Here is a 57,531-nt window from a genome sequence, read left to right on the forward strand (position 1 = left end):
TCTTTACCGGTTAGTGTGCTGATATGGCTCAGTCGGTAGAGCGCATCCTTGGTAAGGATGAGGTCCCCAGTTCGATTCTGGGTATCAGCACCATTTTCAAGTTAGTTTTAAAAGCTTTTGCCTGACGGCAATAGCGCCGTGGAACCACCTGATCCCATGCCGAACTCAGAAGTGAAACGCGGTAGCGCCGATGGTAGTGTGGCATTCGCCATGCGAGAGTAGGACACTGTCAGGCACCTATTTAGAAGAGGCCTCCCATTCGGGAGGCCTTTTTGCATTTCTGTCTTCCAAAAAACTGCACTGCCGCCGGCATTTTAGTAAAAGTGCTGGGCTATCAAGGGATTGCCCGTTACTCTTTAGCCGTTGCCGATTAACACGTGATGCTGCCAGCGAGGTATTGATGGCTACGTTGAAGGAAATTGCACAGGAAGCGGGGGTTTCTCTCGCCACGGTATCCCGGGTACTGAACGAGGATCCCAGCCTGAGCGTCAAGGAAGAGACCAAGCAGCGGATCTTCGAGATTGCCGAACGGCTGGAGTACAAGACCAGCAGCGCCCGCAAGGGGGTACACAAGAGCAAGCTGCACTTTCTGGTGGTCTATGCCTATCCCCAGAGTACCGAGGTCAACGACCCTTACTATCTCGCCATCCGTTATGGTATCGAGACCCAGAGTGCCCGCCTCAATATCGAACTGACCCATCTCTACAACTGCGGTGAAGGGCGCGAACTGAGCGCCGTGGATGGCATTCTGCTGGTCGGTACCCTCACAGCCGAACGTCTGGCCCAACTCAGGGCCTGTTCCAGCCAGCTGGTGTTTGTTGACTGCCGTTCACAGGGAGAGTTCGACTCGGTCGATGTGGATCTCGCTCTGATCAGCCAGCAGGTCGTCGATTACTTCATCGCGCAGGGGCACCAGCGCATCGGTTATATCGGTGGTCAGGATGAGAATCCGGATCTGCGTGAACTGGCCTTCCGGGATTATGGCCAGCGGCTGGGAGTGGTGCAGGAGAACGATCTCTATCGCGGCGATTTCTCCAGTGCTTCCGGCTACCAGTTGGCGAAGGAGATGCTGTCGGGTGAATGGCCCAAGGCGCTGTTCGTCGCCTCCGATTCCATCGCCATCGGTGTGCTGCGTGCCATTCATGAGAAGGGACTGGCGATTCCCCAGCAGATCGAGCTTATCAGCGTCAACGATATTCCGACCGCCAAGTTCACCTTCCCACCGCTCTCTACGGTGCGGATCCACTCCGAGTTGATGGGCTCCCAGGGGGTCAATTTGCTGGTTGAGCGGCTGCGAGACGAGCGGGATATTCCCCTTCGGGTGCTGGTGCCGAGCAAGTTGACCCTGCGTGGCACTACTCGCTGATTTTAGTAAAATATTCTGCTTTTTAGTCGCGCCATCTTGCGGTGGTGCGACACCTCTCCCAAGCAAACCTCTTTCCCATATCATCCAGTAACTTCATATCATATTGTTTTATAGTTGATTTTATTGCTAATCAGCCAACTCTTATCAACATCCATGCCACTCATCCATATCTTGCCCTCCTTTATCTCCCGCTTCTGATCTCGCTCACAAAACCATCTGTTCATTGTGATCAGGTTAAAACTTTACCAACCTAAAGCTGATATTTAGTAAATATTTATCTAGAGTTTACCCAGTTAACGTTGCCTTGTTCCGGGAGGACATGTGAATAACTGGGAAAACGTCCAATTCGTTGGTGAAAACAGGCTGGCCCCTCGCGCCTACTTCTTCTCTTATGCCGACCACGCGCTGGCGGCCACCATGCAGCGCGAGCTGAGCCGCCGTTTTCTGAGCCTTGGCGGCCAGTGGCAGTTCCACTACTTCGACCACCCCCTGCAGGTACCCGAGGCCTTCTATCACAGCCCCATGAGCGAGTGGGGCCAGATCACCGTGCCCAACATGTGGCAGATGGAAGGGCACGGCAATCTGCAGTACACCGACGAGGGTTTTCCCTTCCCCATCGACGTGCCCTTCGTGCCGACCAACAACCCCACCGGCGCTTATCAGCGCAGCTTCACGCTGAGCCCGGCCTGGGACGGCGAGCAGGTGATCATCAAGTTTGACGGGGTGGAGACCTACTTCGAGGTCTATGTGAACGGCCACTACGTCGGCTTCAGTAAGGGCAGCCGTCTCACCGCCGAGTTCGATATCAGTGCCTACGCCAAGGTTGGCGAGAACCTGTTGTCGGTGCGGGTGATGCAGTGGGCTGACTCCACCTATATCGAAGATCAGGATATGTGGTGGATGGCGGGGATCTTCCGCGACGTCTATCTGGTGGGCAAACCGGCCGCCCATGTGCAGGACTTCTTTATCCGCACCGCGCTGACTGATGACAACCAGAGCGCTACCCTGAGCTGCGATATCCAGCTCGAGAACCTGGGGGCGGCCGCCCGTGATCACCGTCTGGTCTGGTCGCTGCTGGATCAAGGCCGCGAGATCGCCAGCGGTTCGCTCGATCATCTCGCCATCGACGGCAAGTGTGATTGCCGCTTCACGCTGGATCTGGCCAATCCCCATCTGTGGAGCGCCGAAGATCCTTACCTCTACCAGCTGCAACTCTCCCTCTACAACGGTCAGGGCGAGCTGCTGGAAGTGATTCCGCAGCGGGTCGGGGTGCGTGAAATCAAGGTCAAGGATGGCCTCTTCTACGTCAATGGTCACTACCTCAAGCTGCACGGGGTGAACCGTCACGACAACGACCACCTCAAGAGCCGTGCGGTCGGCATGGATCGTGTTGAACGCGATATCGTGCTGATGAAGCAGCACAACCTCAACTCGGTGCGCACCGCCCACTACCCGAATGACCCGCGCTTCTACGAGCTGTGCGACCAGTACGGTCTGTTTGTGATGGCGGAGACCGACGTGGAGACCCACGGCTTTGCCAACGTCGGTGATCTCAGCCGCATCACCGATGACCCCTTCTGGGAGCCGGTGTTCGTGGATCGCATCGAACGCCACGTGCACGCTCAGAAGAACCACCCCTCCATCATCATCTGGTCGCTCGGCAACGAGTCCGGCTACGGCTGCAACATCAGAGCCATGTACCAGCGCTGCAAGGCGATCGACCCGACCCGGCTGGTGCATTACGAAGAGGATCGCGATGCCGAGGTGGTGGATGTGGTGAGCACCATGTATTCGCGCGTCTCCCAGATGAACTGCTTCGGCGAGTTCCCGATGGCGAAGCCGCGCATTCTCTGCGAATACGCCCACGCCATGGGCAACGGCCCGGGTGGCCTCAGCGAATACCAGCAGGTGTTCGACCGTCATCCCCACATTCAGGGCCACTACATCTGGGAGTGGTGCGATCACGGCATTCTGGATCAGGACGAGCAGGGACGCCCCGTCTACAAGTACGGCGGTGACTACGGCGACTACCCCAACAACTACAACTTCTGCATGGATGGCCTCATCTATCCGGATCAGACCCCGGGGCCGGGCCTGCGTGAATACAAGCAGGTGATCTGCCCGGTCAAGGTGCGGGCTCTGGATCTGGCGAGCGGCAAGCTGGAAGTGGAAAACCGCTACTGGTTCTCCACTCTCGACGATATCCGCCTGCTGGTCGAGGTGAAGGCCGAGGGAGAACTGCTGGCCAGCCAGCAAATCCGGTTGGAAGGGGTGGCTCCCGGCGCCACCACAGAGCTGCAACTCGAGCTCCCCACTCTCGATGGGCGGGAAACCTTCGTCCAGCTGCGGGTCATCAAGGCCACCGCCACCCGCTATAGCGCGGCGGAACACGAGCTGGGCCAGTACCAGTTCCAACTGAAGGCATCGACTCGCCAGCTGCGACCCTTTGCCAATCCCAACGCTACCCCGTTGCAGATTGCCGACGAGCGCCTCGCGCTGACCTTGAGCGGCAGCGGCTTTGCCCTGCGCTTCTCGCGCCTCGACGGCAAGCTGGTGAGCTGGCAGCTGGATGGCAATGAGCTTATCGAGCGGGCGCCGCGTCTCACCTTCTTCAAGCCGATGATCGACAACCACAAGCAGGAGTACGAGAGCCTGTGGCACCCCAACCACCTGCAGATCATGCAGGAGCACTTCCGCACCTTAAGCTGGCGCCAGCTGGGTGAGGCGGTCGAGGTGACGGTCGAGAGCCTCATCGCGCCGCCGGTGTTCGACTTCGGCATGCGCTGCCGCTACGTCTACACCCTGAGCCCGAACGGTCAGCTGCACGTGGCACTGTCCGGTCAGCCCTACGGCGGTTATGACGACATCATCCCCAAGATCGGCTTCGAGCTGGGCATTCGTCAGGATCTCGACCGGGTGCACTACTACGGCATGGGGCCGGGTGAAAACTATCAGGACAGCCGCCAGAGCAACTGGATCGACAGCTTCCAGAGCACAGTCGGCGAGATGTGGGAGCACTACCCCTTCCCGCAGGACAACGGCAACCGCCAGCAGGTGCGCTGGGCGACCCTGACCAATCGCCACGGCGCCGGTCTCTACGTGCGACCCGATGCCCCCATCAACCTGAGCGTCTGGCCCTACAGCTGGGAGCATATCCACGCGGCGCAGCACATCAATGAGCTGGAGCCCTGTGGTTATCTCACCCTCAATCTGGATCACAAGGTGCTGGGGCTGGGCTCCAACTCCTGGGGCTCCGAGGTGCTGGACTCCTGGCGGGTGCGCTTCGAGCCGTTCAGCTTCGGTCTGACCCTGCTGCCCATCGCCCGTGGCAACCTCAATCCGGCTGCGTTGGCCGGGCTCGATCTCACCATCAACGGCGGGAGGAACCTCGCATGATCACCCTGGACAACCTGACCCTGTTCAAAAACATCTACCGGGAGGGCAAGAAGTGGGGCCGCTGCGTGGAGGCCATCAATAACCTGGCCAACCTCAAGCCCGGTATCTGCCACTCCATCGGTGACTCCCTCACTTACCGCTTGCAGGAGGGGGCCAGCCCGGCCACCTCCCTGTTCGAGGGGCAGCGCCGCTACTTCGACGTTCACTACTACCTGGAAGGGGAAGAGACAGTGGAGTGGGCAGCCAAGAGCGAGCTGCGGGTCGAGCAGGCCTATGACGACACCACAGACCGCGAGTGGCTGGCAGGCGAGGTGCGTGAGCGCCAGAAAGTCGGCAACGGTCAGGTGGTGATCTTCGAGAACGACGAGGCTTACCGGTTCGCAGGCGACAGCCCGGTGCGCAAGGTGATCATCAAGGTCACCGTCGAAGGCGGCTACTTCAAGAACAAATAACAAGCCGCCGGTTCTGCACTGATAAAAGCCGGAATGGCGGGGCTCACCCTACAAATCATGCCCCGCCCTTTCGCTGAGATAACTACAGGTCTGGAGATGCACCATGTCTGATTCCAAACGGAATACGATAGGCAAGTTTGGTCTGCTGTCGCTCACCTTCGCGGCGGTATTCAGCTTCAACAACGTCATCAACAACAACATCGAGATCGGTCTGGCCTCGGCCCCGATGTTCTTTCTGGCCACCATTTTTTACTTCATTCCGTTTTGCCTGATCATTGCGGAGTTCGTATCACTGAACAAAAACTCCGAAGCAGGGGTGTATGCCTGGGTGAAGAGCTCCCTCGGCGGTCGCTGGGCCTTTATCTCCGCCTACACCTACTGGTTCGTGAACCTGTTCTTCTTCACCTCGCTGCTGCCGCGGGTTATCGCCTACGCCTCCTATGCCTTCCTCGGCTACGAGTACATTCTCACCCCGGTGGCGACCACGGCGTTGAGCATGGTGCTGTTTGCCTTTGCCACCTATGTCTCCACCAACGGCGCCAAGATGCTCGGCCCCATCACCTCGGTGACCTCGTCCCTGATGCTGCTGCTGACCCTCTCCTACATCCTGCTGGCAGGTGCGGCACTGGTGGGCGGCGTACAGCCAGCCGACCCCATCACGGTAGAGGCCATGGTCCCCGATTTCAGCTGGGCCTTCCTGGGCATCACTACCTGGATCTTTATGGCAGCCGGTGGCGCCGAGTCGGTGGCGGTCTACGTCAATGACGTGAAGGGCGGCTCCAAGTCCTTCGTGAAGGTGATCATCATCGCCGGGATCTTTATCGGGGTGCTCTACTCCATCGCCTCGCTGTTGATCAACGTGTTCGTACCGAGCGGTACCCTGAAATATACCGGCGGCTCGGTACAGGTGTTCGAGGGGCTGGCGGCCTACTTCGGCCTACCGGAGATCCTGATGAACCGCTTCGTGGGGCTGGTCTCCTTCACCGCCATGTTCGGCTCCCTGCTGATGTGGACGGCGACCCCGGTGAAGATCTTCTTCTCCGAGATCCCGGCCGGCATCTTCGGCAAGAAGACGGTCGAGCTGAACGAGAACGGCGTGCCTGCCCGGGCAGCCTGGATCCAGTACCTCATCGTGCTGCCGCTGATGGTGATCCCGACCCTGGGCTCCAACACCGCGCAGGATCTGATGAACACCGTCATCAACATGACCGCCGCTGCCTCCATGCTGCCGCCGCTGTTCATCATGCTGGCCTACCTCAATCTGCGGCTGACGCTCGATCACCTGCCGCGGGATTTCAGGATGGGTTCGCGCACCACCGGCATCGCCGTGGTCTCGGTGCTGATCGCCATCTTCTCGGTGGGCTTCCTCGCCTCCACCTTCCCGACCGGCGCCGACATCATGACCATCATCTTCTACAACGTCGGCGGGATCGTGATCTTCCTCGGCTTCGCCTGGTGGAAATACAACAGATACGAGGCCTCCCTCAGTGCCGAAGCGCGTGCCAAAGAGGCCCAGCCGACAGCGCAGGTTGCCATGCAGACGCCATAGCCACTGCATTGAATTCCAATCAAACCGGGTGGCCGTTGGCCACCCGCAAACCGTTGAACCAGAAAAGGAAAAAAGCATGAGCGAGACGATCGAGTTTGCCGAATTCAAACGGGTCGAGATGAAGGTGGGCAAGGTGCTGGAGGTGGTGCGTCACCCCGGGGCAGACAAACTCTACATCGTCCAGATCGATGTGGGTGGCGAGCGGCCGCTGCAGACCGTCACCAGTCTGGTGCCTTATTACAGCGAGGAGGAGCTGATGGGCAGCGAGGTCGTGGTGCTGACCAACCTCAAGTCCACCAAGATGCGCGGCGAGCGATCCGAGTGCATGTTGCTCTGCGCCGAGACCCCGGATGAGAGCCAGAGCGTGCTGTTGCAACCGCGGGTGCCGATGGCGCCGGGCACCCCGATCGTCTGACTGGTATTGCGAGCCGGTGCGGGAGACTGCACTGGTTCAGCAACGAGGCCGCCCACGCGGCCCGATCATAACAAGAGAATAAAGCGCGGGGCCGACAGACCCTTGCCGAACACATCACAGAGTCACAGCGCTCCCCGCAGGGAGCGCAAGTCCACTGGAGGACACCATGTCTGAATCCGTACGCGGCACCATAGGCAAGTTTGCCCTGTTGTCGATGACCTTTGCCGCCGTGTTCAACGTGCGCAACATCGTCAACAACAACATCGAGCTGGGGCTCAGCTCCGCCCCCATCTTCCTGCTGGCGACCATCGTCTACTTCATCCCGTTCGTCTTCATCATCGCCGAGTTCGTCTCGGCCAACAAAAACTCAGAGTCGGGGATGTACGACTGGCTGAAAAAACCGCTCGGCACCCGGATGGCCTATCTGGGCTCTTTTCTTTACTGGTTCGTGAACCTGTTCTGGTTCGTCTCCCTGCTGCCCAACGTCATCGCCTACGCCTCCTACGCCATGCTGGGCTATGAGTACAGCTTCTCGCCCATGGTCACCTCGATCATCTCCATCGTGCTGTTTGCGGCGGCGACCCATATCTCTACCAAGGGGGCGAGCTGGCTCGGCAAGATTGCCGAGATCGTGGCCTACGGTGTATTTGCCCTGTTCGCCATCTATGTGCTTGGTGCCCTGATGGCCCTGAGTGGCGATCATGTGCCGGCCCAGCCCATCACGCTGGAGGCAATGACTCCCACCGTCAACTGGGCGACGCTCGGCATCATGTGCTGGATCTTCCAGGCGGCGGGCGGTGCCGAGACGGCGGCGGCCTACCTCAATGACGTGAAGGGGGGCCAGAAGTCCTTCATCAAGGTGATCATCAGTGCGGGTATCGTCATCGGTGCCATGTATGCGGTCGGTTCCCTTTTGGTGAACGTGTTCGTACCGCGCGAGAGCCTCACCTATGCCGGCGGCATGGTGGAGATCTTCACCGGCATGGCGCAATACTTCGGTCTCTCCGAGGCGCTGGTGGGCCGCTTCGTCGGCGTGGTGCTGTTTATCGCCATGTTCGGCTCCATGATGATGTGGACCTCGGCGCCGGTGAAGATCCACTTCTCCGAGATCCCGCAGGGGGTTTACGGCGAGAAGACCACCCAGCTCAACGAGCACGGCGTGCCGGTGCGCGCCGCCTGGTGGCAGTTTGTCTTCGTGTTCGCGATGCTGGTGGTCAACGGCTTCGGCTCCGAGTCGGTGCAGCAGATGATGAACACCGCCATCAACCTCACCGCCGGTACCGCCATGTTGCCGCCGATCTTCATCATGGTGGCCTACTTCGTATTCCGCTGGAAACATGACGACACTCCGCGCGACTTCCGCATGGGGTCGCGCAAGTTCGGGATGGGCGTGGTGTCGGTGCTGATCGCCATCTTCGTGGTGAGCATGAGCGCCTCCGCCTTCCCGAGCGGGGTGGATTTGGTGCGCGCCTTCTTCATCAACGTCTTTATGACTGCGGTCTTCTCGGCGCTGGCCTACTGGTGGATCTCCCGCTTCGAGAAGCGGCAGGCCCGCAAGCTCGCCGGCAATGAGAAGAAAACCGGCAACGGCACGCTGGCCAGCCAGCGCTGATCGGCTGGGCGGAAAAGCGGAACGGGCGGCCTTGGTCGCCCGTTTTTTTATCCATTTTCAGCCGTTGGGGAGCTGTCAGGGCCGGCTTATCGTCAACTTTTGCTGCTCGATATGGCGAAGGTGTTAAGCATTGATGAACAATTATTCGCCGCTCAACTTTGCGCCTCTCTGTTATCGGGGTAAGCTGGAGGTTCGCTTTAGCGGGAGGTGCCAGACATCTCCCGCTCTGTTTCTTGTCCTCCCCAATCCTGACTGTCGCCATGGCTGCAGGATGCCCTTCTGATGGAGACCTTTCGTGCGTCTGGATCCCTTTACTGTTGTGCTGATTGCGGTGGTCACTCTGGCCTCCCTCTTTCCCTGCGAGGGGCAGGTGGCTGTCTGGTTCGGTCTGCTGACCAAGCTGGCGGTGGCGCTCCTGTTCTTCATGCATGGCGCCAAGCTGTCGCGCCAGAACCTGCTGGCGGGCCTCGGTCACTGGCGGCTTCATCTGGTGGTGATGCTCAGCACCTTCGTGCTGTTTCCGCTGCTGGGGCTGCTGCTCACCCCGCTGGTACCGGGCTGGCTGAGCCCGGCTATCTACCTCGGCTTCCTCTATCTCTGCGCCCTGCCGGCCACCGTGCAGTCGGCCATCGCCTTTACCTCGATGGCGGGGGGCAATGTGTCGGCGGCGGTGTGCAGCGCCTCGGCCTCCAGCATCCTCGGGATCTTCCTCTCGCCAGTGCTGGTGGGGATGATGATCCACGTGCAGGGGGAGGGGATCGACACCTGGCACTCCATCCAGTCCATCATGATGCAGCTGATGCTGCCGTTCGTGGTGGGCCACCTGTCGCGCCCGCTCATTGGTCGCTGGGTCGATAGCCACCGCCCGCTCATCGGCAAGCTGGATCAGAGCTCCATCCTGCTGGTGGTCTACGTCGCCTTCAGCGAGGCGGTGGTGCAGGGGATTTGGCGTCAAGTAAGTTGGTACGATCTGGCCAGTATTGTGCTGCTGAGCTGCGTCTTGCTGGCGCTGGTGCTCTGCTGGAACGTCTGGATCAGCCGTCGCCTCGGCTTCGACAAGGCGGACGAGATCACCATCGTCTTTTGCGGCTCGAAAAAGAGTCTGGCCAACGGGGTGCCGATGGCCAACGTCATGTTCCCGGCCGCCAGCGTCGGGGTGATGGTGCTGCCGCTGATGATCTTCCACCAGATCCAGCTGATGGTCTGCGCCGTGCTGGCCCGCCGCTATCACGAGCAGGGGCATTGATACTCGCGCCGTTTTGACTGCCATAACAAGAGGGAGGCCCGTTGGCCTCCCTCTTCTCATCTGCATGCCGATCGGCGGATTAGCGTTTGCGCCAGACGGTCAGCTGCGCCACCGTGTGCTGGTATTTGCGGGCGGTCTCGCGGATGACGAAGGGCACATCCCGCGGCGGGCAGTGCTCCTCGAACTCCGCCGCCAGCAGCCGTTGCAGCGCCTGATAGGTGGTGAGCGCCTCGCCGTTTTCGCGAATGCCGCCGAGCCAGTTGGCGGGTGGGGTATATTCCGCCAGCCAGGTATAGGGGCTGGTGAGCACCAGCAGGCCACCGCTGCGCAGTCGGGGTGCGATATCCCGCAGGAAGCGGGCGGGCTCCCGCAGCCGGTCGATGAGGTTGGAGGCGAGCACCAGATCGTAGTGGTCATATTTGGGCTTGAGGTTGCAGGCATCCCCTTGACTGAAGTGGATGCGCTCAGCCTGACTTGCCCCCAGCCCGTGGCTCGACAGGCGCGCCTCGCAATACTCCACCAGTTCACCCTCCAGCGGAATGGCGTAGCGGAAACTGTCCTGGCTGGCGAGGGCCAGCGCCACATCGATGAAGCGGGCCGAGTAGTCCACCCCGTCCACATGCTGGAAGTGGCGGGCCAGTTCGAAGCTGGCGCGGCCGGTAGCGCAGCCGATATCCAGCGCCCGCTGGTGGTTGCTGCAGAGCTCGCCAGCAAGATCAGCAAGCGTCTTGGCGTAGTTGGCTACCCCGAAGTGGCTCGGGCCGTACTGGAAGTCGAGGTACTGAGCGACCAGCGTGTCGGTTTCATAGGGATTCACGATAACGGGTTCCTGATAACGGGAGACCAGATAGCGGAAACCCGCATGCTGGAAGAAGTGACGCCGGAAGGCGTAACGGGATGATTTGAGCGCTTCGTTACCTGTGCTGATCCAGCTGCCGCCCTTGATCAGGGTGTGCTTGCCATCAAAGGTGGGGGTGGAGAAGTCGTCGTAGAGCGGGTGGATTTTAAAGCCGTCGAAGCCGTCGATGGCGGTGCTGGTCCACTGCCAGACATTGCCCACCAGATCGAAGAACTCCCCTTGCGGGCAGGCATCCACCGGGCAGGAGGAGGCGAAACGGGCCAGATTGATATTGCCGGGGGCCTCCATCCAGTCCGGCTGATCGCCGGGTACCTGCTCGCGCAGCAGCTGCCACTCCGCCTCGCTCGGCAGCTGGATGGGAAGGCCGGTCCGGGCCGCCTGCCAGCGACAGAAGGCGGCCGCCTCCAGCTGATTCACCTCGACTGGCCAGTCCCATGGCATGGCGACCTGCTCGGTCATCAGCCGCAGCTGCAATTGTTCGGGCTCGGCGGGGTCACCCACCCAGAAGGTGGGCATCTGCGCCTTGGCGTACTGACACCAACCCCACCCCTCTTCATCCCACCACTGTTGCTGGCCGTAGCCCCCCGCCTGGACGAAGGCGAGGTACTCGGCATTGCTCACCAGCATGCGGCTGGCCTGAAACGGGGCCAGCTCGATCTGGCGCTCGCCATATTCGTTGTCCCAGCCGTAGGTGGCGTCCCGCTTGCCAAGGCGCACCTTGCCGCCTGCAACCGGCAGCAGGCTGTTGGCGGGCACCTGGTCAATGCGGTGGCGGGCTTCGGTACAGGCGGGCCAATAAGGCTGCGGCCGCACCCAGGCGAGCGGCAGCTGGCGGATCAGCACGCTGGAGGTTTCGAGGTGGATGCGCTCGTGCTCTATCCCCATCAGGATCACCCAGGCCGGGCTTTGCCAGTCGATGGGCAGGGTGAGCGGCATCTGGCGAATAAAATCGCACACCAGCGAACGGACTTTGGCCCGATAGCTGCGCAGCTCGCTGACCTTGGGCCAGTCGTAGTGGGTCTCGTCCAGATCGTCCCAGCTCATCTCGTCCACCCCGATGGCGACCATGGCCTCGATGCGGGCATCCAGCCGCTGATCGATCAGGCGCGCCGCCAGCAGCTTGTTGATAAAGAAGGCGGCGGTGTGGCCGTAGTAGAAGATGAGCGGGTGGCGCAGCGGGATCGCCTTGTTGAACCAGGCCCGCTCATCGGCCAGACAGTCGAACAGCGAATCGTAGAGATCGAAGGTCTGGCAGAAGTAGGCGAGCAGCTCGCGCCGTTTCTGCTCGGGATCGCTGCCGGTCAGCAGCGGGGTGCGAGTCGGTTCCGGCAGACCGGTGGCGGTGGCATAGAGAGGGCTTGCTTGGGTCACGCTCTGACTCCTTGTTGGCAGTGAAGACTGACAAGACAGTGGTAATGACATTACCGCAATAGAGAGCTTGGTACGCACGAAGTACCACTATTGGCTCAACAGACCGGCAGGACAATCAAAAACGTCCACGGGCTGTCAGCATAGTGACCGGCAGGACGACCCGCCAATCAGCCACAATCATATCCGTTCGAGAATGGTTATTTTCACCAAAATATGGTCTAAATGGCTCTCTAAATTCTTCACTCTGTTCTGGGTGAAATAGTTATTTCCTTTTGAATCATCATGTTAATTTTTGGCTCACGCTTTGCAGAGCATGAAAACCAATTGGCCCTGGATGGCCAACACATAAAAAGGAGGAGAGTAGCGATGAAATGGATGATGGTTGTCATGTTGATGGTTGGGCTCAGTGGGTGTCACTGGCTGGATCAGACCAGAGTGACCGGCGCGGGGGCCGTGGTCGAGCGCCAGCAGGCGCTTGGTGACGGGGTGACCCGGGTGCTGGCGGGTGTGCCTGCCACCCTCCATCTGGTCGCGGGGGAGCCGCGCGGCATCCTGATCAAGGGGCAGGAGAACCTGCTGCCCTATCTGGAGCTGACCGAGAGCGGCGACAAGCTGGAGATCGAGGTGAAGGAGGGTTACCGGCTCGATCCTACCGAGCCGCTGGAGCTGACCATCACCTTGCCGGTGTTGAACGAACTGGCATTGGCCGGGACCGGCAACGGCGATCTGAGCGGCTTCAAGGGGGATTCGCTGGTGCTGTCGGTGGCCGGTACCGGTGACATCGTCGCCAGTCAGCTGGAGCTGAAACGGCTGGAAGGGAATATCGCTGGCACCGGCAGTCTGGAGCTGGGCAGCGGTTCGGCACAGGCTATCGAGCTGAACATTGCCGGTGCTGGCGACGTGCTCGGGAGCGAGATGCGCGGCAACGAGGTAGAGGTCAATATCGCCGGTAGTGGTGATGTGGCGGTACGGGCGCAGGAGACGCTGAAAGTCGGCATCGTCGGCTCAGGCAACATCGCCTACTGGGGCGATCCCAAGGTGGAGCAGCAGATCGCAGGCTCCGGCGGCGTGACCCGCGCGGGCAGCTGATATCAACCGATCACCACAACTGGAACAGGCCCGCAACGGGCCTGTGTTGATCAGAGGTGGCGGGCGTGAAAGCGCAGGTGCGCCTCGATAAAGCTCGCCACGAAGTAGTAGCTGTGGTCATAGCCCTCGTGGCGGTTGAGCTCCAGCGGCCATCCCTTGCTGGCTGCCACCTCGGCCAGCGCATCGATATGCAACTGCTCGGCGAGGAAGGGATCATCCAGCCCCACATCCACCAGGGTGGGCAGCGGCGTGACCGGCTGGTGGCGCAGCAGCTGGCAGGCATCCCACTCCTGCCACAATAGCGGATTGCTGCCGAGGTAGGCGCCGAGCGCCTTCTGGCCCCAGGGGCAGCGGCTCGGGTGGCAGATCGGGCTGAAGGCCGAGACCGAGCGGTAGCGACCGGGCTCCCGCAGCGCGGCGATCAGCGCACCGTGACCGCCCATGGAGTGGCCACTGATGGCGCGGCGGGTCGAGACCGGGAAGTGGGTCTCTATCAAGTCAGGCAGCTCGCGGGTGACGTAGTCATACATCTGGTAGTGCGCCTGCCAGGGGCTCTGGCTGGCATTGACGTAAAAGCCCGCGCCCATGCCGAGGTCATAACCGGGATCGTCCGCTACACCGTCACCGCGGGGGCTGGTGTCCGGCGCCACCAGTGCGATGCCAAGCTCGGCGGCAATGCGCTGGGCACCCGCCTTCTGCATGAAATTCTCATCGGTGCAGGTGAGGCCGCTGAGCCAGTAGAGTACTGGGACTTTCTGGCCGGTGAGGGCCTGAGGCGGCAGATAGATGGCAAAATTCATCTCGCAGCCGAGCACGCTGGCGTGGTGGCGATAGCGCTTGTGCCAGCCGCCGAAGCTCTTGTTGCTGCTGATAATCTCCAGATTCATCGAAGGACTCCTGTACCCCGCCCACGATGGCGGGCGGGGCGATCATGCTCAGTAGTGGATGACGGTGCGGATGCTCTTGCCTTGGTGCATCAGATCAAATGCGTCGTTGATCTGCTCAAGCCCCATGGTGTGAGTGATGAAGTCATCAAGACGGAACTCACCCTGCATGTAGCGCTGCACATAGCTCGGCAGTTCGCTGCGACCGCGAACCCCGCCGAAGGCGCTGCCGCGCCAGACCCGACCGGTCACCAGCTGGAACGGACGGGTGCTGATCTCCTGACCCGCTCCGGCGACGCCGATGATGACCGACTCGCCCCAGCCCTTGTGGCAGCACTCCAGCGCCGCACGCATTACTTTGACGTTGCCGATGCACTCGAAGGAGAAGTCGACGCCGCCGTCGGTCAGTTCGACGATCACCTCCTGAATCGGTTTGTCGTAGTCGTTCGGGTTGATGCAGTCGGTGGCGCCCAGCTTGCGGGCCAGCTCGAACTTGCTCTCGTTGATGTCGATGGCGATGATGCGACCGGCCTTGGCCAGACGGGCACCGATCACCGCCGAGAGGCCGATGCCCCCCAGCCCGAAGATGGCGACGCTTTCACCCTCCTTCACCTTGGCGGTGTTCATCACGGCGCCGATGCCGGTGGTGACGCCGCAACCGAGCAGGCAGACCTCTTCCAGCGGGGCGGCCGGGTCCACCTTGGCGATGGAGATCTCCGGCAGTACCGTGTATTCGCTGAAGGTGGAGGTGCCCATGTAGTGATAGATGGGCTGGCCATCTTTCGAGAAGCGGGTGGTACCGTCCGGCATCAGCCCCTTGCCCTGGGTGGCACGGATCTTCTGGCAGAGGTTGGTCTTGCCGGATTTGCAGAATTTGCACTCGCCGCACTCGGGGGTGTAGAGCGGGATCACGTGATCCCCCACCTTGACGCTGGTGACCCCTTCGCCGACCGATTCGACGATGCCGCCCCCCTCGTGACCGAGAATGCAGGGGAAGACCCCTTCCGGATCCTCACCGGAGAGAGTGAAGGCATCGGTGTGGCAGACGCCGGTGGCGACGATGCGCACCCGCACTTCGCCCGCTTGCGGCGGCATGACCTCGACCTCTTCAATGGAGAGGGGCTGACCCGGGCCCCAGGCGATGGCGGCTTTACACTTGATGCTTTGAACCTGTGCCATGAATGACATCCTTCTTGTTGAGCAGGGTGAACAGAGATGAGTTCGGACAGTCAGTGTAGTTTCCCGCCGATTTGGTGATAATGAGGGCAAATCTCAAATCACTTTTACACACAGGTAATAATGTTCGGCTGGGAAGGGATCTGTGAATTTGTCAGCGTGGCAGAGCAGGGGGGCTTTACCCCGGCGGCGCGCAAGCTGGGGGTGTCGGTGGCGCAAGTCAGCCGGCAGGTGGCACAGCTGGAGGATCGGCTGCAGGCCAAGTTGCTGCTGCGCACCACCCGTCAGGTGCGGCTCACTGAACTAGGCGAGATCTACTATCGCCACTGCCGTCAGCTGCTCGATAACCTCTACGAGGCGGAGCTGGCGGTGGGGCGCCATCAGGCGGTACCGCAAGGCACCCTGCGCATCACGGCCCCCGTCTCCTACGGCGAGAGCCGCATTGCCCCGCTGGTGAATGACTTTATGGTGCGCTTTCCCCAGTTGGAGGTGACCCTCAACCTCACCAACCAGCTGCTGGATCTGGTGCATGAAGGCTACGATCTGGCGCTGCGGCTTGGCCACCTCAAGGATTCGACGCTGGTGGCGCGCAAGCTGGCGCAGCGGGTGCCCTATGTCTGCGCCTCACCGGCCTACACCGCCCGCCACGGCATGCCCAGCAGCCTCTCCGAGCTGACCCGCCACACCTGCCTGGTGGGCAACAGCGACGAGTGGCACTTCACCCTGGATGGCCGCCCCCACAGCGTGCGGGTGCGCGGCCTGTTGCAGTGCAACAGCGGCCACGCCCTGCTGGATGCGGCGCTCAAGGGGATCGGCATCATCCAGCTGCCGGACTACTACGTGAGCGACCATCTGGCCCAGGGCGAATTGATCGAGCTGCTGCCCGAACTGCGGGCCCCGGCGGAGGGGATCTGGGCCCTCTATCCCCATAACCGCCACCTCTCCCCCAAGGTGCGGCTGCTGGTGGACTACCTCGCCGAGCGGCTGAGCGACCCGCAGCAACCGGCGCTGGTGATGCCGATAGGCTAGGGCGCTCCTCGCCAGTTGACTCACTGGCGGCGGGCGACAGGTGCGATGGCCGGAAAATAAAAGAGCCCTTGAGGAATCAAGGGCTCTTTTGCAGGTAACAACCGGATGGTCGGTGACCCATCACTCGATGTTCTGGATCTGCTCGCGCATCTGCTCGATAAGGACCTTCAGCTCGACGGCCGACTGGGTCACTTCGGCGTTGATCGACTTTGAACCAAGCGTGTTCGACTCGCGGTTGAACTCCTGCATCATAAAGTCGAGACGACGGCCGCAGGCGCCACCCTTCTTCATGATTTTGTTGGTTTCGCTGATGTGCATCTCCAGACGATCCAGCTCTTCGGCCACGTCGATCTTCTGGGCCAGCAGCACGATCTCCTGCTCGATGCGGGCCGGATCCAGCTCCACCTTGGCTTCGGCCAGACGGTCGGTGAGCTTCTGGCGCTGCCACTCGATGATCTGCGGCAGGTGGACGCGCACCTTCTTCACTTCCACCTGAATACCGGCCAGACGCTGTTCGATCAGCGCCTTGAGGTTGGCCCCTTCGCTGGCGCGGGAGGCGAGGAAATCTTCCATGGTCTGGTCAAACCCGCCGAGCAGCTCGGTGGCGACCGCGTCCATGTCCTGTTCGGCGGCAGCCATGACACCCGGCCAGCGCAGCACGTCGACCGGGTTGAGCTGGCCCTGGCCGGCTTCTTTCATTACCCAGCTGGCGCTGTCGATGATGAGCTTGGCCAGCTCTTCATTAATATGTAGCTGGCTGGCTGCGGCCTGAGCGGCCTCGAAGCGCAGGTTGCACTCCACCTTGCCGCGCTGCAGTTTGGCGCGGAAACGCTCACGCAGAACCGGCTCCAGGCTGCGCAGTTGCTCCGGCAGGCGAATGTAGGTCTCCAGATAGCGCTGGTTGACCGAACGAATTTCCCAAACGGCTGTGCCCCAGTCGCCCTTGAATTCCTTGCGGGCGTAGGCGGTCATGCTGTGAATCATTGATTGTTCCGGGCTTAATGAAGTGTGCGGCCAGTATACTCAGCCCGGCCCTGCTCGTCAGCCGATGCCGTGGTTTTAGCGGCTGATATTTGGGGCGGGATCACTTATAATCCCCCGCCAATTTGAGCCAGCCCAGAGGTCCGTTCCATGTCACGTCCAAGCGATCGCAGTGCCGCGCAACTTCGCCCGGTTACCATTACCCGCAATTTCACCAAACATGCAGAAGGCTCAGTGCTGGTGGAGTTCGGTAACACTCGCGTGCTCTGCACCGCCAGCGTTGACACCAGCGTGCCGCGCTTCCTGAAAGGGAAGAACCAGGGCTGGGTGACCGCCGAGTACGGCATGCTGCCGCGCTCCACCCACTCCCGGATGAACCGCGAAGCGGCCTCCGGCAAGCAGAGTGGCCGTACTCTGGAGATCTCCCGTCTGATCGCCCGCTCCCTGCGCGCGGCGGTAGACCTGACCGCGCTGGGCGAGCACTCCATCACAGTTGACTGTGATGTGCTGCAGGCCGATGGCGGCACCCGCACCGCCTCCATTACCGGTGCCTGCGTGGCGCTGGTGGATGCGCTGAACTGGATGGTCGAGAAGGGCATGATCAAGCAGAGCCCGCTCAAGCAGATGATCGCCGCCGTCTCCGTCGGCATGTATCAGGGCGAAGCCATCTGCGATCTGGAGTACATCGAAGACTCCGCCGCCGAGACCGACATGAACGTGGTGATGACCGAAGATGGTCGCATCATCGAGGTGCAGGGCACTGCGGAGGCCGAGCCCTTCACCCATGAGGAGCTGCTGGAGATGCTGGCGCTCGCCAAGGGCGGCATCGCCGACATCATTGCGCTGCAGAAGCAGTCGCTCTCCTGATTTTAAAAACGCGGCATTGACCGCGTTTTTTTATACCCCCACACAAGTAAACGACAAGCCAAGCAAGGAGCCAGAATGAAAGCCTACCAGCGTCAATTTATCGAGTTCGCCCTGGAGAAACAGGTCCTCAAATTCGGTGAATTCACCCTGAAATCCGGTCGTAAAAGCCCCTACTTCTTCAACGCCGGTCTGTTTAACAGCGGCCGCGATCTGGCCCGTCTCGGCCGCTTCTATGCCGCTGCTCTGATGGATGCCGGCATCGAGTTCGATGTGCTGTTTGGCCCGGCCTACAAGGGGATCCCCATCGCCTCCGCCACCGCCGTGCAGCTGGTGGAACAGTACGACGTGGACGTGCCCTGGTGCTTCAACCGCAAGGAGGCCAAGGATCACGGCGAGGGCGGCAATCTGGTGGGCAGCCCGCTCAAGGGTCGCATCATGCTGGTGGATGACGTCATCACCGCCGGTACTGCCATCCGCGAATCCATGGATCTGATCCAGGCCAGCGGCGCCTCGCTGGCGGGTGTACTGATCGCGCTGGACCGTCAGGAGAAGGGCAAGGGCGAGCTCTCCGCCATTCAGGAGGTGGAGCGTGACTACGGCGCCCACATCATCGCCATCATCCAGATGAGCGACCTGATCGCTTATTTGGAAGAAAAGCTGGAAGAGAAGCAGGCCGAACAGCCGGAGCTGGCAGCGCAACTGGCGGCCATGAAGGCTTACCGCGCCCAGTACGGTATCTGAGTTCCGCTCACACCGCGCAATAGCTGAATGCGGCGCCCGTTTGTTCTCTGGCAGCAAACGGGCGCCGTTTTTTCATCTGCAAAAAGTGGATCATGTGGCTTGAGCTTACCCTTACGGTAAAGGTTAGGGTTTGCCAGTCGGCGTTTTGTTGTGCCGACGAGTTCCGGGGAGGAACAACATGACCACTCATCTTCAATCACCCATTCATCTGCAGTTGCCGCTCAGCGGCATGAGCTGCGCCAACTGCGCAGGCCGTATCGCGGCCAGTCTCAACAAACTCGACGGGGTATCGGCCACCGTCAACTTCGCGCTGGAGCAGGCGGCCATCGAGTTGGCCAGCCCCGATCGCCTGTCTGCGGTGCTCGACAGCATCAAGAGTCAGGGTTACGACTACGGCAGCGAGACCTTTTTGTTTCAAATTACCGGTATGACTTGTGCCGGTTGTTCGGCTCGACTGAACAAAATGCTGGCCGCGCTGCCTGGCGTTATCTCCGCCGAGGTCAACTTCTCCATCGAACAGGCCCGCATCGTGCTGATCCCCGGGATGCAGACGCCCGCCGCTTTACGCGAGCAGATCGAGGCGCTTGGCTTTGGCGCCCAGCTGGCACAGGGGTCGGCCAGCGGCCGCCGCCAGCAGTTGCTGGAGCGGGAGGCGCAGGAGGCCGCCACTGCCCGTCAGGCGCAGATCCGGGTCATCGTCTCGGCGTTGCTGACCTTGCCGCTGCTGGTGGGGATGCTGGCCATGGCCGGACTGTTCCCCTGGCATCTGCCCGCCTGGTTGGAGCCGCTGCTCGCCACCCCGGTGCAGTTCTGGATCGGGGCCCGTTTCTATCGCGGCGCCTGGCTCGCCATCAAGAACCGCGCAGCCAATATGGATGTGCTGGTGGCTACCGGCACCAGCGCCGCCTACTTCTACAGTCTCTATCTGTTGTTGACGCTGGGGATGGCTGCCAGCGGCAAGCTCTATTTCGAGGCGAGCGCCATCATCATTACCCTGATTTCGTTGGGGAAACTGCTGGAAGCTCGGGCCAGACGCAGCACCCAGTCCGCCATTCGCGAACTGATGGCGCTGCGGCCGGAAACCGCCACCGTCAGGCGTGGCGAGAGCTGGCAGAGTGTCGCTATCGACGAAGTGCTGCGCGGCGATCGACTGCGGGTGCTGGTGGGTGAGCGGGTGCCGGTGGATGGCAGAATCGTGAGCGGCGCCAGCGAGCTGGATGAGTCGATCCTCACCGGCGAGAGTCTGCCGGTGCCGCGCAGTGCGGGCGACAAGGTGCTGGGCGGAGCCATCAACCGCTCCGGCGTTCTGGAGATCGAAGCCACTACCGTGGGGGAGGATTCCAGCCTCAGCAAGATTATCGCATTGGTGGAGAGTGCCCAGATGGGCAAGGCGCCGCTGCAACAGTTGGTGGACAAGGTCTCCGCCGTGTTCGTACCGGTGGTGATGGCCATCGCCCTGTTCACCCTGCTGGTGTGGTACGCCATCAGCAACGACTTCGGTCAGGCCCTGCTGGCGGCTGTGGCGGTGCTGGTGATCGCCTGCCCCTGTGCGCTGGGGCTGGCGACCCCGGCGGCCATCGTCACCGGTACCGGAGTCGCGGCGCGCCACGGCATTCTGATCAAGGATGTGGATACCCTGCAGAAGGCCCACGCCATCAAGGCGCTGATCTTCGACAAGACCGGCACGCTCACTCAGGGCAAGCCGGTACTGGCCAGCTGGAGCGGCAATGACGAGCAGTTGCATCTGGCCGCCGCCCTGCAGCAGGCGAGCGAACACCCGCTGGCGCTGGCGATGCGCGAGGCGGTCGGCAGCGGGGTGGCACTGCCTCAGCCCGACGCGGTCGAGGTGCGGGTCGGTGCCGGTATTGTCGGTCAGGTAGCGGGTCACACAGTCGCCATCGGTAATGGCTCCCTGCTGGCCCAGCTCGGCATTGATCAGCCGCAACAGGATGAACAACCTGCCGATGGCGCTACCCGGGTCTGGGTCGCTATCGATGGCGTGGTGGCCGGCATTGCGGCACTGGCCGATACCCTGCGCCCCGAAAGTCCGGAAGCCATCGCCACCCTGCGCCAGCGCGGCATCGCCAGCTGGCTGGTGAGCGGCGATGCACCTGCGCCGGTGGCCCATATCGCCGCCAAACTGGGGCTGGACGGGGCCTTTGACTCCGTGCTGCCAGCGGGCAAGGTGGAGAAAGTGGAGGCGCTGCGGGCGCAAACCCGCGGGCTGGTGGCCATGGTGGGGGACGGGGTGAACGATGCCCCGGCGCTGGCGGCGGCGGACGTCGGCATCGCCATGGGCTCCGGCTCCGACGTGGCGATGGAGACCGCCGCCATCACCCTTATGCGCTCTGATCCGCGGTTGGTGGCCGATGCCATCGACATCTCGGCGGCCACCTGGCGCACCATACAGCAGAATCTGTTCTGGGCCTTCGTGTTCAACATCATCGGCATTCCGCTGGCGGCACTGGGTTACCTCAGCCCCGAGTTGGCGGGGGCGGCCATGGCCCTGAGCAGCATTACCGTTTTGAGCAATTCCCTGTTATTGAAACGCTGGCAGCCCAGGGCGGCGCACGGGCCAGCATCCAACCCGATCAGTAAGGAGGCATAAATGAACATCAGCAAGGTTGCCAAGGCCACTGGGCTGACCGCCAAGACCATCCGTTATTACGAGAGCATTGGCCTCATCACCGCCCCGGTACGCAGTGACAACGGCTATCGCAGTTACACCGAGGGGGCGCTGCGGGAGCTGCGTTTCGTCAAGCGGGCGCGGGAGACCGGCTTCAATCTGGAAGAGTGTCAGGAGCTGCTGGCGCTCTATCGGGACGAGCACAGAACCAGTGCCCAGGTGAAGAAGCTGGCGCAGGAGAAGATCGTCGATCTGCGCGCCCGCATTGCCGGTTTGCAGGCCATGCTTACCTCCCTGGAAGGGTTGGTCTGCTGCTGCCACGGGGATGAAAATCCCGAGTGCCCGATCCTCGACGAATTGGAGAAGGGGTGAGCAAGGACTCACCTGCCAGCGCAGAAGAAATCGTTATTGATTGATTAACTTCTTAATAAGCGGCGCTTTATTGTTGCGGGTCAGGGGGGTAATGGTAGACTGCTCGGCTCTTGTACAGGAGTACTCAGTTGACCCAGAGTGTGACACGCCAGGTTAAGCAGGCCATTATGGCCCAGCTCTATACCCATGCATCGTTCAGTCTCCCCTGTTTGGGCGTGTTGGCATTTGGCTGGAGTCTGCTGTTTCACGACTATCTACCCGCCATCGAAGCGCTCGGTTGGCTGGCAGGCACTTTCCTGTGGCTGCTGGGTCGGGGCTGGCACCTGCGCTGGCGCCGAGCCCGCCTGCACCAGACTCCGTTGCCGGTGCTGGAGCGGGAGCTCTTTATCGGAGCCACCACTACCTCCATCATCTGGGCCCTCGGGGTGCTGCTCTACATGGACAAGCTGCCCGATACCTACCGGGCCGCCATGATGATGCTCTCCAGCCTCATTCTTACCGGCAGCGCCATCATGCTGTTTGGCAGCCGCCGCACCCTCTATGGTTCCGCCCTGCCGCTGGGCATGGCGATGCTGTTCGAGCTGGGCAATGGCAACGAGCAGGAGCGGATTGTCTCCTGCATGCTGGCGGGCTATCTGTTTGTCTTTCTGCCGACCCTGTTGCGCCGGATGCGGCGGGATCAGATCGCCTCGCTCCACCACCGTTTCTCCAACGCCGAACTGGTGGCCGAACTGAAGGCGGTCTCCGAGCATTTGCGTCTCACCTCCCGCCTCGATGGCCTGACCGGCATCGCCAACCGTGCCCATCTCGACGACTCTCTGGAGCGGGCCTGGCGGCGCTGCCATCGCGCCCGGGCGCCGTTGTCGCTGGTGCTGGTGGATGTGGATTACTTCAAGCAGTTCAACGATCTCTACGGCCATCAGCTGGGGGATGACTGCCTGCAACAGGTGGCGGGGCTGCTGGCCGAGGTGGAGCGGCGCGAGGATGATCTGGCGGCCCGTTATGGCGGCGAAGAGTTTGCCCTGCTGCTGCCCTGCACCGGCATGCAGGGGGCGTTGCAGGTGGCGGACAATGTGCGGCAGGCGCTCAAGGAGCTGGCCATCCCGCACCAGAAGTCACTGGTCTCCGGTCGGGTCACATGTAGTTTTGGTGTTGCGACACTGATACCGGACAACAGCATGAAAATCGCCGATTTGATCCAAAAAGCGGATGCGGCACTCTATCAGGCCAAGCATAATGGGCGGGATCGAATCGAAGTAGCCTTGATGGGTAAGGTTGCCTGAATTTAACGTGACAGATTAAAGAGGTTGTCTATGCAATGTCATCGTATCGAAGAGCTGCTGGAGTTGTTGCAGCCTGCCTGGATCAAGGAACAGGATCTCAGCCTGGTGCAGTTTGTTGCCAAACTGGCCCAAGAAGCGGGATTTGAAGGGCCTCTGTCCGAGCTGACCGACGACATGCTGATCTATCACCTCAAAATGCGGGAATCCGACAAGCAGGCGATGATCCCCGGTCTGGCTAAGGATCATGTGCCCGATTTCAAAGAGGCGCTGCTCAAGGCGCGCGGAATCAAGTGAATCTTTAGCGGAAGCGCATCACCTCGGGGTGATGCGCTTTTTTGTTGCCGAAAATTGCGATCCAACCCCAATATTAGATACATCTAATCCACACAATTAGCATGCTGTTTAAGATATAATCCGCTCCATAACAAATAAGGGAGCGATGTCTTGCAATGGCCGACCACGATAAAATCGATATCAAGGACGTCACCGACAAGGGCGTAACCGGGACTTTCAACCCCAATACGTTCAAAGCCAGCGACGACAGATTCAACCCGGGCAACCGCATCTATGTGCGGGCCCAGAAAGGGTATTGGCAGCGGATGCGCAAGGCCATGGGCTGGTTCTTTGTGGCGCTGTTCGTGCTGCTGCCCTGGCTGCGTTACGACGGGCGACAGGCGGTGCTGTTCGACCTCGGTCACCAGCAGTTCCATATCTTTGGCGCCACCATCTGGCCGCAGGATCTGACCCTGCTCGCCTGGCTCTTCATGATCGCCGCCTTCGGACTCTTCTTTATTACCACTTTCCTCGGTCGGGTCTGGTGTGGCTATCTCTGCCCACAGACGGTCTGGACCTTCATGTTCATCTGGTTTGAAGAGAAGCTGGAAGGGCCCGCCAACAAGCGGCGCAAGCTGGACGAGGCGCCCTGGAGCGGCGAGAAGCTGGCCCGCAAGGGTGCCAAGCATCTGGCCTGGCTGGCGATCTCGCTGGTGACCGGCCTGACCTTCGTCGCCTACTTCCAGGATGTGACTGAACTGGTGCCAGACCTCTTCACCCTGCAGGCTAGCGGATGGGTGCTGTTCTGGGTGCTCTTCTTCACCATCATCACCTACGGCAATGCAGGCTGGATGCGTGCCATCATGTGTATCCACATGTGCCCCTATGCCCGCTTCCAGTCCGCCATGTTCGACAAGGACACCTTCATCGTCGGCTATGACACCAAGCGTGGCGAGACCCGTGGCGCCCGCTCCCGCAAGGCAGATCCCAAGGCGATGGGGCTGGGTGACTGTATCGACTGCGATCTTTGCGTGCAGGTCTGCCCGACCGGTATCGATATTCGCGACGGCCTGCAGTACGAGTGCATCAACTGCGGTGCCTGCGTCGATGCCTGCGACCAGACCATGGAACGTATGGGTTATCCGAAAGGGCTTATCAGCTACACCACAGAGCACAAGCTGGCCAACGACTCCACCCATGTAGCGCGGCCCAAGTTGATCGGTTACGGGCTGGTGATGGCGGTGATGCTGGGGGTCTTTGTCTACAACGCCATGTCCATCATGCCGATGGGGCTCGATATCCTGCGGGATCGCAACCAGCTGTTCCGCGAAAACAGCGAGGGGCTTATCGAGAACACCTACACCCTCAAGATCCTCAACAAGACCCTGCAGTCCCAGACCTACCAGCTTGATGTGGAGGGCTTGCCCGAGTATCAGTGGTTCGGCCCCCGTGAAGTGACCCTGAAGGCGGGCGAGATCTACACCCTGCCGGTCAGTCTGGCGGTCGATCCCTACAACCTGAAACGGCCGGCGCTGGATATCCAGTTCGTGCTGAAACGGGAGGGGGCGGCGCCCGATGACAGCAAGGGCAACCTGCGCCAGGGCAGCAAGTTTATCAGCCGGTTGTAACTGTGTGTGGCTGCGGGCCGGGCGTGACACCAGTCCGGTCACCAGCGAGCACGGCAATGGCGGGCAGTAGTGATAGAATGGGGCGCAACGGCGCCCCTTTCTTATGGTGGATGACATGCGTTTCAACTATTCCGACCTCAATCCCGACCTCATCATGGATGCGCTCGATCTCAGTGGCCTGCGGCTCGACTCCGGCCTTATCGAGCTCAACAGCTACGAAAACCGGGTCTACCAGTTTCAGGATGAGGATCGTCGCCGCTATGTGGTGAAGTTCTACCGTCCCGGCCGCTGGAGCCGGGCCCAGATCCTCGAGGAGCACGAGTTTGCCACCCGTCTCGCGGAGGCTGAGATCCCGGTCGCCGCACCGCTCGCCTTCGCGGGCGAGACCCTGCTGGAGCACGAGGGCTACCCCTTTGCCATCTGGCAGAGCGTCGGTGGCCGCCAGTTCGAGGTGGATAACCTCGATCAGCTGGAGTGGGTGGGGCGTTTCCTCGGTCGCATTCATCAGATCGGCGCCAGCAAGCCGTTTCACCATCGGGTGCGGCTCGATGTGGAGAGCATGCTGCATGAACCGCGTCAGCTGCTGGCGTCTGGCGAGTGGCTGCCAAGCGGGCTGGCGAAGCAATTCTTCGGGGTACTCGACGAGCTGATCAAGCATGTCAGCGACGCCATGACCCTGGATGTGGCGCAGATCTCCCTGCATGGCGACTGCCACCCGGGCAACATCCTCTGGCGCGATGGCCCCATGTTTGTCGACCTCGATGATTGCCGTACCGGCCCCGCGATTCAGGATCTCTGGATGATGCTCAGCGGCGAGCGCCATGAGCAGCAGATCCAGCTCGATACCCTGCTGGCGGGCTACGAGGAGTTTATGGAGTTCGACTCGCGGGAGCTGGCGCTGATCGAGCCGCTGCGGGCGATGCGCATCGTTCACTACATGGCCTGGCTGGCGCGGCGCTGGGAAGATCCCGCCTTCCCCCGTCACTTCCCCTGGTTCAATACCGATCACTACTGGCGTCAACAGATAGCGACACTGCACGATCAGCTGGAGGCACTCAAGGCGCCACCGTTGAGCCTTATGCCGGGGTGGTAACTTATCCGGCGGCCAGCAGATAGCCCCACCTTTGGCACGATCAGCTGGAAGTACTGAAGGCACCGCCGTTGAGCCTGATGCCAAACTGGTGAAATAGAAGGGATCTTGTGCGGCAAGGGGGACTCGATCTCCGGCCCTGACCATTGACGTCAGCATGGCGAAACAATAGGCTTGGCACTGCTTCGGTTCGCCGGGCGTGCCTCACAGTGACCCCTTAACAGGAAACATCATGAAAAAAGTTCTATTTTTCCTTGCTGCCATGCTGATGATCCCCATGGTTCACGCCGCCCCCGAGTTCAAGGAAGGCGTCAACTACGATGTGGTCAAACAGACTGGCACTGCCCAGCCGGAAGTGATGGAGTTTTTCTCCTACTACTGCCCGCACTGCGCTACCTTCGAACCGATCGTTGAACAGTTGAAGGCCGGGTTGCCAGAGGGTGTGCCCCTCAAGAAGAACCCGGTTGCTTTCCTCGGCCGCGAAATGGGCCCCGAGATGCAGCGTGCTTATGCCGTTGCCAGCCTGCTCAACGCCGAAGCCAAGCTGACTCCGGCCATCTTCACCAAGATCCACACCCAACGTCAGCCGCCGATGAGCCGTGACGATGTGAAGAAGATCTTCGTGGACAACGGCGTACCGGCTGAAGAGTTCGACGGCGCCGTCGACAGCTTCGCCGTCTCCGGCATGGTCTCCCAGTTCGATCGCAACACCGAGAGCTACAACATTCGCGGTGTACCGGCCTTCCTGGTGAACGGCAAGTACATGGTGAAGATTGAATCCATCACCTCTCAAGAGCAGTTCAACAAGCTGGTGCAGTTCCTGCTGGCCAAGAAAGACTGATACCCCTTGAGTCGATAAAAAAGCCCGCCGGTGCGAACCGGCGGGCTTTTTGTTTTCTGGTGCTCGGAAAGATCAGACCCCGACGTGGAACGCCTGTTTGAGGTTGCGGATAAACTCCGCATCCCGGCAGAGGGTCTTGCCCGGGCTATCGGAGATCTTGGCAACCGGGCCGCCATTGCACTCGATCAGCTTGAAGACGATGTTCATCGGGCTGACGCCGGGCAGATCGCAGGTGAGCTTGGTGCCGATGCCGAAACTGGTGTTGATGCGGCCACGGAAGTGACGGAACAGCTGCACCGCCTTGTCGAGATTGAGCCCGTCGGAGAAGACCAGGGTCTTGTCGGTGGGGTCGATGCCAAGGCGCTGATAGTGGCTGATCGCCTTCTCGCCCCACACCACGGGATCGCCGGAGTCGTGACGCAAGCCCTGATAGCTGCTGGCCAGCTCGAAGTCGAAGTCCCGCAGGAAGGCATCCATGGTGATGCAGTCGGTCAGGGCGATACCGAGATGGTCGGTGAACTCGTCCAGCCAGCTGGTGAGGGCAGCGCGCTGGCTGTGCTCCAGCGGGAAGCCGAGCTGCTGGTGCGCCTGGAACCACTCATGGGCCTGGGTGCCGACCGCGGGCAGCTTGTACTTCTGGGCCAGCATGTAGTTGCTGGTGCCGCGAAACGCCGGCAGCCGCTCCTTGAGACGACCCACTACCGCATCCTGTACCGCGTGAGAGAAGCGGCGGCGGGTGCCGAAGTCGATGAGGTTGAACTCGCTCATCTCGTCGTGGCTCAGCTCCTTCTCCAGCTTGTCGATCTTCTGATCGAGCCGCTCCAGCGCGTGGCTGACGCCGAACTGGGGGTAGCGGAAGCGGTTGCGCATCTCGCTGATGATGGCGAGCACCGGGATTTCCCACAGGATCACATCCTGCCAGGGGCCCTCGACCCGCACATTGATGCGGCCATCCTGCTCGAACACTTTGAGCAGCGAGGCGTCGAGTGGCTTGCGGCGCAGGTGGTCGAGGTAGTCAGGAGTGAAGAAGGGACGTTCGGCCAGAAAATCGAGCTCTGGCTTGGTCAGTCGCAGGGATCCGGCGAGGCGCAGTTGCTCCTCGATCTGCCCCATCATGGGCAGCAGATCCTCTTCATTGCGGCTGTGAAACTCGGCTACCACCTCGGCATCCGGATAGCGATGGAACACCGCCTGCTGCATATGCAGCTTGTAGGCATCGGTGTCGAGCAGGCTGGTGAGGATTGGAGGCATATCAGGCTCCTCGCAGACTGGTGAGCACGATGGTGCTCCCCTGCCGCATATGTAACGTGCAGGCATCGGTGTCGAGCAGGCTGGTAAGAATCGGTGGCATATCAGGCGTCCAGCAGGCGTTGTACATCGATCAGGGTCTGGGCCAGTTCGGCCCCTGCCTCAATCATCTGGGTGTGGGCGCTGGCAACCGTCGCGGGGGCGATGCCACGGCAGGCATCGAGATGGACGATCACCCGGAAACCGGCGCGGCGCAGTTGCAGCACGCTGGTTTTGACACAGTAGTCGGTGGCGAGGCCGCCGACCAGTACGGTATCGACCTTGCGGGCTTGCAGGAATTCGATGAGTCCGGTGCTGCGCCGTTCAGCCAGGTCGTGGAAGCAGGTGCCGTAGGGATGGAGATCCGGTTCGACCCCCTTCCAGACGAAGAAGTCATAGTCGATGGGGGCGGGCAGGCCGTCGAGCAGCTCGAAGCCCTTGCTGCCCGGAACGCAGTGCACCGGCCAGGTGAGGTCTGCGTTGGGCAGGTCCAGCGGCAACAGCATGCCTGCGGGGTCAGAAACGGCCCAGTCGGCATTGGCGGGGTGAGAGTCCTTGCTGCCGATCCGCAGCGTGGCGAGGGTGGCCTGAGCGTTTAGCGCAGCCACAATATCATCACCGCCCGCGACGGGCAGTTCGTTCGGGCAGAGGGGGGTAAAGCCCTTCTGCGCATCAATATCCAGGCTGGCGACGGTTCCCATGATTGGCTCCTGCACATACTATTCGTGTGATATTATCTACCAAACATTAATGGAAGGCGAGCAGGGCGATCGGCATGCTGAGAATGAGTCTGGATATGGTGGTGCTGCGGTTGCATGAGGAGCGGCTCGAGCTGCTCCTCGAGACCCGCGATCGCCCCCCCTTTGCCCACTGCTGGCAACTGCCGGCGCTGCGCATCGACGAGACCCGGGATCGGGATCTGGATGCCGCCCAGCGCCGTCTGCTGGCGGAGTGGGGGCTCGGTCACTGCTACAGCGAGCAGGTCTGCACCCTCGGCAATCTGGAGCGGGATCCCCGCGGCTGGTCCACGACCCTGGTCTATCTCTGTCTGGTCGATCCGGAAGTGGAGGCGATCCACGGCTGCTGGCATCCGCTCGCCAACCTGCCGGGGCTGAGCCTCGCCTTCGACCATGTCCAGCTCATCGCCAAGGGGCTGGAGCGGCTGCGGATCAAGAGCCGCTACAGCACCCTGCCGCTGCAACTGCTGGGGCCCGAGTTCACCCTCTCCGAGGTGCAGCGCGCCTTCGAAATCATCCTGCAAACACCCATGAATACGGCGGCATTTCGCAAGCGGATCCATCGCGCCGACATTCTGGTGGATACCGGTCGCAAGCGTACCGGCAAACAGCGTCCCGCCATCCTCTATCGGCTGGAGAGCCCCTGCTGCGTGATGTTCGATCAGGTGATGCATGGAGCGGAAGCATGAGTGAGACCGGCGTGCACAAGGTGCTGGTGAGTGCCTGCTTGCTGGGTCAGCCGGTGCGTTACGACGGTCAGAGCAAGGGGATTGTCAGCGACTGGCTGAGTGCGCTGGGTGCCGAGGGGCGGGCGCTGGCCTTCTGCCCCGAAGTGGCGGGCGGTCTGCCGACCCCGCGTCCTCCTGCCGAGCGGCAGGGCGAGCGTGTAGTGACGGCGAGCGGGCTGGATGTGACTGAAGAGTTTGATCGCGGCGCCGAGCTGGCGTTGGCTATTTGTCAGGCGCAGGGCATTCGCTTTGCGCTGCTGAAAGAGGGGAGCCCCTCATGTGGCAGCGGCCGTATCTATAACGGCCGCTTTGAGGGCATTTCTGTGGCGGGCGAGGGCAAGACCACCGCCCTGCTGCGCCGCCACGGGATTGCCGTTTTTTCCGAAGATCAGTTGGTCGAGTTGGCTTCTGCGCTCTCTTTGGATTCCTCCCCGGATTTGGCGGCAACCGGCAGCGGCGCCTGACCGCTCTGCCACCCCTCCAGCACCTCGTCCTTCTCCTGCCAGCGCTGGTTTAGCCACTCCTGAAAACCGCGCTTGAACTGCTTGTCGTTGAAGTAATCTCCTATCAGCTGCTCATTCACCGGCAGCTCCTCAATCCGCACCTGAATGCGTTTTACCCGCCCCATCAGGAAGTCCTTGAACGGGGTCTCGGAGTTGTCCGGATAGCGGATGGTGACGTTGATCAGGCTGTCGAACTGTTCGCCCATGGCTGCCAGCGTAAAGGCCAGCCCCGCCGCCTTGGGCGGCATCAGGTGACGATAGCGGGAGCGGGCCGCATCCCGTTTCTGCTCGGTGAAGCGGGTTCCTTCCACGAAGTTGATGACGGTAGTGGGGATGTGGCGAAACTTCTCGCAGGCGTTGCGGGTGGTCTCGATATCCTTGCCGCGCAGGTGCGGGTTCTTCAGCAAAAACTCCCGTGAGTAGCGACGCATAAAGGGCATATCGAGCCCCCAGCAGGCGAGCCCCAACAGCGGGATATAGATCAGCTCGTGCTTCATAAAGAACTTGGGCACCGGCAGCCGGTCGCGGAACAGGTGGCCGAGCACCACGATATCGGTCCAGCTCATATGGTTGCTGATGATGAGATACCAGCCATCCTTGCGCAGCTTGGTGCTGTCCTCCACCTGCCAGTCGATGCGGGTGGTGAGGCGGATCACCAGCGCATTGCAGGCCAGCCACAGGCGCATGAAGCGGTTGTTGAGGCGGCTGCAGGCGCGGCCAAAGGCCGGGATCGGCAGCAGCAGTTTGGCCAGCGACACCAGCAGGATCAGGCTGGCGCACAAGGCGGTGAAAAGGATGGTCAGGCCGGCGCTGATGATCAGCACCAGCGGGCCGGGAAGCAGGGATAGCATGAATGTTTACTGCGCCTTGGTTGCCAGCAGTTGGCTCAGGGTCTGGTCCTTTTCGTGCCAGATCCCGTTCAACCACTGTTGAAACTCTTGTTGGAACTCGGGGTCATTGAAGTAATCCCCCACCAGCTTGCGGTCGATCGGCAAATAGCGGACCTGAACCTTGATTTGCCCGACCCGGCCACACATGAAGTCCCAGTAGCTGGGGATGCCGTCCGGATAGGCGATGGTGACATCCACCAGTTGATGCAACTGATCACCCATAGCGGCCAGAGTAAAGGCGATGCCCCCCGCTTTCGGGAGCAGCAGATGACGATAGGGCGAGCCCTGCTTCTGATGCTTGCTGCCGGTGAAGCGGGTGCCTTCGACGAAGTTCATCACACTCACCGGAATGTGGCGGAACCTGGCGCAGGCCTTACGGGTCGTTTCAATGTCTTTTCCCTTCAGATGGGGATGTTTTTCCAGAAATTTTCTGGAATATCGCCGCATGAAGGGGAAGTCGAGCGCCCACCATGCCAGACCGAGAAAAGGTACCCAAATCAGCTCTTTCTTGAGGAAAAACTTCAGGAAGGGGATTTTTTGGTTAAAAACCCGCTGCAGTACCAGTATGTCGACCCAGGATTGATGGTTGGCAATCACCATATACCACTCATTCCGGCGCCCTTTGTCCACTCCGACCACCTCGAAAGGGGTTTTGATGATGGTTTTCTGGATCAGATTGTTGAAACCGATCCAGCAGCTGGCACAGCCATCCAGCAGCCAGTTGCAGAGGGTGCGCCACCCCTTGAGGGGGAGCAGGAGCTTGAGCAGACCCAGCGAGAAGATGGGGACAAACCAGAAGAGGGTGTTGAAAAAATAGAGCAGGGTGGAGAGGCTGCCGCGCAGTCGCTCTGTCAGCTTGTTGGGCATGAGTCGGGTCCGTCTTGCTGTCGATAAAGGGCCATCAAGTGGTCAGATCTGTGGCCATAATATCAGCCGATTGCCCGTGAGACCATTCAGAGCCGTTACGGGGGTTGGACTCACCCTTTTCCCTCCTGTCAGCTGCTGCGCAGTCGCGACAGCAGCCTGTCCATGGCGCGATAACCGAGCGCCTCGATAAGATGCTCCTTGCCGATGGCGGGTTGCCCGGCCAGATCTGCGATGGTGCGTGACACCCGCAGGATGCGATGCCAGGCCCGGATGCTGAGCCCCAGCTTCTGGATGGCGTTCTCCAAAAATTCGGCATCTTGCGCCGATAAGCGGCAAATATCCTCTATCTCACGGCTATCCAGTAGATTGTTGAGTTTGCCATTGCGGCTTAGCATGCGCTCACGCGCCGCCAGTACCCGATCGCGGATCTGCTGGCTAGACTCCCCCCGCTCTGCCTTGCCGGTCAGGCTCCCCTTGGGCAGCAGTGGCACCTCCACCGTCAGGTCAAAGCGGTCGAGAAAGGGGCCGGAGAGTTTGCCGAGGTAGCGCAGGATCTGATCCGGGCTGGAGCGGGTCTGGCCATCGCCATAGTGGCCGCAGGGGCTGGGGTTCATGGCGCCGACCAGCTGGAAGCGAGCGGGAAAATCCACCTGACGGGCGGCCCGACTGATGGTGATGTGGCCCGTCTCCAGCGGCTCGCGCAGGGAGTCGAGCACCTTGCGCTCGAATTCGGGCAGCTCGTCGAGAAACAGCACCCCGTTGTGGGCCAGCGAAATTTCGCCGGGCCGCGGGTGGCTGCCACCACCCACCAGCGCCACTGCGGAGGCACTGTGGTGGGGCGTGCGATAGGGTCTGTGGTGCCAGTGACCGGCGCGCGGTGTGAGGCCGCCGATGGAGTGGATGGCGGCGGTCTGCTGCGCTTCCTGCTCGCTCAGCGGCGGTAAGATGCCGGGCAGACGGCTCGCCAGCATGCTCTTGCCGGTGCCTGGCGGGCCGATGAACAGCAGGTTGTGACTGCCGGCGGCGGCGATCTCCAGCGCCCGCTTGGCCTGTGACTGGCCGATCACATCCTGCAGGTCCGGCACATCGGGCAGGTTCTCCGCGCTTTGGGGGGCCGGCAGGGGCAGTTCGTACTGGCCTGCCAGCCAGGCGGTGACGGCCAGCAACTGGTGGGCGGTGCGCACTTCGGCATCCTGAATGAGGGACGCTTCGGGGCCGTTCTCCCGCGGTACCAGCAGAGTGCGCCCCGCATCCCGGCAGGCGAGCACGGCGGGCAGCACCCCGAGCACAGGGCGGATCTCTCCGGTCAGGGCCAACTCCCCCAAAAATTCGTGATCGAGCAGGTATTTTGCGGGTATTTGTTTGGAAGCAGCGAGAATGCCGATAGCGATGGCCAGATCGAAGCGGCCCCCCTCCTTGGGCAGGTCGGCGGGGGCCAGATTGACGGTGATGTGTTTGCTCGGGAACTCGAAGTTGCCGTTGAGCAGGGCACTGCGGACCCGATCCCGCGACTCCTTCACCGAGGTTTCCGGCAGGCCGACCATGTTGAAGGCGGGCAGGCCGTTGGAGAGGTGAACTTCCACTGTAACTTGCGGGGCCGCGATCCCGAGGCTGGCACGGCTATAAACCACAGCTAATGACATAAATCCCGTCCTTGAGTTGATATATGTTCTGACTAACTGCTTATTGTTGGTTTTTTATTCCAAAGTTCCGGCTGAGGAATAGCCAAAATCAGTGGGTTGTCACAGAAAAAAGGCTTGCCCAATAAAAATCACCGTGCTAGTTCTAATAGCCATTCGCGGTAGAAACCGCCCCAATTTCACAGGATTTCCGGTTGTAACTATGAACATGGCCTCCCGTTTCGTCAGCATTATTGTGGTCCTAGTGGTGATTATTATCTCACCGCTCGGGGCTCGTTTAGCTGCACGGAACAAGGGATAGACCCACCACCGGACAGAACGAAACAAGCGACCCCCGAGCCTCACAGCTCGGGGGTTTTTTTTCGACCAAAGGACAGGATTTTCCACATGAATGGCGCGCAGTTTTTGGTACAGGCTCTCAAGAAACAGGGTGTGACCCAGGTGTTTGGTTACCCGGGCGGGGCCATCATGCCGGTCTACGATTCTCTGTATGACGGTGGTCTGGCCCATCAGCTCTGCCGCCACGAGCAGGGTGCCGCCATGGCCGCGGTCGGTTATGCTCGCGCCTCCGGTCAGGTGGGGGTCTGCATCGCTACTTCCGGCCCCGGCGCCACCAATCTGGTGACCGGTCTGGCAGAGGCGCTGCTCGATTCGGTGCCGCTGGTGGCCATCAGCGGTCAGGTGCCCTGTTCCGCCATCGGCACCGATGCGTTTCAGGAGGTCGACGTGCTCGGCATGTCCCTCTCCTGTACCAAGCACTCCTTCATGGTGACCGATGCCGCCGATCTGGGGCGTGTGCTGGCAGAAGCTTTCGCCATCGCCACCGAAGGTCGCCCCGGCCCTGTGCTGATCGATCTCCCCAAGGATGTGCAACTGGCCGCGGTGCCTGCCCAGAGCCCGCTGTTTGCAGTGGAAGAGCCGGAGGTGCTCAACCCCTCGGATCTGGCCGCAGCCCGCACCCTGCTGGCCGCAGCCGAGCGTCCGGTGCTCTACGTCGGTGGTGGAGTGGGCATGGCCAATGCCGAGCAGCAGCTGCGCGACTTTGCCGCCGTCACCGGCATGCCTGCGGTCACCACCCTCAAGGGGATCGGCGCGCTTGACCCCGACAGCCCCGTCTACCTCGGCATGCTCGGCATGCACGGCACCAAGGCGGCCAACTATGCGGTGCAGCAGTGCGACTTGCTGCTGGTAGTGGGCGCCCGTTTCGATGATCGGGTGACCGGCAAGCTGGAGGAGTTTGCCCCCGAGGCGAAAGTGATCCATCTCGATGTGGACGCTGCCGAGTTCGGCAAGCGCCGCGCCGCCGAGGTGGGGATCACCACGGATCTCAAACAGGTGCTGCCGCGCCTTGCAATGCCCCTCTCCATCGCCCCCTGGCGTGAACACTGCGCGAACATGGCCCGCGAATATGCATTTCGCTACGACCACCCGGGTCAGGCCATCTACGCCCCGGCCCTGCTCAAGCAGCTTTCTGCCAAGTTGTCGGAGAGCAGTGTGGTGGCCTGCGACGTGGGTCAGCATCAGATGTGGGTGGCCCAGCATATGCGCTTCACCAGCCCGCGCAACCACCTCTCCAGCGCCGGTCTCGGCACCATGGGGTTTGGTTTGCCCGCCGCCATCGGCGCCAAGATGTCGCGCCCGGAGGATGAAGTGGTGCTGGTGAGCGGTGATGGCTCTTTCATGATGAACGTGCAGGAGCTCGGCACCATCCGCCGGGCCCAGCTCAAGGTGAAGATGGTGCTGCTGGATAACCAGCGCCTCGGCATGGTGCGCCAGTGGCAGGAGCTGTTCTTCGACGGCCGCTACAGCGAGACCATCCTCTCCGACAACCCCGATTTCGTCGCCCTGGCTGCCGCCTTCGGCATTCCGGGCGAGACCATCACATGCAAGGAGCAGATAGCCGGCGCCCTCGATCGTCTGCTTGAGTGCGAAGGCGCCTATCTGCTGCATGTGGCTATTTCAGAGGAAGAAAACGTCTGGCCCCTGGTTCCGCCGGGAGTCGCCAACCACCAGATGATGGAGCAACGCCCATGAACCCGCACACCCTTGCACAACCAGCATTTGCACAACACACCCTGCATATCCACGCCCAGCCCAGACCCGAAGTGATGGAACGGGTGCTGCGGGTGGTGCGCCACCGCGGCTTCAATCTCTGCGCTCTGAACATGGAGCAGGATTGCCAACAGCTGCGGATCACGGTTACTGTCGAGTCGGTGCGTCCCATCCAGCAGTTGTGGAGCCAGCTGGTGAAGCTGGTGGACGTCTCCCGGGTCGATGCACTGGAACAGCAACCCCGGATCAGAGCTTAAGGAGCCAAGCCAATGTCACAGCCTTCCCAATCCGCCACTCACCCGCAATACATCTGGTTCAACGGCACACTGGTGCCCTGGCAGGATGCTCAGGTGCACGTGATGAGCCACGCCCTGCACTACGGCTCCTCGGTGTTTGAGGGTGTGCGTGCCTACGATACCCCCAAAGGCACCTGCATCTTCCGTCTGCAGGAGCACACCCGCCGCCTGTTCGACTCCGCCAAGATCTACTGGATGGACGTCCCCTACAGCGAGTCCGAAGTGAATGAAGCCTGCCGCACCGTGGTGCGCGAGAACGGCCTGAAGAGCGGCTACCTGCGCCCGCTGGCCTTTGTCGGCAACGTGGGGCTGGGGCTGCATCCGCCGCTGGATGCCAAGGCTGACCTGATGGTGGCGGCCCTGCCGTGGGGCGCCTATCTGGGGGAAGAGGGATTGAAAAACGGGGTGGATGTCTGTGTCACCTCGTGGAACCGGCTCGCTCCCAACACCATTCCCACCGGTGCCAAGGCGGGCGGCAACTATTTGTCATCCCAGCTGATCAGCCGCGAAGCCAAGCGCAACGGCTTCGCCGAAGGGCTGGCGCTGGATGTGAACGGCTATCTGAGCGAAGGGGCGGGGGAGAATCTGTTTCTGGTGAAGAACGGCGTACTGTTCACCCCGCCCGCTACCGCTGCCATCCTGCCCGGCATCACCCGCGACACCATCATGACGCTCGCGCGTGACTTGGGTTACGAGGTGCGCGAGCAGGCGCTGCCTCGCGAGGCGCTCTATGTGGCGGACGAGATCTTCATGACCGGCACCGCCGCCGAGGTGGCCCCGGTGCGCTCCGTCGATCGGATGAAGGTGGGCGCTGGCAGCCGTGGCCTGGTGACAGAGCAGCTGCAAAACGCCTTCTTCGGCCTGTTTAACGGCCAGACCGAGGACAAGTGGGGCTGGCTGACGCCCGTCAACGACTGATGAGAGAGGGGAGGCGTCATGCCTCCCCGAGTCGCTTCCGGTGAGCGCTTCCCTGAGGAGTCTTCACCAGGATCGATTCCGATCCACTCGTATCATCACCGCATAACGCATCGAGCCCATATGGGCATTCAGGGAGTAGAGACATGCCGAAGTTGAGATCCGCCACCACCACCCACGGACGTAACATGGCCGGGGCCCGCGCCCTGTGGCGTGCCACCGGAATGACCGATCAGGATTTCGGCAAACCCATCATCGCCGTGGTCAACTCCTTCACTCAGTTCGTGCCGGGCCACGTCCACCTCAAGGATCTGGGCCAGCTGGTGGCGCGCGAGATCGAAGCCGCGGGGGGCGTTGCCAAAGAGTTCAACACCATCGCTGTGGATGACGGCATCGCCATGGGCCACGGCGGCATGCTTTATTCCTTGCCATCGCGGGAGCTGATTGCCGATTCGGTGGAGTATATGGTCAACGCCCACTGCGCCGACGCCATGGTCTGCATCTCCAACTGCGACAAGATCACCCCGGGGATGCTGATGGCGGCCCTGCGCATCAACATCCCGGTGATCTTCGTCTCCGGCGGCCCGATGGAAGCGGGCAAGACCAAGCTCTCCGACCAGATCATCAAGCTGGATCTGGTGGACGCCATGATCCAGGGTGCCGATCCCAAGGTGTCTGATTCCCAGAGCGAACAGGTGGAGCGCAGCGCCTGCCCCACCTGCGGTTCCTGCTCCGGCATGTTTACCGCCAACTCCATGAACTGCCTGACCGAGGCGCTCGGCCTCTCCCAGCCGGGCAACGGCTCCATGCTGGCGACTCACGCCGATCGCGAGCAGCTGTTCAAGCTGGCGGGTCAGCGCATCGTGACGCTGGCCAAGCGCTGGTATGAGCAGGACGATGCCTCGGCACTGCCGCGCAACATCGCCACCAAGGCGGCGTTTGAGAATGCCATGGCGCTCGATATCGCCATGGGCGGCTCTACCAATACCGTGCTGCACCTGCTGGCGGCGGCGCAGGAGGCAGGTGTCGACTTCACCATGGCCGATATCGACCGCATGTCGCGCAAGGTGCCACAGCTCTGCAAGGTGGCACCCTCCACCCAGAAATACCATATGGAAGATGTGCACCGTGCCGGTGGCGTGGTCGCCATTCTGGGCCAGCTGGAAAAAGCGGGTCTGGTGCATGGGGATACCCGTACCGTGCTGGGTTGCTCCCTTGTCGAGCAGCTCGATGAATATGATGTCAGCCGTCAGCCGAGTCAGGAGGTGGTGGACTTCTACCGCGCAGGCCCGGCCGGCATCCGCACCACCAAGGCGTTCAGTCAGGATTGCCGCTGGCCGGAGTTGGATCTGGACAGAGTCGAAGGGTGCATCCGCTCGCTGGATAACGCCTATAGCCAGGAGGGTGGCCTCGCCGTGCTTTCCGGCAACCTCGCGGTCAATGGCGCCATCGTCAAGACCGCAGGCGTGGATGAGGAGAACCTCACCTTCCGTGGCCCGGCCCGGGTATTCGAGAGTCAGGAGAGCGCGGTGAACGGTATCCTCGATGGTACCGTGAAAGCAGGCGAAGTAGTGGTGATCCGCTACGAAGGGCCGAAAGGGGGGCCGGGCATGCAGGAGATGCTCTACCCCACAACCTATCTGAAATCTATGGGGCTCGGCAAGGCGTGTGCCCTGATCACCGATGGCCGCTTCTCCGGCGGTACCTCGGGTCTCTCCATCGGTCACGTCTCGCCGGAGGCTGCTTCCGGCGGCACCATAGGTCTGGTGGAGGATGGCGACATCATCAGCATCAACATCCCGGCCCGCAGCATGGTGCTGGAGGTGGCCGACAGCGTGCTGGCTGCCCGCCGCGTTGCCGTCGAGGCTCGGGGCTGGAAGCCGCTCGATCGTCAGCGTCAGGTCTCCTTTGCCCTGCGCGCCTACGCCATGTTCGCCACCAGCGCCGATAAAGGCGCGGTGCGCGATCGCTCAATGCTGGGGGAATAAATCATGGTCTCTGCGGCGGATTATCTACGCAAGGTGTTGCTCTCCCCCGTCTACGAGGCGGCGCGGGTCACCCCCTTGCAAACCCTGAAGAAACTCTCCGAGCGGCTCGGCAACCACGTCAGCCTGAAGCGGGAGGATCTGCAACCGGTCCACTCCTTCAAGCTGCGCGGCGCCTACCACAAGATCGCCACCCTGACCGAGGAGCAGAAAGCGCGCGGCGTTATCGCCGCCTCTGCAGGTAACCACGCGCAGGGGGTCGCCCTGTCGGCCGCCAAGCTCGGTATCAAGGCGATCATCGTGATGCCCAAGACCACGCCGGACATCAAGATCGATGCGGTGCGCCGGCAGGGCGGCAACGTCATGCTGTTTGGCAACAGCTTTGACGAGGCCTATGCCGAGAGCCGCCGCCTCGCCGAACTGGAGGGCTACACCCTGATCCCGCCGTTTGATGACGTCGAGGTGATCGCCGGGCAGGGCACCATCGGCAAGGAGCTGCTGGATCAGGACATTCACCTCACCCACGTCTTCGTGCCGGTAGGTGGCGGCGGTCTGGCCGCCGGGGTGGCGGTCTATATCAAACAGCTGCTGCCGGATGTGAAGGTGATCGGGGTGGAAGCGGAAGGCTCAGCCTGCCTCAAGGCGGCCATGGCAGCGGGCGAGCCGGTCAATCTGGAGCGGGTCTCGCTGTTTGCCGACGGGGTGGCGGTCAAGCGCATCGGTGAGGAGACCTTCCGCCTCTGCAACCAGTATCTGGACGAGGTGGTGACCGTCTCCAACGACCAGATCTGCGCCGCGTTGAAAGATATCTTCGACGACTGCCGCGCCATTGCCGAGCCGTCGGGGGCCCTGTCGCTGGCTGGCCTCAAGGCCTACAGCGAGCGGGAGCAGGTGAAAGGGGGGAGGATGGCGGCCATTCTGTCCGGCGCCAACGTCAACTTCCACAGCCTGCGCTATGTGTCGGAGCGCTGCGAGATTGGCGAGAAGCGCGAGGGCATGCTGGCGGTGACCATCCCCGAGCGCAAGGGGGCCTTCCTCGACTTCTGCCGTCAGCTCGGGCCGCGCATGGTGACCGAGTTCAACTATCGCTACGCCGATGCCGAGCAGGCGTCGCTGTTCGTCTCGGTGCGCCTCACCGGTGGTGATGAAGAGCTGGGCCAGATCATCGATCAGCTCGGCGGCAACGGCTATCCGGTGGTCAACATGACCGAGAGCGAGCTGGCCAAGAATCATGTGCGCTATATGATTGGCGGCCGCCCGGCCCGGCCCCTTGGTGAACGTCTCTACAGCTTCAAGTTTCCGGAGCAGCCGGGTGCCCTGATGCGCTTCCTCGAGACCTTGGGCTGTCGCTGGAACATCAGCCTGTTCCACTACCGCAACCACGGTGCCGACTACGGCCGGGTGCTCTGCGCCTTCGAGCTGCCGGACGAGGACGTGGCCGCCTTCCACGACTACCTGCGCGAGATTGGCTACGGCTGGAAAGAGGTGAGCGACGACCCCGCCTACCGGCTGTTCCTGGCCAGTTGATCAAGGGGGGCTTCAACAACTTATCAGGAGGGAGGCATTATGCCTCCCTTTTCTATTGCTGCGTGCGGATAGGTCCACTCCGTACGACGCAAGGTCATGGTTTAACTGGCAAAACAGTGTGAATAGGTACACAGGTGATTTTTACGCCGGATATTGCTGGCAAGCTCACACTCCTGATGGCTTGGTCATTTGAGGCTGCGTTCGGATGGGATACCCTGAATATCGGAGAGGCCGCCTGACGGCTTCACACAGGGAAAGTGCGCACTCAGGCGCCCATAACGACTTATTGCAGAGGCGAAAATATGAATAAATCCATGCTTGCCGTATTGGTCAGTGGTTTGCTGGCGGCCGGAGCCGTGCAGGCCGCCGCTCAGGACAATACCTGGTATGTCGGTGGCAAGGCCGGTTGGTCCAATTACTATGGCGTTGATTACAACCAACAAGTTAAGGATGTAGTCGATTTTGTATCACCCAGTGATAAACAAAGTGATCTCGGTTTGGGTGGTTTTGTCGGCTATCAGCTTAATCAGAACTTGGGTTTTGAGTTGGGTTATGACTGGCTTGGTAAGTATCAGCTTGATAAAACTGCGTCCTTGGGAACCCTGTCTGCCGGGTTGCACGGTGAAGCTAAAGCACAAATGATACAGGCCACCATGAAGATTAGTTTCCCTGCTATATCTGTATTGGATGTCTATGGTCGCTTGGGCGGCGCGTATGCCTGGACTGAGAGCTCTTATTCTGGTTGGTATAAAGATTCCGCTACCCCAGCCAACGATGTGTCATTTGACAATAATGGACACAAATACCATGGCGCTGCGTTTGTTGGTGCACTTGGTGTTGAATATGCCATCGACAAAGACTGGGCTGCTCGCCTTGAATACCAATACACCACCCCGTTGGGCAGTACATCTGAAGATCGTTCCGGTATAGAGATGGATAATGGTCTGCTCTCTGTTGGCATGCTCTATCGCTTCGGTCAGCAAGGTGGCGAGGTCGCTGCACCGGCGCCCGCTCCGGCAGCCGAACCGGCACCTGTAGCCGTGGTTGAGCCCAAGACCTTCAGTCTGAGTTCCGATGTGCTGTTCGAGTTCAACAAGGCGACCCTGAAACCGGCTGCCAATCAGGCGCTCGATGCCCTGTTCAGCCAGATTGTGGCGGCCAATCCGAAAGATGGTGTCGCAACTGTCATCGGTTATACCGACCGCATCGGTTCCGACAACTACAACCTGGCCCTCTCCGAGAAGCGGGCCCAGAGCGTGGCCAGCTATCTGGTATCCAAAGGCTTGTATGCCGACAAGGTACGGGTCGAGGGTCGTGGCAAGGCCAATCCGGTTACTGGCAACAACTGCGCCAGCCGCTCCAAGCAGGAGCTGATTGCCTGTCTGGCACCGGATCGCCGGGTGGAAATCCATCTGGAAGGGGTTTCCCAGCCTGTCCAATAAGCAGAGCGACGGGAGCAATAAATGTAAAAACGGGAGGCTTGGCCTCCCGTTTCTTATGGGGTGTTTACGATGTCGAGCCTCAGAGCCCGAACAGCGGGCGCAGGCGAATGCCGATCAGGCTGCCAGCGAGGGCCATCAGCATCCAGACCCAGCCGTGCAGGCTGCCAGAGGCGGTGCCATCGAAAAAGCCGCCGAGGTTGCAGGCGGCGTACATGGCGCCCATCCCCATCAACAGGCCGCCGATGATGGAGGCCAGACTGTTGCCGATCCGCATCGGGGCGAAGGTGCCGCCACCGCTCAAACAGCGCGCCAGCATGGCCCCCAGAATACCGAGCCAGAACATGCCGACCATGGGGTTGATAAAGAGCGGCTGGGCCAGTTTCGGGTTCCCCTCGAACAGGCCAAACAGGGAGGCACCGCGCAGCGCCATGTCATAGACGGCGCCGGTGATGGTCCAGGCCGAGCCGTGCAGAGCGACCACGGACGAGTTAAGCAGGGCGATGATGATGCCGCCGGTCAGCACGGTGAAGCGGCCATCGCGCCAGAACAGATTGCCGCCGCTGAAGAGGGGCTTGAGCTCGCCGGTGCGCTTGAGTTCGCTGTTGCGAAACAGCAGGAACAGCGCGGCGACCAGCGCCAGATTGAGCAGCATGCCGCTCCAGATATTGCCGGTCAGATCCCGGGCCAATACCACATGGCTGGAGAAGGTGGCCTCCAGTTCGGGGCGGAACTGGTTGCTGATGAGGGTGCCGATGCCGTAGCAGATCAGCACCAGCCAGAAGCGGGGTTGCCCCTCGCCGCAGCAGTAAAGAGTGCCGGTGGCGCAGACGCCAGCCAGCTGCATGCCGATGCCGAACAGGAAGGCACCGACGATGAAAGGAATGCCGATAGCCATCACGTTACCCACCATGGCATCGCCAAACAGGGCGTGACTAAAGGAGAGGAAGGTGGTGAACAGCAGAATTTCGATGGTGATGGTGAGCAGGTGAACCCGCACGTAGTAGCTGTTGCGCTTGGTCAGCATTTCGCGCCAACCGAATACGATGCCGAAGCGACTGAAGGAGAGGGTGAAGCCGAAGCCGAATCCGATCAGGGCCATCAGAGCCCATTTCATACCAAAGGTGTTGCCAAGCCAGAGTAACGCTCCCCCCGCGATTACCACGATGGGGAGCGACCATTTTCGAGTCATGTCAGTTGATCCTTGCAGTTGGTTTTCAGAGGGGCGGATCCTATTCCCTCATGGAGTCTAATGCTACCCATTTAACCAGTGCAGAGAAAAAGGGGAGCGCTGACTCCCGTCAGCGCCGGGGATCAATGGCGGGTGGTATCGAGATGGAAGTGGTGAGTCTGTCTGGTCAGGATACGGGCGTGCTGGGCGACCATGGTCGCCTCTTCGGCGGCCTGACTGGCGCTCTGGTTGGCCTCGGCCGCCAACCGCGACATCTCGCCGACCTGATGGTGGATCCCCTGCACCAGCCGGGTCTCATCGCTCATCAACTGATCGACCTGAGCGATGCGCTGGTTGATCTCCTCGCAGCTCTGCGCGATCCGGGCGACGCTCTGGCGCGCTGTCATCGTGTGAGTGACCGCCTGTTCGACCCGGGCCAGCTCGGTATCCATCTCGCTGGCGGCGCGCAGGCTGACATCCTGGATCTTGCCGATGATGGTGTTGATCTCGGTGGTGGCGCTGCCGGTGCGGGTCGCCAGCGAGCGCACTTCATCGGCTACCACGGCAAAACCGCGCCCTTGTTCACCTGCCCGCGCCGCTTCAATGGCGGCGTTCAGCGCCAGCAAATTGGTCTGCTCCGCAATATCGTGAATGGCGCCTGCCAGCCCGGCAATCTGCTGCGAGAGGCCAGCCAGATCCGAAATGGTATGGGAGACCTGCTTCACTCCCGTGACTTGTTCCCCGATCACCTGTTCCACGGTGTGGATGGCGAGTGTCGCCTCTTGTGCCCGCTCTGCTGACTGGAGGGTTTGCTCCCCTACCTGATGCAGCTGGCTACCCGCCTGTTCAATGGAGTGGGTGAGCTGTTCGATGGCCTGTTCGATATGGTGGGCTGCCCCGACCTGCGCCTGACTGTCATCGGTGTGCCGTTGTGCCATGGCGGTCAGGCTGGTGGCGCGATCATCCAGCGTACTGGCGCTGCGCTGCAGCGACTCCACCAGGGTTGCCAGTTGGTCACGCATGGCCCCGATCTGGCGGATCAGCTCGCCGATGGCATCAAGGCCCGGCTCCGGCATGGGGCGGTTCAACTCCCCTTCGGCGATGGCGGCGGTCGCCTTGCCAGCGGCCAGCAGCCGCTGTTGGGTGGGGCGTCCCAGCCAGAAGATGAGTCCGGCCCCTAGCAGTGCGGCGCACAACAGCAGGCCGTAGCAGAGTCGGGTGGTGTTGGCGAGATGGGCCATCTGCTCGGCGGCATACTCGTTGCCGCGGATGACGGTGGCGTCCACCCCTAGCCGGTGGGCGTTATAGAGGGTGTGCAGGCGCGCCGCAATCGCGCCCGCCTGCGCCAGATCCCCCGCCTTGATGGCGGGGACAAACTTGTCGTTGAGCAACTGCCAGAACAGCTCCCCCTGCACTTTTTGCTCCCCCAGCAGCAGCTCCCTGAGGGGCTCGTTCAGGCTGCTCTCTTGCCAGAAGCGGTTACGGCTCTCGAACTCTTGCTGCAGTCGGGCGAGGGTTTGCAGCAGGGCCTCCCGCTCTTCCGGTTTGGCATGGAGCAGGGTGTAGACCTGCAACTGGGATTCGATGAGGTAGAGGGGCGGCGGCAGAATATCGGCTACCACATCCTTCCCCTGTCCCATCTGATCGGCTGCGCTCCGGACCGAGTAAAGCCCGAAAAAGCTGATGGAGATCAGCGTGATAATGACCATGATCCCCAGAATCTGACCAAAAAGCAGGGATCTGTCGTGAATGTGCTTGAGCATGTTGCCTCCATTCGGCTCCGTTCATGGATAGCATAGCTCTCTGGCGGGATAGTGAGACTCGGATGTGGTCTGTTGATGGCGAGTCGGCTATGGAGAAGGGGAAGTCGCAGTCTGAAGGTCACTGGTGGCACGAAAAAGAACCCCGGCTGATGAGCCGGGGTCGATGGTGGTGAGGCGGTGTCAGGTTCGGCTTGGCGCGGCTTTGCCGCTGCGCAGCCCATCCAGACTGAACAGCACCAGCGCACTCCAGATGCAGGCAAAGGTGAGCAATTTGTCTATCGCCAGCGCTTCCCCATAGAGGGTGACCGCGAGGATGAACATCAGGCTGGGGCCTATGTACTGGAAGAAGCCCAGGGTGGAGAGCTTGAGCCTGGTCGCGGCGGCGGTGAAGCAGAGCAGGGGGGCCGTGGTGACGGCGCCTGCGGCGATCAGCAGCAGGTTGAGGTGCCAGTCGTTCTGGGTGAGATGGCTGGTGGGGCTGTCGGCAAAGCCCCACAGATAGATGGCCGCTGGCGGCAGCATGATCATGGTTTCGATCAGCAGACCGGTGAGGGCATCGAGGGCCAGTTTTTTGCGCACCAGCCCATAGATGGCAAAGCTCGACGCCAGCACCAGCGCAATCCAGGGCAAGGAGCCAAAGGCGATAAGCTGGATCGCCACCCCGGCAAAGGCCAGCGCCACTGCCCACCACTGCAGGCGGCGCAGCTTCTCGCTCAGAAACACCATTCCCAACAGTACATTGAACAATGGGTTGATGTAGTAGCCGAGGCTGGCATCCAACATGTGACCGTTGTTGATGGCCCAGATGAACAGCAGCCAGTTGCCGCCGACGGTAACCGAGGTAAACGCCAGGGTGAGCAACACTTTTGGCTGGCGCAGCACCGCCTGCACCTTGTGCCACTGGCGCCCTGCCAGGGTCAGTACCATCAGCAGCACGCAGGACCAGATCATCCTGTGTGTCAGGATCTCGGCGGCCGGGACGGCAGAGATGGTCTTGAAATAGATGGGGGCTATGCCCCAAAGGGTATAGGCGCACAGGGCGTAGATGACGCCCTGACGCTGGATCTGTTGCGGCATGCGGATGACCTTTACTGAAGCGTTGGATGCGGGAAAACATCGCAAAAAATCAGTGTAGCGATCCTTTTGCGGGGAAAGAAGCGAATAAGCGAAGTTTGAGGGAAAGGAGGTGTGTTGCTGGCCGATCAACCTTTACCGCGGCGGATCTTGTCGACGTCCATCAACAACCACAACATCAGGGCGATGGCGGAGATCCAGGGGCCCCAGGTCACGTAGGCCTCGCCGTGCCCCAGCACGAAGAACAGCAGGGGCAAACCGATCACCAGAAAAAGTACGCTTCCCAGAAAAAATAGCATTTTTGTCTTTATATTTAACATGTTGGCTTTTTTATCATTATAAGGATTGAGCCCGGTGATGGAAGGCCAAAAATGCAAAAGGGGGATTTCTCCCCCTTTTTGATCCGATACTGCTGCTTTGTCGTGTTATTCCAGCTGAATCCAGGTGCTTTTCAGCTCGGTGTACTTCTCCAGCGCATGAAGTGACTTGTCGCGACCGTTGCCGGACTGTTTGAAGCCGCCAAATGGCATGGTCATGTCACCACCGTCCCAGTTGTTGACGAACACGGTACCGGCGCGCAGGGCGCGGGAGCCCTTCACCGCCTTGTTGAGATCCGCCGTCCAGATCGCCGCCGCCAGGCCGTAGTCGGTGTCGTTGCCCAGCGCAATGGCCTCTTCCAGCGTATCGAAGCCGGTCACCGCCAGCACAGGGCCGAAGATCTCCTCGCGAAAGATGCGCATCTGCGGGGTTACGTCGTCAAAGATGGTGGGTTCGATATAGAAGCCGCCACTCTCCATATTGGTGCGGTTGCCGCCCAGCAGCAGTTTGGCCCCCTCCTGCTTGCCAATCTCGATATAGCGCAGCACCTGCTCCATCTGGATGTGATCCACCATGGCGCCGATGCGGGTCGCAGGGTCGAGCGGGTTGGCCGAGATCCACTCGCGGGCATGGGCCAGCAGTCGCTCCATAAATTGCGGTTTGATGCTGTTTTGCACCAGCAGGCGGGAGGCGGCGGTGCATACTTCGCCCTGGTTGTAGAAGATAGCGCCAGCGGCGCTCTTGGCCGCGGCGTCCAGATCCGGCGCATCCGCCAGTATGATGTTGGGGCTCTTGCCGCCGCACTCCATAAAGGCTCGCTTGAGGTTGGACTTGCCGGAGCACTCCACCAGATGTTTGCCGATCTTGGTGGAGCCGGTGAAGGTGATGCAGTCCACATCCATATGCATGGCCAGCGCCTCGCCCACGGTGTGGCCAAAGCCCGGCAGCACATTGAACACGCCGTCCGGAATACCCGCCTCCTTGGCCAGACCGGCGATACGCAGGGCGGTCAGAGGGGATTTTTCGGAAGGCTTGAGAATGACCGAGTTGCCGGTAGCGAGCGCCGGGCCCAGCTTCCAGCAGGCCATCACCAGCGGGAAGTTCCATGGCACGATGGCGGCAACCACCCCGAGCGCTTCGCGGGTCACCAGCGCCAATGCTGACTCCTCCACCGGGGCGACCTGATCGTAGATCTTGTCGATCGCTTCGGCGTTCCAGGCGATGCAGTTGGCGGCGGCGGGGGCGTCATAGCCCATGGCATCGCCGATGGGTTTGCCCATATCCAGCGACTCCAGCAGCGCCAGCTCAACCTTGTTGAGGCGCATCAGTTCGGCGAAACGCTGCATGATCTGCTTGCGCTGTTTCGGCGGCAGGCCGCTCCAACGCTTGTCGTTGAAGGCGTCACGCGCAGCCTGTACCGCCAGTTCGGCATCGGCGGCATCGCAGGCTGCTACCTTGGTCAGCAGCTTGCCGTTGGCCGGGTTGATGCAATCGAAGGTGGCGCCATTGACGGCATCCCGATAGCTGCCGTTGATAAAGGCTTGCGAGGGCAGGGTCAGATGGGAGGCCTTGTGTTGCCACTGGGCCAGGGTCAGGTCACTCATGTTCACTCCTTGAACCGGCAAAAGTCAGTTTCCGCGTATCAATATGCTAAACATCCTGCCGCTTGTAAATCCACTTTGTAACAATTCATTAAACATTGCCCCCCTGCCGATGCACCTCTGAATGTCAGAAACTGGCGGGGGTGTTGGCCGAGATCAGCACGCACTCCTGCTCGCCACTATTGCGAAAACGGTGGGGGGTGCGGCTGTCGAAGTAGTAGCCATCCCCGGCGCCCAGCAGGTAGATCTGCTCGCCCACGGTCACTTCAACTTCGCCCTTGATGACGATGCCGCACTCTTCACCCTCGTGGCTCAGCATGTCGTCGCCGGTGTCGGCGCCCGGTGGCAGCACCTCCTGCAACATGCCGATGGCGCGGTTGGCGCGGCTGTGCCCGACCAGCCGGTAGCTGATGGGATGCGTGCCGAGATCCGGCATATCGGCGGCGCGGAAGATCACTTCGGTGCCCATTTCAGTCTCTTCGGTGAAGAAGCTGGCCAGCGACATGGGGATGCCTTCTAGCACCTTGCGCAGGGAGGCGACAGAGGGGCTCACCTGATTTTTCTCGATCTGGGAGATAAATCCGTTGGTCACACCGGAGCGCTTGGCCAGCTCGCGCTGGGAGAGGGCTGCCTTGGTGCGAACCGCCTTGAGGCGGTGACCGATATCCATCTATAGACACTCCTTGACTGTTTACTATTATTAAAATTGTGTTAAATATCTTATACCACCCTGCTGATGCGTCTAGCTAGGGGTGGCACCAGACAGGGCGATAACGGGCCCTTTTTTATGGATTCAGGTGTTTAATTTAATAGGCATTGGCCGACAGTTGCTAAACACCTTAAGGATGAGGTGACCATGAAACCGATCAGCGACATCAATACGCCCTCCGACATGTCCGCGTTCTGGATGCCGTTCACCGCCAACCAGCAGTTTAAGGCGGCGCCGCGTATCCTGAAGTCGGCAGAGGGGATGTATTATCACTCAGAGGATGGCCGCAAGATACTGGATGGCACAGCCGGACTCTGGTGTTGCAACGCGGGCCATGGTCGGCGCGAGATTGCCGAGGCGGTCTCCCAGCAGATTTCCCACCTCGATTTTGCCCCCACATTCCAGATGGGTCACCCCCTGCCGTTTGAGCTGGCCAACCGGCTGGTGGAGATCGCCCCCAAGGGGTTTGGCCACGTTTTCTATACCAACTCGGGTTCCGAGTCGGTCGATACCGCGCTCAAAATCGCGCTGGCCTGGCAGCGGGCTCGCGGTCAGGGCTCCCGCACCCGGCTGATTGGCCGCGAGCGTGGCTATCACGGGGTCGGCTTTGGCGGCATCTCGGTGGGGGGGATTCCCGGCAACCGCAAGTGGTTCGGCTCCCTGCTGACCGGGGTGGATCATCTGCCCCATACCCTCAATATCGCCAAAAATGCCTTCACCAAAGGGCTGCCCGAGGAGGATCTGGCGCTGGCCGACGAGCTGGAGAAGATCGTCTTTCTGCACGATGCCAGCAATATCGCGGCGGTGATCGTCGAGCCCATCGCTGGCAGTACTGGCGTGCTGATGCCCCCCAAAGGCTACCTCAAGCGGCTGCGGGAGATCTGCACCAAGCACGGCATCTTGCTGATTTTTGACGAGGTGATCACCGGTTTCGGTCGCCTCGGCTCCCCCTTCGCCGCCCAGGAGTTCGATGTCATCCCCGACATGATCACTTGCGCCAAGGGGCTGACCAACGGTGCCATCCCCATGGGCGCGGTGCTGGTGCAGAAGCACATTTATGACGACATGATGGCGGCAGGCAAGGGGGCCATCGAGCTGTTCCACGGCTACACCTACTCCGGCCATCCGGTGGCTGCGGCTGCAGGGCTCGCGACCCTGGAGATCTATCGCAACGAAAACCTGCTCAGCCGCGCCGCCGATCTGGCGGGCTACTGGGAGGAGGCGGCCCATTCGCTGAAGGGCTGCAAGTATGTGAAGGATGTGCGCAACTACGGGCTGGTGGCGGGCATCGAGCTGGAATCCATGCCGGATGCGCCGGGCAAGCGCGCCTACGAGGTGTTTGTCCGCTGCTTCGAGAAGGGGGCATTGATCCGGGTGACCGGCGATATCATCGCTCTGTCGCCACCTCTCATTATCGAGCGCAGCCGGATCGACGATCTCTTCACCCTGCTGCAGGATGCCCTGCAGGCCCAACCCTAACCCATTTGATGGCCCCGCACTGGCGGGGCCTTGCGTTGTTTTGCTCAGCGCATTTACCACATCAATTATCACGGAGGATACATGACATACAGGGTCAGCAACTTCATCAACGGCCAGCCGCAGGAGAGTCGCAGCGAGCGCCAGGGGGCCATCTTCAATCCCGCCTGCGGCAAGCAGCAGGGGAGTGTGGGGCTGTCGAGCGCCGCCGAGTGTCAGGAGGCGATCGCCATTGCCGAGCGCGCCTTTGCCGACTGGTCGCAAACTCCGCCGCTGGTGCGGGCCCGGGTCTTTTTCCGCTTCAAGGAGTTGATGGAGCAGCACAGGGACGAGCTTGCCCGGCTCATCAGTCGCGAACACGGCAAGGTCTTCTCCGATGCGCAGGGTGAGTTGACCCGCGGGCTGGAGGTAGTGGAGTTTGCCTGCGGCATTCCCCATCTGCTCAAGGGGGAGCACTCCCTCAACGTCGGCCGTGGGGTAGACAGCTACTCCATGATGCAGCCGGTGGGGGTTTGCGCCGGTATCACCCCGTTCAACTTCCCGGCCATGGTGCCGCTCTGGATGTTTCCGGTCGCCATCGCCTGCGGCAATACCTTTATTCTCAAACCCTCCGAGAAGGATCCCTCCCTCTCGTTGCGGATGGCCGAGCTGCTCAAGGAGGCCGGTCTGCCGGACGGCGTGCTCAACGTGGTGAACGGTGACAAGGAGGTGGTGGATGTGCTGCTGACCGATCCGCGGGTCGGAGCCGTGTCGTTTGTCGGTTCCACCCCCATCGCCCAGTACATCTATGCCACCGCCTCGGCCCACGGCAAGCGAGTGCAGGCGCTGGGCGGTGCCAAGAACCACATGGTGGTGATGCCGGATGCGGATCTCGATCAGGCGGTCTCTGCCCTGATGGGGGCTGCTTATGGGGCAGCGGGCGAGCGCTGCATGGCCATTTCTGTGGCGGTGGTGGTGGGTGACGAGACTGCCGATGCGCTGGTGGCCAAGCTGACGCCGCTGGTGGAAAAACTGCGGGTGGGCCCGGGGTTGGGCCAGAGCCCGGAGAACGAGATGGGGCCGCTCATCAGCAAGGAGCATCTGGCCAAGGTCCGCGGCTACGTGGATCAGGGGGTGACCGAGGGGGCTGTGCTGCGGGTCGATGGCCGCACGCTGAGCCACGATGAGGGTTACTTTATCGGGGGCTGCCTGTTTGACGAGGTGACCCCCGAGATGCGCATCTACCGCGAGGAGATCTTTGGCCCTGTGCTCTCCATCGTGCGGGTGCCTGACTACGAGACGGCGCTGCGCCTCATCAACGAGCACGAGTACGGCAACGGCACCGCCATCTTTACCTGTGACGGCGACACTGCGCGGGACTTCACGGCGCGGGTGCAGGTCGGTATGGTAGGGGTGAACGTTCCCATTCCGGTGCCGATGGCGTTTCACAGCTTTGGCGGCTGGAAGCGCTCCATCTTCGGGCCGCTCAACATGCACGGGCCGGACGGGGTTCGATTTTATACCCGGATGAAGACGGTGACGGCGCGCTGGCCCCAGAGCCTGCGCAGTGGTGCCGAGTTCTCCATGCCGACCATGAAGTGACGCGCTGGCGCGTGCTCATGGCCTAACCTCTTGCCCTCGCCGGTCAATGATTGGCGGGGGCGAACTCTGTAAAGGAACAACAGATGCGATTGGGAATTCTCGATTGTGACCGGCTCGATCCCGATCTGGCGGATCGTTTTGGCCCCGTTTACTCCGAGATGTTTATCAGGGGCTTTGCGGCCCTGGCCCCCGAACTGGAATTTCGGGTCTGGTCGGCTCTTGATGGGGAATTGCCGGAGGATCTGCACGAGTGCGATGCCTGGCTCATCACAGGCTCGCGCCACGATGCTTATAGCGATATTCCCTGGATTCAGGCACTGCGGGCGTGGATCCGTCAGGCGCACGATGCCGACGTCAAGTTGGCCGGTGTCTGCTTCGGTCATCAGGTGATCGCCCAGGCGCTGGGCGGCGAGGTGGTGAAGTCTACCAAGGGGTGGGGGCTGGGAGTGTCGGTGCACCCCATGCTGGCAGATGAGCCCTGGATGGCGCCGGCGCGGGATCAGATCCGCATTCTGGCCAGCCATCAGGATCAGGTGGCCCTGCTGCCGCCGGGGGCAACCCGGCTGGCGGGCAACGATTTTTGTCCCAACTTCATGTTTTTGCAGGGTGATCACATCGTCGCCATTCAGGGGCATCCGGAGTTCTCGGTGGAGTACAACCGGGCGCTGATCGAGCGGCGCCGCGGCCTGTTGCCCGACGAGCGCTACCAGAGCAGCCTCTCCTCGCTGGAGGGGGAGGTGGATTCGGCGACCATGATGCAGTGGCTGCTGCAGTTTCTGGGGATCCTGCCGCTGCGGGCTGGCGCGGCCTGAACCCGGTTTGTCAGCCACCCCTTCGGATGCTAGATTTTGTAGCAAAATGAAGGATCAAGCGCTGAGATGTCGGGATCGGATGGTACACTGGCCGCCCATGTGGCGGCCTGTTTGTCTGGCTTGATTGCCGTCCCGGCCTGAGCCAAACCTGTCTGAGCCAAACCAGTGTGAGAGTGTGACGCCTTGAAACTACAGCAATTGAAGTATTTGATCGCGATCCGGGACCACAACCTCAATGTGTCCGTGGCTTCCGATGCGCTCTTCACCAGTCAGCCGGGGGTCAGCAAGCAGATTGGCCTGCTGGAGAGCGAGCTGGGGGTGCGGATTTTCGAGCGCCGTGGCAAGCACCTGCACCGCATCACCCCGGTGGGGGAAGAGATCATCAAGTGTGCCGAGGCGATGCTCAACATCGAGAGCAAGATTAAGGCGATCTCCCGCGAGTATCTGGATCCGACCGTGGGCACCCTCAATATTCACACCACCCACACCATCGCCCGCTACCTGCTGCCCAAGTCGGTCACCTACTTCACCAAGAAGTATCCCAAGATCTCGTTCCACCTCCATCCGGTGATGTCGGCGAGCAAGGAGCAGATCAGCAAGGGTTACTCCGATTTCTCCATCGTTGCCCACGAGATTGGCTTCGACAAGGAGCTGATCGCGCTGCCCGCCTACCTTTGGACCCTCTCGCTGGTGGTGCCGCAGGATCACCCGCTGGCCAAGGTGAAGAAGCCGACCCTGGAGCAGCTCTGCCACTACCCGATCCTCAGCTACGAGAGTGGCGCCACTGGCCGACAGGTGCAGGACGAGGTGTTTCAGGCTGCGGGGCTGACCCCGAGTTACTACATGACGGTGATGGACGCCGGGGTGATCAAGCGCTACGTGGAGCTGGGCTTTGGCATCGGCATCATCTCCTCGCTGGTGGCCAACGACACCGACAGCCCTGGGCTGGTCTCCATCAATCTGGAGCACCTGTTCAAACCCTGTCCGGCGCAGATCTGTTTCAGCAAGAGCATCCTTCTGCAGAACTACATGTATGACTTCATCAGCTCCTTCTCGCCCCACCTCACCAAGGAGGTGATCCAGAGTGTGATGCAGCAGCCGAGTCAGGCGCGCATCGACGAGCTGCTGGCCGGGGTGGAGCTGCCCATCTATTGATCCCGATCGGATTCCCGATCGCTGCCGGTTGTCTCTTCTGTCAGGCTGGGCTCTACTCGGGGTTCAGCCTGTCTCTTTTGGGCTATCTCCATCGTCCGAGGTCTCTATGTCCCGCATTCTGCTGCTTGCCAATCTCAACTGTGATCATGTGCTCTCCCTCTCCGAACCGCTGGTAGCGGGGGCCCGGCTGCAATACGTGGATCAGGGACGCAGGCTGGGAGGCGGCGCGGCCAACACCGGCATCGGGCTGGTATGGGCGGGCCACGAGGTGACCATCGCTTCCCGTATCGGGCTGGACGAGACCGGCAACTGGCTGCTGGAGCAGGCGGCCGGTTACGGGCTGGATTGCAGCCATGTGGAGCGCTTTGGCGGCGAGACCGGCGAGCTGCTGATCCTGGTCGACTCCACTGGCGAGCGCACCATACTGCGCCGGCCGCGGCGTCCCGATCTGCCCGGCGATCTGCCGCTGGAGGGGATCGACTGCCTCTATGTGAACTATCCCGGCACCGCCATCATCAGCTACATGCGCCAGATGCTCGGCAAGAGCTTCGTGGTGGCCCAGTATCCCAAGGGCGGCCAAGCGCGCCGTCCCTGTCACGTGCTGGTGGCCTCCCGCTCCGATCTCGGCGAGGTGAGCGACCCTTGGCAACATGCCCGCCAGCTGGCGGGGGAGCAGCTCGAATGGCTGGTGCTGACCGAAGGAAAGGCGGGCGCAGTGGCCATCCACGGCGATGAGCAGATCCGGGTTGCCGCTCGGCCCGTCTCGGTGGTCGATACCACGGGGGCGGGGGATGCTTTCGCCGGCGGATTGATACACGGATTGGCACGGGGCATGGCCATCAAGGATGCGTTGCAGTGTGCGGTGGACTGGGGGGCGTTTGCCGTCGCCTCCGAGAGCTCCATCCCCTCGGTTGCCCTGAAAAACTGGCTGAAACAACCCCACTGAACCACCTCTTTGACGGTCGATTGAGGGGCGGTTTGCGGGCCATATGGCCGCTGGTCGAAGGGGCTTGGCGAGGGGGACTATTCGGTAGATTTACGCGCCATAAAGCGGGCAAACGCCGGGCTAACCCGGCAAGTTTGCGATCAATCAAAGAAAGTGTCGATTTATGTGCATCTTCATCGACACCCGGTTGTGCTGCTCTTAACCTGTCACTCCGCAACTCAGATTAAGAGACAGGCCCCCCTCTGGCAAACCAATGGGCAAACAGAGGCAAACCGGTTGTCTCCTGCCTCTTAGCTCAATGTTGTCGTCCTGATTCCTGGCTTGTAGTAAGAGGCAAGTGCGACCATGCAACTGACACGATTTACCGACTACGCCCTGCGTACCCTGACCTTCCTGGCGGTTCAGCCGGGGGATCGTCTGTCGACCATTACCGAAGTGGCCGATACCTTTGGCATCTCTCGCAACCACGTGGTCAAAATTGTGCACCAGCTTGGCATCAAGGGGTACATCGAGACGGTACGCGGCAAACATGGCGGTATCCGCCTCGGTCGATCGGCGGTCTCCATTAACCTGCGGGATGTGGTGATGGACATGGAGCATGTGCTCTGTCCGGTCGACTGCAAGCGAGAAAACTGCCGTCTCTCCGGCGGTTGCCGCATTCAGGGCATTCTGCGCCGCGCCATGAACGCCTTCCTCGAAGTGCTGGGTGAGTACACTCTGGCTGATGCGGTGCGCGATCCCAATCGTCTCTGCCACCTGCTGGGTATCGAGCAAGAGACTATTGTGACCATGGCCTGACGGGGTGTGGAATATCGAACAAGATGTGAAAGGGGCCTGATAGCCCCTTTTGCTTTTGTACGCGGGGGGTTTTTAGCGACTGCCTGGCTGGCGGATCAGGGTGATGGCGCCGTGCAGGCAGGCGAGGCCACAGGCACCGCAGCCATTGCAGGCATCCATATTGACGTTGATGCCGTCGGCCGTGGCCTTGATCGCCTGTTGCGGGCAGGCATCTTCACAGAGCAGGCAGTAGAAGCCCTGCCGAGCCTGACAGCTCTCCTCAATCTGCACCCGGGTCTGCACCTGACGACCCAGCTGCAGGTCGAGGGCGCCGGTGGGGCAGGCTCTGGCGCAGCTGCCGCAGTAGCTGCACTGGCCACAGGCGAGATCGAGTACCGGCGTACCGGCGATGGGGCTCCCCTCGTACTCCTCCTGGGTGGCCGGTTTGAGCAGACCGCGCGGGCAGGCCTTGAAACATTCGCCACAGCGGGTGCAGAGGGAGAGGTACTGGGACTCCTCGATGGCCCATGGCGGGCGCGCTTCATGGCAAACCACGGCGGGCTTGCGGGAAGCTTGCCAACCTTGTGTCAGCCAACGGAGGAAATAGTGAGTCATGCTCGCCTCTGATACCTATTAGGGGTTAATTTTATCGAAGTTTCGGGAAGCAGGCCAGAGAATAGCGGCCGTCAGGATCGCAAGCGCAGTTGCCCTTGTGTAAGCTAGGCGGGTCTTTTTACGTGGTTGAATGAAATCATATGTGGCTATTTCTCTGGCGTGCGTCCCTGCTCTATGTCTTTCCCCTGCTGATGTGGGCCTACTGCCGCATCAAGGATATCGAGTTCGCCGAGCTCGATACCGGCGTCAACACCCACAAGTGGGTGGTGCTGGCCGCCTACCTTATCTACGTGGTGCTCTGGATCCTGGTTAACCGCTATCTCGAACTCTTCCTGCGTCAGCGGAGCCGCAAATGATTGACTCCGGACTCTGGGGGATCTTGTTGCCCGCCGCCGTGCTGGCCCTCGGGCTTGGCTGGCTGATCGGGCGGCGTACCGCCACGGCGCAGGCTCAGGAGCTGATGCTGGCGCAGGAGCGGCATCAAGCGTTGCAGGATCGCTTCGACGAGTTGCAGGATGAGCGGATGCAGGGCCAGCAGAAGCTGGATCAGCAGCAGACCCTGCTGATCAAGCTCACCGCCCGCCTCAAGGATGCGGAAGCGACCCTGCGCAGCGAACGGTTGGCCGCCGCCGAGAAGCTGCAACTGCAACAGGAGGCGGAGCAGCGCCTCAGCCAGCAGTTCGAGAATCTCGCCAACCGGATCTTCGAGCAAAACTCCGGTAACTTCCGCGAATTGAACCAGAACAGCCTCGATCTGCTGCTCACACCGCTCAAGGAGCAGCTCGAGGGTTTTCGCCGTCAGGTGGGGGAGACCCACGCCCAGGAGACGGCCCAGCGCCACAGTCTCAAGTTCGAGCTGGAGCGCCTCGCCGAGCTCAATGCCCGCATGACCGAGGAGGCGGCAGCGCTAACCCGCGCCCTCAAGGGTGACAGCAAGCAGCAGGGCAACTGGGGTGAAGTGGTGCTGGCGCGGATCCTCAGCGAATGCGGCTTGCGCGAGGGCCACGAGTACCACACCCAGGTCAATATCGAGGTGGAGAAGGGCAAGCGCTACCAGCCAGATGTCATCGTCCACCTGCCGCAGGAGAAGGACATCATCATCGACGCCAAGGTGTCGCTGACCGCCTACGAACGCTGGTATAACGCCGGGGACGAGCTGGAGAAGGCGGTGGCGCTCAAGGAGCATGTCGCCTCGGTGCGCAACCATATCCGCGAGCTGGGCCGCAAGGATTACCAGCAGTTGCCTGGTGTGCGTACCCTCGACTATGTGCTGATGTTCGTAGCGGTGGAGCCTGCCTTCCTCACTGCGATGGAAGCCGATCCCTCGCTGGTGCGTTACGGCCTCGACAACAACATCCTGCTGGTGAGCCCCACCAACTTGATGGTGGCGCTGCGCACCATCGAGAACCTGTGGCGCTACGAGCGGCAGAACCAGAATGCCCGCCAGATTGCCGAACGGGCCGGTCGCCTCTACGAAAAGCTGCGGCTGTTTGTCGAGGAGATGCAGCAGATGGGCGGCAG

The 57,531-nt window shown here is 61.2% G+C and carries 50 protein-coding genes, 1 tRNA gene and 1 rRNA gene (1 of these 52 only partly in view); 36 read left to right on the plus strand and 16 right to left on the minus strand.

The genetic code is table 11. From position 1 onward, the window contains the following. Positions 1–17: 17 nt before the first annotated feature. From AB5Y97_RS18925 to AB5Y97_RS18965, 9 genes are all read left to right on the plus strand, one after another. Positions 18–93: transfer RNA gene (locus AB5Y97_RS18925), tRNA-Thr, on the plus strand. A 27-nt stretch (positions 94–120) separates the two neighbouring features. Beyond that, positions 121–235, plus strand: a 5S ribosomal RNA gene (rrf, locus tag AB5Y97_RS18930). A gap of 165 nt (positions 236–400) precedes the next feature. After that, complete coding sequence (gene ebgR, locus AB5Y97_RS18935) at positions 401–1,366, plus strand: transcriptional regulator EbgR (protein ID WP_368158748.1); 966 nt, start codon at positions 401–403, stop codon at positions 1,364–1,366. A gap of 321 nt (positions 1,367–1,687) precedes the next feature. Further along, the gene (gene ebgA, locus AB5Y97_RS18940) at positions 1,688–4,762 is read left to right on the plus strand and encodes a beta-galactosidase subunit alpha (RefSeq protein ID WP_368158750.1); all 3,075 of its coding nucleotides are present in this window, start codon (positions 1,688–1,690) and stop codon (positions 4,760–4,762) included. Then, positions 4,759–5,214 (plus strand): beta-galactosidase subunit beta, encoded by a 456-nt coding sequence (locus AB5Y97_RS18945; protein ID WP_335812565.1) that lies wholly within the window; start codon positions 4,759–4,761, stop codon positions 5,212–5,214. Before ebgA ends, AB5Y97_RS18945 begins: the two co-directional genes overlap by 4 nt. Before the next feature lie 103 nt (positions 5,215–5,317). Next, on the plus strand, positions 5,318–6,763 hold the full coding sequence (locus AB5Y97_RS18950; protein ID WP_368158752.1) for an amino acid permease: 1,446 nt from the start codon (positions 5,318–5,320) through the stop codon (positions 6,761–6,763). 76 nt (positions 6,764–6,839) lie between these two features. Beyond that, positions 6,840–7,178, plus strand: a complete 339-nt coding sequence (locus AB5Y97_RS18955; RefSeq protein ID WP_368158755.1) for a tRNA-binding protein — start codon at positions 6,840–6,842, stop codon at positions 7,176–7,178. A 166-nt stretch (positions 7,179–7,344) separates the two neighbouring features. Beyond that, positions 7,345–8,790, plus strand: a complete 1,446-nt coding sequence (locus AB5Y97_RS18960; RefSeq protein ID WP_236317114.1) for an amino acid permease — start codon at positions 7,345–7,347, stop codon at positions 8,788–8,790. 295 nt (positions 8,791–9,085) lie between these two features. Further along, positions 9,086–10,036 (plus strand): bile acid:sodium symporter family protein, encoded by a 951-nt coding sequence (locus tag AB5Y97_RS18965; protein WP_101530356.1) that lies wholly within the window; start codon positions 9,086–9,088, stop codon positions 10,034–10,036. 79 nt (positions 10,037–10,115) lie between these two features. On the opposite strand, the gene ovoA is transcribed toward AB5Y97_RS18965, so the two are convergent. Beyond that, the gene (gene ovoA, locus AB5Y97_RS18970; protein WP_368158757.1) at positions 10,116–12,266 is read right to left on the minus strand and encodes a 5-histidylcysteine sulfoxide synthase; all 2,151 of its coding nucleotides are present in this window, start codon (positions 12,264–12,266) and stop codon (positions 10,116–10,118) included. Positions 12,267–12,632: 366 nt separating this feature from the next. Between ovoA and AB5Y97_RS18975 the strand changes: the two genes are divergently transcribed. Then, positions 12,633–13,355, plus strand: coding sequence for a head GIN domain-containing protein (locus tag AB5Y97_RS18975; protein ID WP_368158759.1), 723 nt, complete (start codon positions 12,633–12,635; stop codon positions 13,353–13,355). 50 nt (positions 13,356–13,405) lie between these two features. On the opposite strand, the gene fghA is transcribed toward AB5Y97_RS18975, so the two are convergent. Both fghA and AB5Y97_RS18985 read right to left on the minus strand, forming a co-directional pair. Then, entirely contained in the window at positions 13,406–14,242 is an 837-nt protein-coding gene (gene fghA / locus AB5Y97_RS18980; protein ID WP_100647111.1) for an S-formylglutathione hydrolase, read from the minus strand. A 48-nt stretch (positions 14,243–14,290) separates the two neighbouring features. Next, a complete protein-coding gene (locus AB5Y97_RS18985) occupies positions 14,291–15,418 on the minus strand; it encodes an S-(hydroxymethyl)glutathione dehydrogenase/class III alcohol dehydrogenase (RefSeq protein WP_159142821.1) in 1,128 nt (375 codons plus the stop codon). Between the two features lie 120 nt (positions 15,419–15,538). On the opposite strand from AB5Y97_RS18985, the gene AB5Y97_RS18990 reads away from it, so the two are divergent. After that, the gene (locus AB5Y97_RS18990) at positions 15,539–16,444 is read left to right on the plus strand and encodes a LysR substrate-binding domain-containing protein (RefSeq protein ID WP_368158761.1); all 906 of its coding nucleotides are present in this window, start codon (positions 15,539–15,541) and stop codon (positions 16,442–16,444) included. Positions 16,445–16,564: 120 nt separating this feature from the next. Here the strand turns inward: AB5Y97_RS18990 and AB5Y97_RS18995 are convergent, their stop codons facing one another. Then, complete coding sequence (locus AB5Y97_RS18995; protein WP_005342032.1) at positions 16,565–17,428, minus strand: YicC/YloC family endoribonuclease; 864 nt, start codon at positions 17,426–17,428, stop codon at positions 16,565–16,567. Between the two features lie 147 nt (positions 17,429–17,575). Between AB5Y97_RS18995 and rph the strand changes: the two genes are divergently transcribed. The 9 genes from rph to AB5Y97_RS19040 all read left to right on the plus strand — a co-directional run bounded on the left by rph (position 17,576) and on the right by AB5Y97_RS19040 (position 27,146). Beyond that, positions 17,576–18,292, plus strand: coding sequence for a ribonuclease PH (gene rph, locus AB5Y97_RS19000; RefSeq protein WP_005339589.1), 717 nt, complete (start codon positions 17,576–17,578; stop codon positions 18,290–18,292). A gap of 75 nt (positions 18,293–18,367) precedes the next feature. Beyond that, complete coding sequence (gene pyrE, locus AB5Y97_RS19005; RefSeq protein ID WP_368158763.1) at positions 18,368–19,033, plus strand: orotate phosphoribosyltransferase; 666 nt, start codon at positions 18,368–18,370, stop codon at positions 19,031–19,033. A 178-nt stretch (positions 19,034–19,211) separates the two neighbouring features. Then, positions 19,212–21,641: a heavy metal translocating P-type ATPase gene (locus tag AB5Y97_RS19010; RefSeq protein ID WP_368158764.1), complete on the plus strand. Its 2,430-nt coding sequence runs from the start codon at positions 19,212–19,214 to the stop codon at positions 21,639–21,641. Beyond that, entirely contained in the window at positions 21,642–22,031 is a 390-nt protein-coding gene (gene cueR, locus AB5Y97_RS19015) for a Cu(I)-responsive transcriptional regulator (RefSeq protein WP_005356117.1), read from the plus strand. Positions 22,032–22,159: 128 nt separating this feature from the next. Continuing rightward, entirely contained in the window at positions 22,160–23,314 is a 1,155-nt protein-coding gene (locus AB5Y97_RS19020; RefSeq protein ID WP_368158767.1) for a diguanylate cyclase, read from the plus strand. A 30-nt stretch (positions 23,315–23,344) separates the two neighbouring features. Then, a complete protein-coding gene (locus AB5Y97_RS19025) occupies positions 23,345–23,608 on the plus strand; it encodes a YihD family protein (RefSeq protein ID WP_005339598.1) in 264 nt (87 codons plus the stop codon). A gap of 155 nt (positions 23,609–23,763) precedes the next feature. Continuing rightward, positions 23,764–25,215 (plus strand): cytochrome c oxidase accessory protein CcoG, encoded by a 1,452-nt coding sequence (ccoG, locus tag AB5Y97_RS19030; RefSeq protein WP_005356121.1) that lies wholly within the window; start codon positions 23,764–23,766, stop codon positions 25,213–25,215. 103 nt (positions 25,216–25,318) lie between these two features. Further along, positions 25,319–26,308, plus strand: a complete 990-nt coding sequence (locus AB5Y97_RS19035; protein WP_040067643.1) for a serine/threonine protein kinase — start codon at positions 25,319–25,321, stop codon at positions 26,306–26,308. A 229-nt stretch (positions 26,309–26,537) separates the two neighbouring features. Then, on the plus strand, positions 26,538–27,146 hold the full coding sequence (locus tag AB5Y97_RS19040) for a thiol:disulfide interchange protein DsbA/DsbL (protein WP_075116070.1): 609 nt from the start codon (positions 26,538–26,540) through the stop codon (positions 27,144–27,146). Between the two features lie 72 nt (positions 27,147–27,218). On the opposite strand, the gene pncB is transcribed toward AB5Y97_RS19040, so the two are convergent. Further along, a complete protein-coding gene (gene pncB / locus AB5Y97_RS19045) occupies positions 27,219–28,397 on the minus strand; it encodes a nicotinate phosphoribosyltransferase (protein WP_368158769.1) in 1,179 nt (392 codons plus the stop codon). 101 nt (positions 28,398–28,498) lie between these two features. Then, positions 28,499–29,134 (minus strand): nicotinamidase, encoded by a 636-nt coding sequence (locus AB5Y97_RS19050; protein ID WP_005357452.1) that lies wholly within the window; start codon positions 29,132–29,134, stop codon positions 28,499–28,501. 74 nt (positions 29,135–29,208) lie between these two features. Between AB5Y97_RS19050 and AB5Y97_RS19055 the strand changes: the two genes are divergently transcribed. Further along, positions 29,209–29,859, plus strand: coding sequence for a DNA mismatch repair protein MutT (locus tag AB5Y97_RS19055; RefSeq protein ID WP_005339607.1), 651 nt, complete (start codon positions 29,209–29,211; stop codon positions 29,857–29,859). Continuing rightward, positions 29,856–30,362 (plus strand): DUF523 domain-containing protein, encoded by a 507-nt coding sequence (locus AB5Y97_RS19060; RefSeq protein ID WP_201947295.1) that lies wholly within the window; start codon positions 29,856–29,858, stop codon positions 30,360–30,362. The genes AB5Y97_RS19055 and AB5Y97_RS19060 overlap by 4 nt, the downstream gene beginning before the upstream one ends. Here the strand turns inward: AB5Y97_RS19060 and AB5Y97_RS19065 are convergent. The 3 genes from AB5Y97_RS19065 to AB5Y97_RS19075 all read right to left on the minus strand — a co-directional run bounded on the left by AB5Y97_RS19065 (position 30,287) and on the right by AB5Y97_RS19075 (position 33,801). Beyond that, complete coding sequence (locus AB5Y97_RS19065; RefSeq protein WP_201947297.1) at positions 30,287–31,252, minus strand: acyltransferase; 966 nt, start codon at positions 31,250–31,252, stop codon at positions 30,287–30,289. The genes AB5Y97_RS19060 and AB5Y97_RS19065 overlap by 76 nt on opposite strands. 6 nt (positions 31,253–31,258) lie before the next feature. Next, entirely contained in the window at positions 31,259–32,158 is a 900-nt protein-coding gene (locus AB5Y97_RS19070) for an acyltransferase (protein WP_043823224.1), read from the minus strand. Positions 32,159–32,286: 128 nt separating this feature from the next. Next, positions 32,287–33,801 (minus strand): YifB family Mg chelatase-like AAA ATPase, encoded by a 1,515-nt coding sequence (locus AB5Y97_RS19075; RefSeq protein WP_201947299.1) that lies wholly within the window; start codon positions 33,799–33,801, stop codon positions 32,287–32,289. A gap of 384 nt (positions 33,802–34,185) precedes the next feature. Between AB5Y97_RS19075 and ilvG the strand changes: the two genes are divergently transcribed. The 6 genes from ilvG (at position 34,186) to ompA (ending at position 42,015) form a co-directional block, all read left to right on the plus strand. Continuing rightward, positions 34,186–35,832, plus strand: coding sequence for an acetolactate synthase 2 catalytic subunit (gene ilvG / locus AB5Y97_RS19080; RefSeq protein ID WP_201947301.1), 1,647 nt, complete (start codon positions 34,186–34,188; stop codon positions 35,830–35,832). Beyond that, positions 35,829–36,107 carry an acetolactate synthase 2 small subunit gene (gene ilvM / locus AB5Y97_RS19085; RefSeq protein WP_005342011.1) on the plus strand — a complete coding sequence of 93 codons (279 nt, stop codon included), beginning with the start codon at positions 35,829–35,831 and terminating at the stop codon, positions 36,105–36,107. Before ilvG ends, ilvM begins: the two co-directional genes overlap by 4 nt. A 12-nt stretch (positions 36,108–36,119) precedes the next feature. Next, positions 36,120–37,064 (plus strand): branched-chain amino acid transaminase, encoded by a 945-nt coding sequence (locus tag AB5Y97_RS19090; RefSeq protein WP_368158772.1) that lies wholly within the window; start codon positions 36,120–36,122, stop codon positions 37,062–37,064. A 143-nt stretch (positions 37,065–37,207) separates the two neighbouring features. Continuing rightward, complete coding sequence (gene ilvD, locus AB5Y97_RS19095) at positions 37,208–39,049, plus strand: dihydroxy-acid dehydratase (protein WP_368158774.1); 1,842 nt, start codon at positions 37,208–37,210, stop codon at positions 39,047–39,049. 3 nt (positions 39,050–39,052) lie between these two features. Then, positions 39,053–40,573 (plus strand): threonine ammonia-lyase, biosynthetic, encoded by a 1,521-nt coding sequence (ilvA, locus tag AB5Y97_RS19100; protein ID WP_368158776.1) that lies wholly within the window; start codon positions 39,053–39,055, stop codon positions 40,571–40,573. 302 nt (positions 40,574–40,875) lie between these two features. Further along, on the plus strand, positions 40,876–42,015 hold the full coding sequence (ompA, locus tag AB5Y97_RS19105) for a porin OmpA (RefSeq protein ID WP_368158778.1): 1,140 nt from the start codon (positions 40,876–40,878) through the stop codon (positions 42,013–42,015). A gap of 79 nt (positions 42,016–42,094) precedes the next feature. On the opposite strand, the gene AB5Y97_RS19110 is transcribed toward ompA, so the two are convergent. The 6 genes from AB5Y97_RS19110 to AB5Y97_RS19135 all read right to left on the minus strand — a co-directional run bounded on the left by AB5Y97_RS19110 (position 42,095) and on the right by AB5Y97_RS19135 (position 48,609). Next, positions 42,095–43,204: a YeeE/YedE thiosulfate transporter family protein gene (locus tag AB5Y97_RS19110; RefSeq protein ID WP_240533661.1), complete on the minus strand. Its 1,110-nt coding sequence runs from the start codon at positions 43,202–43,204 to the stop codon at positions 42,095–42,097. 122 nt (positions 43,205–43,326) lie between these two features. Further along, entirely contained in the window at positions 43,327–44,946 is a 1,620-nt protein-coding gene (locus AB5Y97_RS19115) for a methyl-accepting chemotaxis protein (RefSeq protein ID WP_368158780.1), read from the minus strand. A 180-nt stretch (positions 44,947–45,126) separates the two neighbouring features. Beyond that, positions 45,127–46,023, minus strand: coding sequence for an EamA family transporter RarD (rarD, locus tag AB5Y97_RS19120; RefSeq protein WP_201988077.1), 897 nt, complete (start codon positions 46,021–46,023; stop codon positions 45,127–45,129). 125 nt (positions 46,024–46,148) lie between these two features. Further along, on the minus strand, positions 46,149–46,319 hold the full coding sequence (locus AB5Y97_RS19125) for a hypothetical protein (protein WP_005341999.1): 171 nt from the start codon (positions 46,317–46,319) through the stop codon (positions 46,149–46,151). A gap of 126 nt (positions 46,320–46,445) precedes the next feature. Then, entirely contained in the window at positions 46,446–47,942 is a 1,497-nt protein-coding gene (locus AB5Y97_RS19130; protein WP_069555595.1) for an aldehyde dehydrogenase, read from the minus strand. A 124-nt stretch (positions 47,943–48,066) separates the two neighbouring features. Further along, on the minus strand, positions 48,067–48,609 hold the full coding sequence (locus AB5Y97_RS19135; protein WP_005339643.1) for a cupin domain-containing protein: 543 nt from the start codon (positions 48,607–48,609) through the stop codon (positions 48,067–48,069). 186 nt (positions 48,610–48,795) lie between these two features. On the opposite strand from AB5Y97_RS19135, the gene AB5Y97_RS19140 reads away from it, so the two are divergent. From AB5Y97_RS19140 to AB5Y97_RS19165, 6 genes are all read left to right on the plus strand, one after another. After that, positions 48,796–50,127 carry an aspartate aminotransferase family protein gene (locus tag AB5Y97_RS19140; protein ID WP_368158783.1) on the plus strand — a complete coding sequence of 444 codons (1,332 nt, stop codon included), beginning with the start codon at positions 48,796–48,798 and terminating at the stop codon, positions 50,125–50,127. Positions 50,128–50,208: 81 nt separating this feature from the next. Beyond that, positions 50,209–51,705, plus strand: a complete 1,497-nt coding sequence (locus tag AB5Y97_RS19145) for a CoA-acylating methylmalonate-semialdehyde dehydrogenase (protein WP_368158785.1) — start codon at positions 50,209–50,211, stop codon at positions 51,703–51,705. Between the two features lie 83 nt (positions 51,706–51,788). After that, positions 51,789–52,517 carry a glutamine amidotransferase gene (locus AB5Y97_RS19150; RefSeq protein WP_005357481.1) on the plus strand — a complete coding sequence of 243 codons (729 nt, stop codon included), beginning with the start codon at positions 51,789–51,791 and terminating at the stop codon, positions 52,515–52,517. A 183-nt stretch (positions 52,518–52,700) separates the two neighbouring features. Next, a complete protein-coding gene (locus AB5Y97_RS19155; protein WP_005339651.1) occupies positions 52,701–53,672 on the plus strand; it encodes a LysR substrate-binding domain-containing protein in 972 nt (323 codons plus the stop codon). 106 nt (positions 53,673–53,778) lie between these two features. Next, positions 53,779–54,618, plus strand: a complete 840-nt coding sequence (locus AB5Y97_RS19160) for a PfkB family carbohydrate kinase (RefSeq protein ID WP_201947318.1) — start codon at positions 53,779–53,781, stop codon at positions 54,616–54,618. A 345-nt stretch (positions 54,619–54,963) separates the two neighbouring features. Further along, positions 54,964–55,416: an Rrf2 family transcriptional regulator gene (locus AB5Y97_RS19165; RefSeq protein WP_005339654.1), complete on the plus strand. Its 453-nt coding sequence runs from the start codon at positions 54,964–54,966 to the stop codon at positions 55,414–55,416. Positions 55,417–55,488: 72 nt separating this feature from the next. Here AB5Y97_RS19165 and AB5Y97_RS19170 read toward each other — a convergent pair whose 3' ends face one another. Then, complete coding sequence (locus AB5Y97_RS19170; RefSeq protein ID WP_005339657.1) at positions 55,489–56,010, minus strand: ferredoxin-type protein NapF; 522 nt, start codon at positions 56,008–56,010, stop codon at positions 55,489–55,491. A gap of 140 nt (positions 56,011–56,150) precedes the next feature. Here AB5Y97_RS19170 and AB5Y97_RS19175 point away from each other — a divergent pair, with 140 nt between their 5' ends. Together AB5Y97_RS19175 and rmuC are read left to right on the plus strand one after the other, a co-directional pair. Then, positions 56,151–56,366: a hypothetical protein gene (locus tag AB5Y97_RS19175; protein ID WP_005339659.1), complete on the plus strand. Its 216-nt coding sequence runs from the start codon at positions 56,151–56,153 to the stop codon at positions 56,364–56,366. Continuing rightward, positions 56,363–57,531, plus strand: the 5' portion of a protein-coding gene (rmuC, locus tag AB5Y97_RS19180; RefSeq protein ID WP_201947319.1) for a DNA recombination protein RmuC. The gene runs 172 nt beyond the window's last position; 1,169 of the gene's 1,341 nt are visible here — the first part of the coding sequence; the start codon lies at positions 56,363–56,365; the stop codon falls past the right edge of the window. Before AB5Y97_RS19175 ends, rmuC begins: the two co-directional genes overlap by 4 nt.

It is taken from the genome of Aeromonas sp. R10-2 (assembly GCF_040908445.1).
GTDB lineage: Bacteria > Pseudomonadota > Gammaproteobacteria > Enterobacterales > Aeromonadaceae > Aeromonas > Aeromonas veronii.

Coding starts and splice junctions, on each gene's coding strand:
- ebgR (WP_368158748.1), top strand. CDS start 401: ATGGCTACGTTGAAGGAAATTGCACAGGAAGCGGGGGTTTCTCTCGCC.
- AB5Y97_RS18945 (WP_335812565.1), top strand. CDS start 4,759: ATGATCACCCTGGACAACCTGACCCTGTTCAAAAACATCTACCGGGAG.
- AB5Y97_RS18950 (WP_368158752.1), top strand. CDS start 5,318: ATGTCTGATTCCAAACGGAATACGATAGGCAAGTTTGGTCTGCTGTCG.
- AB5Y97_RS18955 (WP_368158755.1), top strand. CDS start 6,840: ATGAGCGAGACGATCGAGTTTGCCGAATTCAAACGGGTCGAGATGAAG.
- AB5Y97_RS18960 (WP_236317114.1), top strand. CDS start 7,345: ATGTCTGAATCCGTACGCGGCACCATAGGCAAGTTTGCCCTGTTGTCG.
- AB5Y97_RS18975 (WP_368158759.1), top strand. CDS start 12,633: ATGAAATGGATGATGGTTGTCATGTTGATGGTTGGGCTCAGTGGGTGT.
- fghA (WP_100647111.1), bottom strand. CDS start 14,242: ATGAATCTGGAGATTATCAGCAGCAACAAGAGCTTCGGCGGCTGGCAC.
- AB5Y97_RS18985 (WP_159142821.1), bottom strand. CDS start 15,418: ATGGCACAGGTTCAAAGCATCAAGTGTAAAGCCGCCATCGCCTGGGGC.
- AB5Y97_RS18990 (WP_368158761.1), top strand. CDS start 15,539: ATGTTCGGCTGGGAAGGGATCTGTGAATTTGTCAGCGTGGCAGAGCAG.
- AB5Y97_RS18995 (WP_005342032.1), bottom strand. CDS start 17,428: ATGATTCACAGCATGACCGCCTACGCCCGCAAGGAATTCAAGGGCGAC.
- rph (WP_005339589.1), top strand. CDS start 17,576: ATGTCACGTCCAAGCGATCGCAGTGCCGCGCAACTTCGCCCGGTTACC.
- pyrE (WP_368158763.1), top strand. CDS start 18,368: ATGAAAGCCTACCAGCGTCAATTTATCGAGTTCGCCCTGGAGAAACAG.
- AB5Y97_RS19010 (WP_368158764.1), top strand. CDS start 19,212: ATGACCACTCATCTTCAATCACCCATTCATCTGCAGTTGCCGCTCAGC.
- cueR (WP_005356117.1), top strand. CDS start 21,642: ATGAACATCAGCAAGGTTGCCAAGGCCACTGGGCTGACCGCCAAGACC.
- AB5Y97_RS19025 (WP_005339598.1), top strand. CDS start 23,345: ATGCAATGTCATCGTATCGAAGAGCTGCTGGAGTTGTTGCAGCCTGCC.
- ccoG (WP_005356121.1), top strand. CDS start 23,764: ATGGCCGACCACGATAAAATCGATATCAAGGACGTCACCGACAAGGGC.
- AB5Y97_RS19035 (WP_040067643.1), top strand. CDS start 25,319: ATGGTGGATGACATGCGTTTCAACTATTCCGACCTCAATCCCGACCTC.
- AB5Y97_RS19040 (WP_075116070.1), top strand. CDS start 26,538: ATGAAAAAAGTTCTATTTTTCCTTGCTGCCATGCTGATGATCCCCATG.
- pncB (WP_368158769.1), bottom strand. CDS start 28,397: ATGCCTCCAATCCTCACCAGCCTGCTCGACACCGATGCCTACAAGCTG.
- AB5Y97_RS19050 (WP_005357452.1), bottom strand. CDS start 29,134: ATGGGAACCGTCGCCAGCCTGGATATTGATGCGCAGAAGGGCTTTACC.
- AB5Y97_RS19055 (WP_005339607.1), top strand. CDS start 29,209: ATGCTGAGAATGAGTCTGGATATGGTGGTGCTGCGGTTGCATGAGGAG.
- AB5Y97_RS19060 (WP_201947295.1), top strand. CDS start 29,856: ATGAGTGAGACCGGCGTGCACAAGGTGCTGGTGAGTGCCTGCTTGCTG.
- AB5Y97_RS19065 (WP_201947297.1), bottom strand. CDS start 31,252: ATGCTATCCCTGCTTCCCGGCCCGCTGGTGCTGATCATCAGCGCCGGC.
- AB5Y97_RS19070 (WP_043823224.1), bottom strand. CDS start 32,158: ATGCCCAACAAGCTGACAGAGCGACTGCGCGGCAGCCTCTCCACCCTG.
- AB5Y97_RS19075 (WP_201947299.1), bottom strand. CDS start 33,801: ATGTCATTAGCTGTGGTTTATAGCCGTGCCAGCCTCGGGATCGCGGCC.
- ilvG (WP_201947301.1), top strand. CDS start 34,186: ATGAATGGCGCGCAGTTTTTGGTACAGGCTCTCAAGAAACAGGGTGTG.
- ilvM (WP_005342011.1), top strand. CDS start 35,829: ATGAACCCGCACACCCTTGCACAACCAGCATTTGCACAACACACCCTG.
- AB5Y97_RS19090 (WP_368158772.1), top strand. CDS start 36,120: ATGTCACAGCCTTCCCAATCCGCCACTCACCCGCAATACATCTGGTTC.
- ilvD (WP_368158774.1), top strand. CDS start 37,208: ATGCCGAAGTTGAGATCCGCCACCACCACCCACGGACGTAACATGGCC.
- ilvA (WP_368158776.1), top strand. CDS start 39,053: ATGGTCTCTGCGGCGGATTATCTACGCAAGGTGTTGCTCTCCCCCGTC.
- ompA (WP_368158778.1), top strand. CDS start 40,876: ATGAATAAATCCATGCTTGCCGTATTGGTCAGTGGTTTGCTGGCGGCC.
- AB5Y97_RS19110 (WP_240533661.1), bottom strand. CDS start 43,204: ATGACTCGAAAATGGTCGCTCCCCATCGTGGTAATCGCGGGGGGAGCG.
- AB5Y97_RS19115 (WP_368158780.1), bottom strand. CDS start 44,946: ATGCTCAAGCACATTCACGACAGATCCCTGCTTTTTGGTCAGATTCTG.
- rarD (WP_201988077.1), bottom strand. CDS start 46,023: ATGCCGCAACAGATCCAGCGTCAGGGCGTCATCTACGCCCTGTGCGCC.
- AB5Y97_RS19125 (WP_005341999.1), bottom strand. CDS start 46,319: ATGCTATTTTTTCTGGGAAGCGTACTTTTTCTGGTGATCGGTTTGCCC.
- AB5Y97_RS19130 (WP_069555595.1), bottom strand. CDS start 47,942: ATGAGTGACCTGACCCTGGCCCAGTGGCAACACAAGGCCTCCCATCTG.
- AB5Y97_RS19135 (WP_005339643.1), bottom strand. CDS start 48,609: ATGGATATCGGTCACCGCCTCAAGGCGGTTCGCACCAAGGCAGCCCTC.
- AB5Y97_RS19140 (WP_368158783.1), top strand. CDS start 48,796: ATGAAACCGATCAGCGACATCAATACGCCCTCCGACATGTCCGCGTTC.
- AB5Y97_RS19145 (WP_368158785.1), top strand. CDS start 50,209: ATGACATACAGGGTCAGCAACTTCATCAACGGCCAGCCGCAGGAGAGT.
- AB5Y97_RS19150 (WP_005357481.1), top strand. CDS start 51,789: ATGCGATTGGGAATTCTCGATTGTGACCGGCTCGATCCCGATCTGGCG.
- AB5Y97_RS19160 (WP_201947318.1), top strand. CDS start 53,779: ATGTCCCGCATTCTGCTGCTTGCCAATCTCAACTGTGATCATGTGCTC.
- AB5Y97_RS19165 (WP_005339654.1), top strand. CDS start 54,964: ATGCAACTGACACGATTTACCGACTACGCCCTGCGTACCCTGACCTTC.
- AB5Y97_RS19170 (WP_005339657.1), bottom strand. CDS start 56,010: ATGACTCACTATTTCCTCCGTTGGCTGACACAAGGTTGGCAAGCTTCC.
- AB5Y97_RS19175 (WP_005339659.1), top strand. CDS start 56,151: ATGTGGCTATTTCTCTGGCGTGCGTCCCTGCTCTATGTCTTTCCCCTG.